This is a genomic window from Streptomyces sp. NPDC027185 (assembly GCF_055567035.1).
Genome location: NZ_JBVHRF010000002.1, coordinates 115343 through 171787, shown reverse-complemented (window position 1 = coordinate 171787; position 56445 = coordinate 115343). Strand labels below are relative to the sequence as shown.

The 56445-nt window shown below is 72.8% G+C and carries 55 protein-coding genes, 5 tRNA genes and 1 pseudogene (2 of these 61 only partly in view); 46 read left to right on the top strand and 15 right to left on the bottom strand.

Annotated features, from left to right (window positions below; all coding sequences use genetic code 11):
- Positions 1-467: the start of a sensor histidine kinase gene (locus ACZ4M8_RS06045; protein ID WP_467603718.1), read on the bottom strand. 3298 nt of this gene lie to the left of the window's left edge; 467 of the gene's 3765 nt are visible here — the first part of the coding sequence; its start codon is at positions 465-467; the stop codon falls past the left edge of the window.
- A 654-nt stretch (positions 468-1121) separates the two neighbouring features.
- Between ACZ4M8_RS06045 and ACZ4M8_RS06040 the strand changes: the two genes are divergently transcribed.
- The 8 genes from ACZ4M8_RS06040 (at position 1122) to ACZ4M8_RS06005 (ending at position 4544) form a co-directional block, all read left to right on the top strand.
- Positions 1122-1310, top strand: a complete 189-nt coding sequence (locus tag ACZ4M8_RS06040; RefSeq protein WP_467603717.1) for a hypothetical protein — start codon at positions 1122-1124, stop codon at positions 1308-1310.
- Positions 1311-1391: 81 nt separating this feature from the next.
- Positions 1392-2153, top strand: coding sequence for a fumarylacetoacetate hydrolase family protein (locus ACZ4M8_RS06035; RefSeq protein ID WP_467603715.1), 762 nt, complete (start codon positions 1392-1394; stop codon positions 2151-2153).
- Positions 2146-3627: a glutamate--tRNA ligase gene (gltX, locus tag ACZ4M8_RS06030; RefSeq protein ID WP_467603713.1), complete on the top strand. Its 1482-nt coding sequence runs from the start codon at positions 2146-2148 to the stop codon at positions 3625-3627. The genes ACZ4M8_RS06035 and gltX overlap by 8 nt, the downstream gene beginning before the upstream one ends.
- A gap of 383 nt (positions 3628-4010) precedes the next feature.
- Positions 4011-4082 (top strand) — tRNA-Gln (locus ACZ4M8_RS06025).
- 51 nt (positions 4083-4133) lie between these two features.
- Positions 4134-4206, top strand: a tRNA-Glu gene (locus ACZ4M8_RS06020).
- 63 nt (positions 4207-4269) lie between these two features.
- Positions 4270-4342 (top strand) — tRNA-Glu (locus ACZ4M8_RS06015).
- 16 nt (positions 4343-4358) lie between these two features.
- A tRNA-Gln gene (locus tag ACZ4M8_RS06010) sits at positions 4359-4430 on the top strand.
- 41 nt (positions 4431-4471) lie between these two features.
- A tRNA-Glu gene (locus ACZ4M8_RS06005) sits at positions 4472-4544 on the top strand.
- A 110-nt stretch (positions 4545-4654) separates the two neighbouring features.
- Here the strand turns inward: ACZ4M8_RS06005 and ACZ4M8_RS06000 are convergent.
- Positions 4655-5296: a MerR family transcriptional regulator gene (locus ACZ4M8_RS06000; protein WP_467603710.1), complete on the bottom strand. Its 642-nt coding sequence runs from the start codon at positions 5294-5296 to the stop codon at positions 4655-4657.
- A gap of 72 nt (positions 5297-5368) precedes the next feature.
- Here ACZ4M8_RS06000 and ACZ4M8_RS05995 point away from each other — a divergent pair, with 72 nt between their 5' ends.
- Positions 5369-5848 (top strand): DUF4188 domain-containing protein, encoded by a 480-nt coding sequence (locus tag ACZ4M8_RS05995; protein ID WP_467603708.1) that lies wholly within the window; start codon positions 5369-5371, stop codon positions 5846-5848.
- 94 nt (positions 5849-5942) lie between these two features.
- Here ACZ4M8_RS05995 and ndgR read toward each other — a convergent pair whose 3' ends face one another.
- Positions 5943-6659 carry an IclR family transcriptional regulator NdgR gene (ndgR, locus tag ACZ4M8_RS05990; RefSeq protein ID WP_026169203.1) on the bottom strand — a complete coding sequence of 239 codons (717 nt, stop codon included), beginning with the start codon at positions 6657-6659 and terminating at the stop codon, positions 5943-5945.
- A gap of 173 nt (positions 6660-6832) precedes the next feature.
- Here ndgR and leuC point away from each other — a divergent pair, with 173 nt between their 5' ends.
- The 5 genes from leuC to ACZ4M8_RS05965 all read left to right on the top strand — a co-directional run bounded on the left by leuC (position 6833) and on the right by ACZ4M8_RS05965 (position 10381).
- Positions 6833-8263 (top strand): 3-isopropylmalate dehydratase large subunit, encoded by a 1431-nt coding sequence (gene leuC, locus ACZ4M8_RS05985; protein WP_467603707.1) that lies wholly within the window; start codon positions 6833-6835, stop codon positions 8261-8263.
- Positions 8264-8269: 6 nt separating this feature from the next.
- Positions 8270-8863 (top strand): 3-isopropylmalate dehydratase small subunit, encoded by a 594-nt coding sequence (leuD, locus tag ACZ4M8_RS05980; protein WP_467603705.1) that lies wholly within the window; start codon positions 8270-8272, stop codon positions 8861-8863.
- Positions 8864-8998: 135 nt separating this feature from the next.
- Positions 8999-9244 (top strand): SCO5555 family protein, encoded by a 246-nt coding sequence (locus ACZ4M8_RS05975; RefSeq protein WP_399085313.1) that lies wholly within the window; start codon positions 8999-9001, stop codon positions 9242-9244.
- Positions 9245-9368: 124 nt separating this feature from the next.
- Positions 9369-10061: an HU family DNA-binding protein gene (locus ACZ4M8_RS05970; protein ID WP_399085310.1), complete on the top strand. Its 693-nt coding sequence runs from the start codon at positions 9369-9371 to the stop codon at positions 10059-10061.
- 116 nt (positions 10062-10177) lie between these two features.
- The gene (locus ACZ4M8_RS05965; RefSeq protein WP_399096760.1) at positions 10178-10381 is read left to right on the top strand and encodes a hypothetical protein; all 204 of its coding nucleotides are present in this window, start codon (positions 10178-10180) and stop codon (positions 10379-10381) included.
- A 24-nt stretch (positions 10382-10405) separates the two neighbouring features.
- On the opposite strand, the pseudogene cofC reads toward ACZ4M8_RS05965, so the two are convergent.
- Positions 10406-11026: pseudogene (gene cofC / locus ACZ4M8_RS05960) on the bottom strand (2-phospho-L-lactate guanylyltransferase); the annotation flags it as partial.
- 162 nt (positions 11027-11188) lie between these two features.
- On the opposite strand from cofC, the gene ACZ4M8_RS05955 reads away from it, so the two are divergent.
- The 3 genes from ACZ4M8_RS05955 to ACZ4M8_RS05945 all read left to right on the top strand — a co-directional run bounded on the left by ACZ4M8_RS05955 (position 11189) and on the right by ACZ4M8_RS05945 (position 14250).
- The gene (locus tag ACZ4M8_RS05955; RefSeq protein ID WP_467603703.1) at positions 11189-11998 is read left to right on the top strand and encodes a lysophospholipid acyltransferase family protein; all 810 of its coding nucleotides are present in this window, start codon (positions 11189-11191) and stop codon (positions 11996-11998) included.
- A complete protein-coding gene (locus ACZ4M8_RS05950; protein WP_467603700.1) occupies positions 11995-12996 on the top strand; it encodes an NAD(P)H-dependent glycerol-3-phosphate dehydrogenase in 1002 nt (333 codons plus the stop codon). The genes ACZ4M8_RS05955 and ACZ4M8_RS05950 overlap by 4 nt, the downstream gene beginning before the upstream one ends.
- 117 nt (positions 12997-13113) lie before the next feature.
- Complete coding sequence (locus ACZ4M8_RS05945) at positions 13114-14250, top strand: D-alanine--D-alanine ligase family protein (protein WP_467603698.1); 1137 nt, start codon at positions 13114-13116, stop codon at positions 14248-14250.
- 38 nt (positions 14251-14288) lie between these two features.
- Here ACZ4M8_RS05945 and ACZ4M8_RS05940 read toward each other — a convergent pair whose 3' ends face one another.
- Both ACZ4M8_RS05940 and ACZ4M8_RS05935 read right to left on the bottom strand, forming a co-directional pair.
- Entirely contained in the window at positions 14289-14777 is a 489-nt protein-coding gene (locus ACZ4M8_RS05940) for a DUF3515 domain-containing protein (RefSeq protein WP_467603696.1), read from the bottom strand.
- A gap of 8 nt (positions 14778-14785) precedes the next feature.
- Positions 14786-15019 (bottom strand): Lrp/AsnC ligand binding domain-containing protein, encoded by a 234-nt coding sequence (locus tag ACZ4M8_RS05935; protein WP_399085295.1) that lies wholly within the window; start codon positions 15017-15019, stop codon positions 14786-14788.
- 155 nt (positions 15020-15174) lie between these two features.
- Here ACZ4M8_RS05935 and ACZ4M8_RS05930 point away from each other — a divergent pair, with 155 nt between their 5' ends.
- A complete protein-coding gene (locus ACZ4M8_RS05930) occupies positions 15175-16185 on the top strand; it encodes a thiamine-phosphate kinase (RefSeq protein WP_467603694.1) in 1011 nt (336 codons plus the stop codon).
- 10 nt (positions 16186-16195) lie between these two features.
- On the top strand, positions 16196-16999 hold the full coding sequence (thiD, locus tag ACZ4M8_RS05925; protein WP_467603693.1) for a bifunctional hydroxymethylpyrimidine kinase/phosphomethylpyrimidine kinase: 804 nt from the start codon (positions 16196-16198) through the stop codon (positions 16997-16999).
- 125 nt (positions 17000-17124) lie between these two features.
- Here the strand turns inward: thiD and metX are convergent, their stop codons facing one another.
- From metX to rpmB, 3 genes are all read right to left on the bottom strand, one after another.
- Entirely contained in the window at positions 17125-18279 is a 1155-nt protein-coding gene (metX, locus tag ACZ4M8_RS05920; protein ID WP_467605261.1) for a homoserine O-acetyltransferase MetX, read from the bottom strand.
- Complete coding sequence (locus ACZ4M8_RS05915; RefSeq protein ID WP_467603691.1) at positions 18276-19640, bottom strand: bifunctional o-acetylhomoserine/o-acetylserine sulfhydrylase; 1365 nt, start codon at positions 19638-19640, stop codon at positions 18276-18278. Before ACZ4M8_RS05915 ends, metX begins: the two co-directional genes overlap by 4 nt.
- A gap of 360 nt (positions 19641-20000) precedes the next feature.
- Positions 20001-20186, bottom strand: a complete 186-nt coding sequence (gene rpmB / locus ACZ4M8_RS05910) for a 50S ribosomal protein L28 (protein ID WP_030287328.1) — start codon at positions 20184-20186, stop codon at positions 20001-20003.
- Positions 20187-20417: 231 nt separating this feature from the next.
- Here rpmB and ACZ4M8_RS05905 point away from each other — a divergent pair, with 231 nt between their 5' ends.
- The 9 genes from ACZ4M8_RS05905 (at position 20418) to mutM (ending at position 30340) form a co-directional block, all read left to right on the top strand.
- Positions 20418-22148 carry a DAK2 domain-containing protein gene (locus ACZ4M8_RS05905; RefSeq protein ID WP_467603690.1) on the top strand — a complete coding sequence of 577 codons (1731 nt, stop codon included), beginning with the start codon at positions 20418-20420 and terminating at the stop codon, positions 22146-22148.
- 283 nt (positions 22149-22431) lie between these two features.
- Entirely contained in the window at positions 22432-24672 is a 2241-nt protein-coding gene (gene recG / locus ACZ4M8_RS05900; RefSeq protein ID WP_467603688.1) for an ATP-dependent DNA helicase RecG, read from the top strand.
- Positions 24673-25115: 443 nt separating this feature from the next.
- Complete coding sequence (gene rsmD / locus ACZ4M8_RS05895) at positions 25116-25715, top strand: 16S rRNA (guanine(966)-N(2))-methyltransferase RsmD (protein WP_467603685.1); 600 nt, start codon at positions 25116-25118, stop codon at positions 25713-25715.
- Between the two features lie 26 nt (positions 25716-25741).
- Positions 25742-26221 carry a pantetheine-phosphate adenylyltransferase gene (gene coaD / locus ACZ4M8_RS05890; RefSeq protein WP_285229398.1) on the top strand — a complete coding sequence of 160 codons (480 nt, stop codon included), beginning with the start codon at positions 25742-25744 and terminating at the stop codon, positions 26219-26221.
- A 132-nt stretch (positions 26222-26353) separates the two neighbouring features.
- Positions 26354-27442, top strand: coding sequence for an ATP synthase F0 subunit B (locus ACZ4M8_RS05885; RefSeq protein ID WP_467603683.1), 1089 nt, complete (start codon positions 26354-26356; stop codon positions 27440-27442).
- A gap of 177 nt (positions 27443-27619) precedes the next feature.
- Complete coding sequence (locus ACZ4M8_RS05880; RefSeq protein ID WP_467605258.1) at positions 27620-28261, top strand: YceD family protein; 642 nt, start codon at positions 27620-27622, stop codon at positions 28259-28261.
- A 2-nt stretch (positions 28262-28263) separates the two neighbouring features.
- Positions 28264-28437 carry a 50S ribosomal protein L32 gene (gene rpmF / locus ACZ4M8_RS05875; RefSeq protein WP_030287342.1) on the top strand — a complete coding sequence of 58 codons (174 nt, stop codon included), beginning with the start codon at positions 28264-28266 and terminating at the stop codon, positions 28435-28437.
- A gap of 7 nt (positions 28438-28444) precedes the next feature.
- Positions 28445-29299 (top strand): ribonuclease III, encoded by an 855-nt coding sequence (rnc, locus tag ACZ4M8_RS05870; protein WP_467603681.1) that lies wholly within the window; start codon positions 28445-28447, stop codon positions 29297-29299.
- A gap of 90 nt (positions 29300-29389) precedes the next feature.
- Complete coding sequence (gene mutM / locus ACZ4M8_RS05865) at positions 29390-30340, top strand: bifunctional DNA-formamidopyrimidine glycosylase/DNA-(apurinic or apyrimidinic site) lyase (RefSeq protein WP_467603678.1); 951 nt, start codon at positions 29390-29392, stop codon at positions 30338-30340.
- Positions 30341-30352: 12 nt separating this feature from the next.
- Here mutM and ACZ4M8_RS05860 read toward each other — a convergent pair whose 3' ends face one another.
- Positions 30353-30550, bottom strand: a complete 198-nt coding sequence (locus ACZ4M8_RS05860) for a hypothetical protein (protein ID WP_467603677.1) — start codon at positions 30548-30550, stop codon at positions 30353-30355.
- A gap of 202 nt (positions 30551-30752) precedes the next feature.
- Between ACZ4M8_RS05860 and ACZ4M8_RS05855 the strand changes: the two genes are divergently transcribed.
- A complete protein-coding gene (locus ACZ4M8_RS05855; RefSeq protein ID WP_467603676.1) occupies positions 30753-31547 on the top strand; it encodes a MerR family transcriptional regulator in 795 nt (264 codons plus the stop codon).
- Positions 31548-31618: 71 nt separating this feature from the next.
- On the opposite strand, the gene ACZ4M8_RS05850 is transcribed toward ACZ4M8_RS05855, so the two are convergent.
- Complete coding sequence (locus ACZ4M8_RS05850) at positions 31619-32509, bottom strand: CAP domain-containing protein (protein ID WP_467603674.1); 891 nt, start codon at positions 32507-32509, stop codon at positions 31619-31621.
- 132 nt (positions 32510-32641) lie between these two features.
- Here ACZ4M8_RS05850 and ACZ4M8_RS05845 point away from each other — a divergent pair, with 132 nt between their 5' ends.
- The 4 genes from ACZ4M8_RS05845 to ACZ4M8_RS05830 all read left to right on the top strand — a co-directional run bounded on the left by ACZ4M8_RS05845 (position 32642) and on the right by ACZ4M8_RS05830 (position 39253).
- Positions 32642-32923, top strand: coding sequence for an acylphosphatase (locus ACZ4M8_RS05845; RefSeq protein ID WP_391646129.1), 282 nt, complete (start codon positions 32642-32644; stop codon positions 32921-32923).
- Between the two features lie 380 nt (positions 32924-33303).
- Positions 33304-33501, top strand: coding sequence for a hypothetical protein (locus tag ACZ4M8_RS05840; protein ID WP_030287366.1), 198 nt, complete (start codon positions 33304-33306; stop codon positions 33499-33501).
- Positions 33502-33782: 281 nt separating this feature from the next.
- On the top strand, positions 33783-37502 hold the full coding sequence (locus ACZ4M8_RS05835; RefSeq protein WP_467603672.1) for a chromosome segregation SMC family protein: 3720 nt from the start codon (positions 33783-33785) through the stop codon (positions 37500-37502).
- 332 nt (positions 37503-37834) lie between these two features.
- Positions 37835-39253: a sugar porter family MFS transporter gene (locus ACZ4M8_RS05830; RefSeq protein ID WP_467603670.1), complete on the top strand. Its 1419-nt coding sequence runs from the start codon at positions 37835-37837 to the stop codon at positions 39251-39253.
- Between the two features lie 162 nt (positions 39254-39415).
- Here ACZ4M8_RS05830 and ACZ4M8_RS05825 read toward each other — a convergent pair whose 3' ends face one another.
- Positions 39416-40444, bottom strand: a complete 1029-nt coding sequence (locus ACZ4M8_RS05825) for a helix-turn-helix domain-containing protein (RefSeq protein ID WP_467603669.1) — start codon at positions 40442-40444, stop codon at positions 39416-39418.
- 211 nt (positions 40445-40655) lie between these two features.
- Between ACZ4M8_RS05825 and ACZ4M8_RS05820 the strand changes: the two genes are divergently transcribed.
- Positions 40656-40928 (top strand): cupin domain-containing protein, encoded by a 273-nt coding sequence (locus ACZ4M8_RS05820; RefSeq protein WP_467605255.1) that lies wholly within the window; start codon positions 40656-40658, stop codon positions 40926-40928.
- A gap of 104 nt (positions 40929-41032) precedes the next feature.
- Here the strand turns inward: ACZ4M8_RS05820 and ACZ4M8_RS05815 are convergent, their stop codons facing one another.
- Together ACZ4M8_RS05815 and ACZ4M8_RS05810 are read right to left on the bottom strand one after the other, a co-directional pair.
- Entirely contained in the window at positions 41033-42019 is a 987-nt protein-coding gene (locus ACZ4M8_RS05815) for an LLM class flavin-dependent oxidoreductase (protein ID WP_467603667.1), read from the bottom strand.
- A 189-nt stretch (positions 42020-42208) separates the two neighbouring features.
- Positions 42209-43678: a purine-cytosine permease family protein gene (locus tag ACZ4M8_RS05810; protein ID WP_467603666.1), complete on the bottom strand. Its 1470-nt coding sequence runs from the start codon at positions 43676-43678 to the stop codon at positions 42209-42211.
- A 379-nt stretch (positions 43679-44057) separates the two neighbouring features.
- On the opposite strand from ACZ4M8_RS05810, the gene ftsY reads away from it, so the two are divergent.
- Positions 44058-45293 carry a signal recognition particle-docking protein FtsY gene (gene ftsY / locus ACZ4M8_RS05805; RefSeq protein ID WP_467603665.1) on the top strand — a complete coding sequence of 412 codons (1236 nt, stop codon included), beginning with the start codon at positions 44058-44060 and terminating at the stop codon, positions 45291-45293.
- A gap of 127 nt (positions 45294-45420) precedes the next feature.
- On the opposite strand, the gene ACZ4M8_RS05800 is transcribed toward ftsY, so the two are convergent.
- The gene (locus tag ACZ4M8_RS05800) at positions 45421-46095 is read right to left on the bottom strand and encodes a bifunctional DNA primase/polymerase (protein ID WP_467603663.1); all 675 of its coding nucleotides are present in this window, start codon (positions 46093-46095) and stop codon (positions 45421-45423) included.
- A gap of 499 nt (positions 46096-46594) precedes the next feature.
- On the opposite strand from ACZ4M8_RS05800, the gene nsdA reads away from it, so the two are divergent.
- The 11 genes from nsdA to lepB form a co-directional block, all read left to right on the top strand.
- Complete coding sequence (nsdA, locus tag ACZ4M8_RS05795; RefSeq protein WP_467605252.1) at positions 46595-48061, top strand: transcriptional repressor NsdA; 1467 nt, start codon at positions 46595-46597, stop codon at positions 48059-48061.
- Between the two features lie 295 nt (positions 48062-48356).
- A complete protein-coding gene (locus ACZ4M8_RS05790) occupies positions 48357-49730 on the top strand; it encodes an ammonium transporter (protein WP_467603661.1) in 1374 nt (457 codons plus the stop codon).
- The gene (locus ACZ4M8_RS05785) at positions 49727-50065 is read left to right on the top strand and encodes a P-II family nitrogen regulator (RefSeq protein WP_467603659.1); all 339 of its coding nucleotides are present in this window, start codon (positions 49727-49729) and stop codon (positions 50063-50065) included. Before ACZ4M8_RS05790 ends, ACZ4M8_RS05785 begins: the two co-directional genes overlap by 4 nt.
- 415 nt (positions 50066-50480) lie before the next feature.
- Positions 50481-52037, top strand: coding sequence for a signal recognition particle protein (gene ffh, locus ACZ4M8_RS05780; protein ID WP_467603657.1), 1557 nt, complete (start codon positions 50481-50483; stop codon positions 52035-52037).
- A gap of 279 nt (positions 52038-52316) precedes the next feature.
- On the top strand, positions 52317-52907 hold the full coding sequence (locus ACZ4M8_RS05775) for a hypothetical protein (RefSeq protein ID WP_467603656.1): 591 nt from the start codon (positions 52317-52319) through the stop codon (positions 52905-52907).
- 156 nt (positions 52908-53063) lie between these two features.
- Positions 53064-53504, top strand: a complete 441-nt coding sequence (gene rpsP, locus ACZ4M8_RS05770; RefSeq protein ID WP_467603654.1) for a 30S ribosomal protein S16 — start codon at positions 53064-53066, stop codon at positions 53502-53504.
- A 2-nt stretch (positions 53505-53506) separates the two neighbouring features.
- Positions 53507-53746, top strand: coding sequence for an RNA-binding protein (locus ACZ4M8_RS05765; protein WP_030287397.1), 240 nt, complete (start codon positions 53507-53509; stop codon positions 53744-53746).
- Between the two features lie 169 nt (positions 53747-53915).
- Complete coding sequence (gene rimM / locus ACZ4M8_RS05760; RefSeq protein ID WP_467603652.1) at positions 53916-54461, top strand: ribosome maturation factor RimM; 546 nt, start codon at positions 53916-53918, stop codon at positions 54459-54461.
- The gene (trmD, locus tag ACZ4M8_RS05755) at positions 54461-55270 is read left to right on the top strand and encodes a tRNA (guanosine(37)-N1)-methyltransferase TrmD (RefSeq protein ID WP_467603650.1); all 810 of its coding nucleotides are present in this window, start codon (positions 54461-54463) and stop codon (positions 55268-55270) included. The genes rimM and trmD overlap by 1 nt, the downstream gene beginning before the upstream one ends.
- A 132-nt stretch (positions 55271-55402) precedes the next feature.
- Positions 55403-55750 carry a 50S ribosomal protein L19 gene (gene rplS, locus ACZ4M8_RS05750; protein ID WP_030287403.1) on the top strand — a complete coding sequence of 116 codons (348 nt, stop codon included), beginning with the start codon at positions 55403-55405 and terminating at the stop codon, positions 55748-55750.
- A 90-nt stretch (positions 55751-55840) separates the two neighbouring features.
- Positions 55841-56445: the 5' portion of a signal peptidase I gene (gene lepB / locus ACZ4M8_RS05745; RefSeq protein WP_467603649.1), read on the top strand. Its footprint extends 160 nt past the window's final position; only the first 605 of its 765 coding nucleotides appear in the window; it begins with the start codon at positions 55841-55843; its stop codon lies off the right edge, out of view.

Here is a 56445-nt window from a genome sequence, read left to right as displayed (position 1 = left end):
TCCTTGACGTTGCCCGACCCGGCCAGCGGGCCCGCCGACTTGTCCCGCTCCACCTGGAGCGCGTCGGCCAGCTCGGTGGCCTGCCGCGTCATGTCGGTGAGCATCTTCATCTTGTCCAGCTGCTCGATGTTCTCCATCGAGTCCTGGATACGGATGGCGCCCAGCGAGGTCGCGGCGACCACGGGCAGTGCGAGCAGGGAGATCAACCGGGTGCTGATGCGCCAGTTGCGCAACGAGACCCGGGAGCCGGGACCACCGGGACCCGACTGCTCCTTGGCCGTTCCCCGGTCGGCGTCGCCGCCGGTCCGGTCGGACGGGACCGGGGCGCCCGCCGGACCGCCTCCCTGGGCACGCTGGGGAGAGGAGGCGCGGTCGGTCCCGCCGCGCGGCTCCGGCTCCGCCGCAGCTTCCCGGCCCTGGCGGGCCTGGGAAGGCTCCGTGCCATCCCTCTTGAAACGTCCCTGCACTAGCGTCGCAACCTCTGGACCAGGCGTCCCCCCGCGCGAGCGGCGGGACGGTGTCGAGTCGTGGGGGACCGCAAGTCCCCCGTGCGGTCGTGAAGTGACCGGCGGACTTCCCCCTCTGGCCGAGAGAGCAACTCCACCGCGCTGCGCCACATCGCGCTCTGCGCGCCGGTTGATACATGCGGCGGTCCGTGGAATTCCAGCACAGTGGCGGATCTCCAACAAGAGCGGAACCGCCCGCCGGGACATGGGTGACACACGGTGCGGACCACGTCACGACACGTAGAGGAATCTATGGTCGATAACGGACTTTTGGCAACGAACCGCTCTGATCGCTCGCCTGTCCCAGGTGCGGTGATCAGCGGCGAAATGAAAGTCGCTGAGAGTCTATGCCCCTTTTATTCCCTGACGCCGATCGTGGGAATTGCGGCATTTGTCGCGTCCCCAGTGAGGAAACTCACAGGGAGATCGACGGCTTTCCCCCCGCATCGCAGGGAATGGCCCGCTTAGTCTGATGCTTTACACAGACGGTCGGCGCGTCCAGGACACCTCACGTGACCTGCCCGTTCCGTACTTCCGCGGTTCCGTGGGGCGATCGGCGGCGGTCCGCACCGGCCATCCCTTCCGATGCATCCGATCTACGCGAGGCGTGAAGCAGTGAAGACCACGATGATGTTCCGCAACATAGCCAACCCGCGGCGCACCACGCTGGCGCACCTCAAGGACGCCGACGAGCTGACCGCCGCCACCCCGGCACCGGAGCACGCCGCCGAGCTGCCCACGCAGACCGCCAACCCCCGCCGTACCGTCCTGATGACCGCCCCCGGCCAGGACACCACGGCGTAATTCCGCAGCGGGCGGGCCGCGCCCCCGCGTTAGCCTGGAGTGTCCACTCCGGCCAGTGATCAATGAGGGGCAGCGGCACCCGTGCGCATCGCCAGATTCTCCATCGACGGCAACGTCGGCTTCGGCGTCCTAGAGAACGACGAGATCGACGTCATCAAGGGACACCCCTTCGCGGAGTTCGAGCGCTCCGGCCAGAAGGTCCCCCTCGACAAGGTCCGTCTGCTGCCGCCGGTGCTGCCCAACAAGGTCGTCGCGGTCGGCCGCAACTACGCCGCCCACGCCGCCGAGCTGGGCAACGACGTCCCCGACGCCCCGTTCACCTTCTTCAAGCCCTCCACCTCCGTGGTCGGCCCCGGTGACCCCATCGCGTACCCCTCCTTCTCCGAGGAGGTGCACCACGAAGCGGAGCTGGCCGTCGTCATCGGCCGGATGTGCCGCGAGGTGCCCCGCGAGCGTGTCAAGGACGTCATCCTCGGCTACACCTGCGCCAACGACGTCACCGCGCGTGATGTCCAGCGCCGCGAGAAGCAGTGGGCGCGCGCCAAGGGCTTCGACACCTCCTGCCCGCTCGGCCCCTGGGTCGAGACCGAGCTGGACCCGTCCGACCTGACCATCCAGTGCACCGTCAACGGCGAACAGCGTCAGCTGGGCCGGACGAGTGAGATGGTCCGCTCCGTCGAGGACCTGATCGTCCACATCACCGAGGCGATGACGCTGCTCCCCGGCGACGTCGTCCTCACGGGCACCCCGGCCGGGGTCGGCCCGCTCACCGTCGGCGACGAGGTCGCCGTCACCATCGAAGGCATCGGCACTCTCACCAACAAGGTGATCAAGCGTGGCTAACGCGACCCCCGTCCGCGTCCGTTTCTGTCCCTCCCCGACCGGCAACCCCCACGTGGGACTGGTCCGCACCGCCCTGTTCAACTGGGCGTTCGCGCGCCACCACCAGGGCACCCTGGTCTTCCGCATCGAGGACACCGACGCGGCCCGCGACTCCGAGGAGTCCTACAACCAGCTCCTGGACTCCATGAAGTGGCTGGGCTTCGACTGGGACGAGGGCCCCGAGATCGGCGGCCCGCACGCGCCCTACCGCCAGTCGCAGCGCATGGACCTCTACAAGGAGGTCGCCGACAAGCTGCTGGCCGGCGGCTACGCCTACCCCTGCTACTGCACCACCGAGGAGCTGGACGCCCGCCGCGAGGCCGCCCGCAAGGCCGGCAGGCCCTCCGGCTACGACGGCACCTGCCGCTCCCTGAGCGACGAGCAGAAGGCCGCCTACGAGGCCGAGGGCCGCGCCTCGATCATCCGCTTCCGGATGCCCGACGAGCCGATCACCTTCACCGACCTGGTCCGCGGCGAGCTGACCTTCACCCCGGAGAACGTGCCGGACTACGGCATCGTCCGGGCCAACGGCGCGCCCCTCTACACGCTCGTCAACCCGGTCGACGACGCGCTGATGGACATCACCCACGTCCTGCGCGGCGAGGATCTGCTCTCCTCCACCCCCCGCCAGATCGCCCTCTACAAGGCGCTCATCGAGCTGGGCTACGCCAAGGACATCCCGGTCTTCGGCCACCTGCCGTACGTCATGGGCGAGGGCAACAAGAAGCTCTCCAAGCGTGACCCGCAGGCGTCCCTCAACCTCTACCGCGAGCGCGGCTTCCTCCCCGAGGGCCTGCTCAACTACCTCGCGCTGCTGGGCTGGTCGTTCTCCGCCGACCGGGACATCTTCTCGGTGGCCGAGCTGGTCGAGAAGTTCGACATCGCGGACGTCAACGCCAACCCGGCCCGCTTCGACCTCAAGAAGGCCGAGGCGATCAACGCCGACCACATCCGGCAGCTGGACCTCCCGTCCTTCATCGCCGCGTGCGAGCCCTGGCTGACCGCCCCGCACGCCAACTGGGCGCCCGAGGACTTCGACCGGGCCGCCTGGGAGGCCATCGCCCCGCACGCCCAGACCCGGCTGACGGTCCTGTCGGACATCACCGCCAACGTCGACTTCCTGTTCCGCAAGGAGCCGGTCGAGGACGAGGCGTCCTGGACGAAGGCGATGAAGGGCGACCCGGTGGCGCTGCTCACCACCGCCCGCGCCAAGCTGCTGGACGCCGACTGGAGCAGCCCCGAGGCGCTGAAGAACGCCGTCCTCGCCGCCGGCGAGGAGCACGGCCTCAAGCTCGGCAAGGCCCAGGCGCCGGTCCGCGTCGCGGTCACCGGCCGCACCGTCGGCCTGCCGCTCTTCGAGTCCCTGGAGATCCTGGGCAAGGAGCGCACCCTCGCCCGCATCGACGCGGCCCTGGCCAAGCTCGCCGCGGCCTGACCGAGCAGCCGCCCGCCCCGGGGCCCGGAAGCCGTCCGCTTCCGGGCCTCGGGGCGTTTTCCGTACGGGACGGGCGTACGCGGGCGGACTCGGCACACATGGGGAATCGGGCCGTCCGGTTCCCTGCGGCCGGGTAGCGGCCCGCACGGGGCCGTGACGGGCCCGCCGGGCGCTCCGGCCGTCCCGTCGGTGCCCGGAGCCGCGCGGGCCGCTCCGGGCCGTTCCGCGGCCCGCGCGGAGCCCCCGCGCAGCTCCGCGGGCTTATCGGTTTTGGTGCCCCGTCCACCTTCGGGTAATGTTCTTTCTGCGCCGCCCGGGAGGGCCGAGAGGCCCGGCCGGAAAGCGCAAGCCGAACAAAATCCCCACCGGGGGTTGCGTTCTGGTGGGCTATGGTGTAATTGGCAGCACGACTGATTCTGGTTCAGTTAGTCTAGGTTCGAGTCCTGGTAGCCCAGCAAGAGATCTTCCTCGTCGAGGAATTCGCGGTCTCTTGAGTGCAGTATCAGGCCCCCGTTGTGTAGCGGCCTAGCACGCCGCCCTCTCAAGGCGGTAGCGCCGGTTCGAATCCGGTCGGGGGTACAGATCCTTTCTTTCCGTCATCTTCGGGTCGCTCCCGGATGTGCCGATGTGAGGATCGCTAGGGCCCCCGTTGTGTAGCGGCCTAGCACGCCGCCCTCTCAAGGCGGTAGCGCCGGTTCGAATCCGGTCGGGGGTACTGGTCTAAACCACCATGGGCTATGGTGTAATTGGCAGCACGAGTGATTCTGGTTCATTTAGTCTAGGTTCGAGTCCTGGTAGCCCAGCGCAGCGCAGTCACATGATGTGGCTCAACTGCACAGAGCAAGCCCCCGTTGTGTAGCGGCCTAGCACGCCGCCCTCTCAAGGCGGTAGCGCCGGTTCGAATCCGGTCGGGGGTACGCATAAAGATTAAGGCCCCTGCTCCGGCAGGGGCCTTAATCGTCCGTGGAATACCTTTCTGTGGAATTCCGGCGGGAATCCGTGCGCCTTTCGGGCGCGGTGTTCCCTCTCACCATCCGTAGCGGCGGGCCGATTCCTCTTCCTGGGCCACCCGGTGCAGCGCGAGCAGCACCGGCTCCCGGAGGACCGCGGCGGCCACGGCCGTCTCCGCCCGCTCCGCGTCGTCCGGCAGCGCCTCCAGGGCGTCGAAGTCGTGACCGGCGACGGACGCCATCTGCCGTGCGTACGGCGTGAGTTCGGCCACGGTCACGGGGTAGCCCAGCTCCAGGAGGCGGGCCAGCGGGGTCACCAGGGCGCGGTAGGCGGGGGAGCGGGTGCCGATCGCGCGGGCGAAGTCCCAGCCCAGTTCCGTCAGCAGGCTCTCCACCAGCGCCTGGGCCTCGTGTGTCGTGGGGGCGTCGGGATCGGCCTCCGGGGCGCCGGGCAGCGCCCACAGGGCCGCTCCCAGCCGGGTGGTGCGGCCCAGGCTGTCGTCGTCGACCGCGGCCAGCACCTCGCGGACCGTCGCCACCGGCACCTTGCCCACCTGGATCAGCGCCCGGATCAGGCGCAGGCGCCGCAGGTGGGAGGCGTCGTACTCGGAGCGCGTCGCGGTGATCCGCCGGCCCTGCGGCAGGAGTTGCTCGCGCAGGTAGTACTTGATCGTGGCGGTGGATACCCCGCTGTGCTCGCTGAGTTCGGAGAGTCGCATCCCTTGTGGCCCTTCCTGGACAGTGGCACTATCCAATCATTGGGCAGTGGCACTATCCAACGAGGGGGAAGTGTGAGCGGCGAAATGCATCCCGGTCGGGTCACGGCGGACGCCGACGGGGAGGTGGTGATCTTTCTCATCGGTATGCGGATACACCATTTCTGGGCGGTCCACCGGTGGCTGCCGGTCTTCCTCGCGATGCCGAGGATGCTCAAGGAACTGGGCCGCGACCGGTCGGCCGGACTGCTGCACCACCGGCTGGTGGGCGCACCGCCCCGGTCGTACGAGGTCGTGCAGTACTGGGAGTCCAAGGAGAAGCTGCTGGCGTACGCGGTGGCGCCGGAGCGGCGGCACCGTCCGGCGTGGGCCCGGTTCAACCGCCGTGCGCGGCAGGGCGAGGGGCACGTCGGCATCTGGCACGAGACCTACGTGGTGCCGGCCGGGAGCTACGAGACGATCTACGGGGACATGACCGCGTACGGTCTCGGCGCGGCGTACGGGGTGCGGTCGTTGCGGGACGGGGTGCAGGCCCCCGAGCGGTTGGGTGTCTGACGGTCCCGGAGCGCGTATGAGGCGGGCCGTGGCCCGGGGAGCCGCCTTCGGCGGGGTTCCCCGGGCCACGGCCCGTAAGGGGAGCGGGGGTCTCTCAGCCGGTGCGGCGCAGGCCCTCGGAGAGGCGGGCGGCGGCGTCGATCACGGCCTGGGCGTGCATCCGGCCCGGGTGGCGGGTCAGGCGCTCGATCGGGCCGGAGACGGAGACGGCGGCGACGACACGGTTCGAGGGGCCGCGGACCGGCGCCGAGACGGAGGCCACGCCCGGCTCCCGCTCGCCGATCGACTGGGCCCAGCCGCGGCGGCGTACGCCGGAGAGCGCGGTGGCGGTGAAGCGGGCGCCCTGGAGACCGCGGTGGAGGCGCTCGGGCTCCTCCCAGGCCATGAGGATCTGCGCCGCGGAACCGGCCTTCATGGGGAGGGTGGAGCCCACGGGGACGGTGTCCCGCAGACCGGACAGCCGTTCCGCGGCCGCCACGCAGATCCGCATGTCGCCCTGGCGACGGTAGAGCTGGGCGCTCTCGCCCGTCACGTCGCGCAGATGTGTGAGCACCGGTCCGGCCGTCGCCAGCAGGCGGTCCTCACCGGCCGCCGCGGCCAGTTCGGACAGCCGGGGGCCGAGTATGAACCGGCCCTGCATGTCCCTCGCCACCATCCGGTGGTGTTCCAGAGCCACGGCCAGCCGATGGGCCGTGGGTCGTGCGAGCCCGGTCGCCGCGACCAGCCCGGCGAGGGTGGCCGGACCGGACTCCAGAGCGCTCAATACGAGAGCCGCCTTGTCGAGAACGCCGACGCCGCTAGAGTTGTCCATGCAACGATACTTGCGTCTCACAGTGTGAAACGCAAGTTCAATTTTCCGTGGAAGTCGTCACTCTGTAGCCACGGCCCTCGACCAGGGCCCGGCGCGGGGCCCGACACGGGGGTGCGGGGACCGTGCGCACAGGACGAGTTGGGCCGGCGATGCGGCCGGCCGGAGGGAAAGCGATGGGACGGACACTCGCGGAGAAGGTCTGGGACGACCACGTCGTCCGGCGCGCGGAAGGCGAGCCCGACCTCCTCTTCATCGATCTGCACCTGCTGCACGAGGTCACCAGCCCGCAGGCGTTCGACGGGCTCCGCAAGGCCGGACGGCGGGTGCGCCGCACGGACCTCACCATCGCCACCGAGGACCACAACACCCCGACCCTCGACATCGACAAGCCGATCGCCGACCCGGTCTCGCGCACCCAGCTGGAGACGCTGCGCAAGAACTGCGCGGAGTTCGGCGTGCGGCTGCATCCGCTGGGCGACGTCGAACAGGGCGTTGTCCACGTCGTGGGACCGCAGTTGGGACTGACGCAGCCGGGCACCACCGTGGTCTGCGGTGACAGCCACACCTCCACGCACGGCGCGTTCGGCGCGCTGGCGTTCGGTATCGGCACCAGTCAGGTCGAGCACGTCCTCGCCACCCAGACGCTGCCGCTGGCCCCCTTCAAGACCATGGCGATCACCGTTGAGGGCGAGCTGCCCGAGGGGGTCACCGCCAAGGACCTCATCCTGGCGATCATCGCGAAGATCGGCACCGGCGGCGGCCAGGGCTACGTCCTGGAGTACCGCGGCTCCGCCATCGAGAAGCTGTCGATGGAAGCCCGGATGACCATCTGCAACATGTCGATCGAGGCGGGCGCGCGGGCCGGCATGATCGCCCCGGACGACACCACCTTCGCCTACCTGCGCGGACGGGACCACGCCCCGGAGGGCGCCGACTGGGACGACGCCGTCGCGTACTGGCGCACGCTGCGCACCGACGACGACGCGGTCTTCGACGCCGAGGTCGTCATCGACGCCGCCGAGCTGTCGCCGTTCGTCACCTGGGGCACCAACCCGGGCCAGGGCGCGCCGCTGGGCGCGAGCGTCCCCGACCCCGCTTCGTACGAGGACGCCTCGGAGCGGCTGGCGGCCGAAAAGGCTCTGGAATACATGGGGTTGACGGCGGGTCAGCCGCTGCGCGAGATCGGTGTGGACACCGTCTTCGTAGGTTCCTGCACCAACGGCAGGATCGAGGACCTGCGCTCCGCGGCGGCGGTGCTGGAAGGGCGTTCGGTCGCCGACGGGGTGCGGATGCTCATCGTGCCCGGTTCGGTGCGCGTCGCACTCCAGGCGGTCGCGGAGGGGCTGGACAAGGTCTTCACCGCGGCGGGGGCCGAATGGCGGCACGCCGGTTGCTCGATGTGCCTGGGCATGAACCCCGACCAGCTGGCGCCGGGCGAGCGCTCCGCGTCCACCTCCAACCGCAACTTCGAGGGGCGGCAGGGCAAGGGCGGCCGCACCCACCTGGTGTCGCCGCAGGTCGCCGCCGCCACCGCGGTGCTCGGACACCTGGCCTCGCCCGCCGACCTGACCGACACCGACGTCTCTACGCCCGCGGGAGTCTGAGGAACCATGGAAGCTTTCACCACCCACACCGGCCGGGCCGTGCCGCTGCGCCGCAGCAACGTCGACACCGACCAGATCATCCCGGCCCACTGGCTGAAGAAGGTCACCCGCGACGGCTTCGAGGACGGGCTCTTCGAGGCGTGGCGCAAGGACCCGCAGTTCGTCCTCAACCAGGAGGCGCACAAGGGCGCCACGGTGCTCGTCGCGGGCCCCGACTTCGGCACCGGCTCCTCGCGTGAGCACGCCGTCTGGGCGCTCCAGAACTACGGCTTCAAGGCCGTCATCTCCTCGCGGTTCGCGGACATCTTCCGCGGCAACTCCCTCAAGAACGGCCTGCTGACGGTGGTCCTGCCGCAGGAGACCGTCGACCGGCTGCAGCGCCTGGCCGAGGAGGACCCCACCGCCGAGGTGACCGTCGACCTGGTCGCGCGCAAGGTGCTCGCCCCGGGTGTGGAGGCCGACTTCGAGCTGGACGAGAACGCGCGGTGGCGTCTGCTGGAGGGACTGGACGACATCAGCCTCACCCTCCGGGAGGAGCCGGCCATCGCCGCGTACGAGGCGAACAGGCCCTCGTTCAAGCCGCGGACCCAGGTGGCCTGACCTCGGGCTTTTGGCTCAAAGACATATTGCGTACGATGCGCCCCCTGTGCAGTTGGCAGGGGGCGCATCGGCGTCTTCGGACGTCTGTTGAGGCCCCGTGAAGCGACAACTCGCCGCAGATGGCACAATTAGCGCATGGAACGCGACGGCCAACTCCAGCTCTACGGTTACGTCGCCGACCAGCTCAAGGACGCACACGCAAGGGTGCGGACACTGCAAGTCCCGGAGGGCGTACGGATGGCGCTGACCCGGAAGCTGCTCGTCATCACGGCCGCGGCACAACACGATCTTGCGAACGCGGCAAGGCGTCTGGAGCGGTTCATGACCGACCTCGACGAAGGTCGTTATCCCCAGGACGTGCACACCGACGGAAGTGCGTGAGGTCGAGTGCGTTGCGGCACAAGGGTGATTAGCCCGTTTCGTGTTTGATTTGCGGTATATATCTGCCTAACGTGCGAAAAAGCTTGGAATCTATCGTTCCAGCAATGTCTCCGAAGGGGAAGACGTGAACAAGGCGCAGCTCGTAGAAGCCATTGCCGACAAGCTCGGTGGCCGTCAGAACGCCGCGGACGCGGTGGACGCCGTACTGGACGCAATCGTCCGTGCAGTTGTCGCCGGCGACCGCGTTTCGGTCACCGGATTCGGATCGTTCGAGAAGGTCGACCGCCCGGCCCGTTACGCCCGCAACCCGCAGACCGGCGAGCGCGTGCGGGTCAAGAAGACCTCGGTGCCGCGTTTCCGCGCGGGCCAGGGATTCAAGGACCTGGTGAGCGGTTCCAAGAAGCTCCCCAAGAACGATGTGGCCGTCAAGAAGGCACCCAAGGGCAGCCTCTCGGGCGGCGCTTCCACGCGGACGACGGTGAAGAAGGCGGCCGCCAAGAAGGCCACCACCGCCAAGAAGACCACGGCGAAGAAGACGACCGCCGCGGCGAAGAAGACCACCGCCGCGAAGAAGACCACCACCGCCAAGAAGGCGACGCCGGCGAAGAAGACCACCGCCGCCGCCAAGAAGACCACGGCGGCGAAGAAGACCACCGCGAAGAAGGCCGCCCCGGCGAAGAAGACCGCCACCGCCGCCAAGAAGACCACGGCGAAGAAGACGGCTCCCGCGAAGAAGACCACCGCGAAGAAGGCTCCCGCGAAGAAGACCACGGCACGCAAGACCGCCGCGAAGAAGACCACCGCCCGCAAGCGGTAAATTCCGCAGCGGCAACGCCTCGCGCCGGGCCGGTCTCCCTCCGGGGAGCCCGGCCCGCGGCGCGTGGGCCCGGCGCCGGTTCACCGGGCCCGGCGGTCTCCCTTAGGCTCAAGACCATGCAGGCCACCGCGTACACCTACGACGCAGACTCCCGGTCCGGCAGCGTGCTGCTGGACGACGGCACCCCCGTGCCCTTCGACGCCGCCGCCTTCGACGCCGGTGGCCTGCGCCTGCTGCGCCCCGGTCAGCGGGTGCGGATCGAGACCACCGGCGAGGGCGACGCCCGCCGGATCACGCTCCTGACGCTCCAGACCTTCTGAGGACGCCGCGGCGCCCGCCGCCCCGGCCAGCGTCGCCGCCACCCGCGCCGTGTGCGCGCCCACCCCGAGCGCCAGCGCCTCGCGCAGGTCGTCGCCGGTGTCCACGTCCCGGCGCACCGATCCGGCGCGCCCGGTGATCTCCCGGGCCCCCGACGCCAGGTGCCTCGCCCGCGAACGGCCGCCGAATGCGGGTGCCAATTCCGTACCGGAACGCGCGGTGAGAAGCGTCGTGCCTATTTCCGCCGCATCGGCGAGAAAAGCCCGCGGAAATAGCGCGGCCCTTTGCAGAACCTCGTCCAGTTCGGTGGCGCGCAGCGCCGGCAGATCGGCGTTGAGGGCGGCGAGGGCCGCGCCCGGACGACGCGCCCGGACCGTGGCCGCGCCGTGGGCCAGCGCCGCGTTGAGACCGCGGGCGGGGGTGTCGGGCACGATCCGCGCGCCGAGCGCCGCGAGCTGGGCGGCGGCCTGCGGATCGTCCGTGACAACCGCCACATCCGCGACGTCGGCGCAGGCCAGCGCGGTGCCGACGGTATCCAGGGCGAAAGCGAGCGCCAGCCGGGGCCGGAACTCCTCACCGACCGCGGGGGAAAGCCTGCTTTTGGCCCGCACCAGCGGCTTCAGCGGTACGACCAGACTCCAGCCCACATCCACTCCGTCTCCTCGCACAGGCTTCGATTTTCCCTGCTGCCGCAGCTCGCCGCGGACCGCGGGGTTACGGTGTTCTCGACATAGCGGGTACCTGGGGCGACACTTGTGCGGCTGCCGGCTCGCAGCAGCTCAGCAGGTCCCCACAAGGAGGGTGTCCACGTGTCCCGCCGCAGAATCGGCTTCTGGTACCGCCTGGCCGCGGTCATCTGCAAACCGCCGCTCCTGGTTCTGTTCAAGCGGGACTGGCGCGGAATGGAGAACATTCCGGCCGACGGTGGATTTATCACCGCCGTCAACCACAACTCGTATCTCGACCCGCTGTCGTACGCGCACTATCAGTACAACACCGGACGCGTTCCCCGTTTTCTCGCCAAGTCCGGACTCTTTCGCAGCGGCTTTGTCGGGCTGATGATGCGCGGTACGGGACAGATCCCCGTGTACCGGGAAACCACCGACGCCGCCAATGCCTTCCGCGCCGCCGTCACCGCCATCGAGAAGGGCGAATGCGTCGCCTTCTATCCCGAGGGCACGCTCACCCGCGATCCGGCGCAGTGGCCCATGCAGGGCAAGACCGGCGCCGCCCGCGTGGCGCTGCTCACGAAGGCGCCGGTCATCCCCGTCGCGCAGTGGGGCGCCAACGAGGCCATGCCGCCGTACGCCAAGGAGAAGAAGGTCCACTTCCTGCCGCGCAAGACGCTGCGGGTGCAGGCGGGGCCGCCGGTCGACCTCAGCGCGTATTACGGCAAGGAGCCCACCGCCGAGGTGCTCCGCGAGGTCACCGAGACGATCATGGGGGCGATCACCGCGCAGCTGGCGGAGGTTCGGGGCGAGACCCCGCCCGCCGAACTGTTCGACCCGCGCCGGGCGCTCGCCCGTGAGCGGCGCGCGGCCCGTGAAGCGGCCCGAGCGGCGGCCGCCGCCGAGCCGGCCCGAAGCACCCAGCAGGCACAGGAGGATGAAGGCAAGTGACGCGCTGCGCCGTCTACGGCACGGGGTCCTGGGGCACCGCATTCGCGATGATCCTCGGTGACGCGGGCTGCGAGGTGACCCTCTGGGGCCGCCGCGCCGCCGTCGCCGACGCGATCAACACGGACCGGACCAACCCCGACTACCTGCCGGGGGTCGAACTGCCCGCGTCCGTGCGGGCCACCACCGACCCCGCCGAGGCCGCCGCGGGCGCCGACTTCACCGTCCTCGCCGTGCCCTCGCAGACGCTGCGCGACAACCTCGCCGCCTGGGCGCCGCTGCTGCCCGCCGACACCGTTCTGGTCTCCCTGATGAAGGGCGTCGAACTGGGCACCGCCAAGCGGATGAGCGAGGTCGTCGAGGAGGTCGCCAAGGTCCCCGCCGAGCGCGTCGCGGTCCTCACCGGCCCCAACCTCGCCAAGGAGATCGCCGCCCGGCAGCCCGCCGCCGCGGTCGTCGCCTGCACCGACGAGGCCGTCGCCCGGCGGCTCCAGACCGCCTGCCACACCCCGTACTTCCGCCCGTACACCAACACCGACGTCGTCGGCTGCGAGCTGGGCGGCGCGGTGAAGAACGTCATCGCGCTCGCCGTCGGCATCGCGGGCGGGATGGGGCTGGGCGACAACGCCAAGGCATCGCTGATCACCCGCGGTCTCGCCGAGACCACCCGCCTCGGTCTCGCCATGGGCGCCGACGCGCACACCTTCGCGGGCCTGGCCGGGATGGGCGACCTCGTCGCCACCTGCTCCTCGCCGCTGTCGCGGAACAACACCTTCGGCACCAACCTCGGCCGCGGGATGAGCCTGGCCGAGACCATCGCGGTGACCAAGCAGACCGCCGAGGGCGTCAAGTCCTGCGAATCCGTACGGGATCTGGCCCGCCGCCACGGCGTCGACATGCCGATCACCGAGACGGTCTTCGACATCGTCCACGAGGGCAAGCCGCCGATGGTCGCCCTCAAGGAGCTGATGGGGCGCAGCGCCAAGTCCGAACGGCACTGACGGCCCCCGCGTGCGGCGCCGGCCCGCCCCGCCTCGCGTGCGGCGCCCGGACACGGCGCCGCGCACGGCCGCCGCCGCGCCGACTCCGTATCGACCAGCAGGTACCCTCAAGCCGATATGAGCAGCCAGACCCCTCCCCACAAGCCCCGCGTCGCCGTCGTGTTCGGTGGCCGCAGCTCCGAGCACGCCATCTCCGTGGTCACCGCGGGAGCCGTCCTGCGCGCCATCGACCGGGAGAAGTACGACGTGCTGCCGATCGGGATCACCACCGACGGCCGTTGGGCGCTGACCAGCGACGACCCGGAGCGGATGGCCATCGCGGACCGCCGGCTGCCGACCGTCGCCGAGCTGACCGAGTCCGGCGAGGGCGCCGTCGTCCTGCCCGTCGACCCGACCAACCGCGAGCTGGTCTACAGCGAACCGGGCTCCGTCCCCAAGGCGCTGGGCGAGGTCGACGTCGTCTTCCCCGTGCTGCACGGCCCCTACGGTGAGGACGGCACCCTCCAGGGTCTGCTGGAACTCTCCGGCGTCCCCTACGTCGGCTGCGGCGTCCTCGCCTCCGCCGTCGGCCAGGACAAGGACTACATGAAGCGGGTATTCACCTCCTTCGGGCTGCCGGTCGGCCCGTACGAGGTCATCCGGCCGCGGGAGTGGGAGCGCAGCCCCGAGGAGGCCCGCAAGCGGATCGTGGACTTCGCCGGCGAGCACGGCTGGCCGCTCTTCGTGAAGCCCGCCCGCGCCGGTTCGTCCATGGGCATCACCAAGGTCGACGGCGTCGACGGGCTGGACGCGGCGATCGAGGAGGCGCGGCGCCACGACCCGAAGGTCATCGTCGAGTCGCTGCTGCGCGGACGCGAGATCGAGTGCGGGGTGCTGGAGTTCGCCGACGGCCCGCGCGCCAGCGTCCCGGCGGAGATCCCGCCGGTCACCGCCCACGACTTCTACGACTTCGAGGCGAAGTACATCGACTCGGCGGCGGGTCTGGTGCCCGCACCGCTCACCGGCGAGGAGACCGCCCGCGTCCAGGAGCTGGCCGTGGCGGCGTTCGAGGCGGCGTCCTGCGAGGGGCTGGTCCGCGCGGACTTCTTCCTCCAGGAGAACGGCGAGTTCGTGATCAACGAGATCAACACGCTCCCCGGCTTCACACCCATCTCGATGTACCCGCGGATGTGGCAGGAGAGCGGTGTGAGCTACCCGGAGCTGATCGACCGGCTCCTGACGGCGGCGCTGACCCGCTCGACCGGCCTGCGCTGACCGCGTCCGGTGCCGGGCCCGCCTGCCGCGGGCCCGGCTCAGACGCCTTCGGGCACGGTCTTCTTCACCGCGGCGGCGAGATCGGTGAGGGCGTTGACCTCGGGGGCGTACGCCGCCGGCACCGTCACCTCGACGTACGCCTTGCGCAGCACCGTCGTGAAGCGGTAGCCCTCGTCGCGCTTCTCCAGGAACCACGAGACGCCGTTGACGTCCACCGCGTCGGCGGCGGGGTTGTAATGTTCACTCCCGGACGTCAACGTGCCCGGCTTGGGTACCCCGCACCGCAGCTGTACGGCGGGGTCGCCCCAGGCGGCGGTGTACTCCGACGCGGGCCCGGTGCTCCTGCGCGCCAGCCCGTCGACGGTGCCCGGCAACTCCGCGTGGAGGGCCCGGCAGTACCCGGCCGCCGCTCCCTCGGGCGCGGGCGGGGTGACCTCGGCCGCGGACGAACAGCCCGCCGCGCAGAGCACGGCGAGCGACGGCAGGACCGGCAACCAGCGGCGAGACGAGATCACCCGGCCGAGCATACGGGGAGCTAGATATGGACGACCGGACAGGTCAGGGTGCGGGTGATCCCCTCCACCCGCTGCACGTTGGCGACGACCATCCGGCCCAGTTCGTCGACCGTGTCCGCCTGCGCGCGGACGACGACGTCGTAGGGACCGGTCACGTCCTCGGCCGTCAGCACACCGGGGATCTGCGCGATCACCTCCGCCACCGCCGAGGCCCGGCCGACCTCGGTCTGGATCAGGATGTACGCCTGTACCACGGGGCCTCCACGGCGGCTTCGAGGATCATGGGGGAAGAAGGGACGCCACGGTACCGCGTCACCGAGCGGAGCGGGGAGATCCGCGCGGTGACGGCCGGTGCGGCGCCCAGGCCAGCGGAGTACGGACCGGCCGTACGCAGGAGAAGGGCGACAGCATGAAGGGCACCGTGGGCGAGCTGGGGGAATTCGGGCTGATCCGGGAGCTGACCTCCCGTATCACCCCCACCCCGGCGGTACGCATCGGTCCGGGTGACGACGCCGCGGTGGTCACCGCGCCGGACCGGAGGGTCGTCGCCAGCACCGACATCCTCCTGGAGGGCCGGCACTTCCGCCGCGACTGGTCCACCGCGTACGACGTCGGGCGGAAGGCCGCGGCCCAGAACCTCGCCGACATCGCCGCGATGGGCGCCGTTCCCACCGCCATCCTGCTGGGCCTGGTCGTTCCCGCGCAGCTCCCCGCCACCTGGCCGACCGAGCTGATGGACGGACTGCACGACGAGTGCCAGGTCGCCGGTGCCGCGGTGGTCGGCGGTGACGTCGTCCGCGGGGACACCATCACCGTCTCCATCACCGCCCTCGGCGATCTGCGCAACGCCGAGCCGGTGACCCGCGGCGGCGCGCAGCCCGGGGACGTCGTCGCGGTGACCGGCTGGCTGGGCTGGTCGGCGGCCGGGTACGCGGTGCTGACCCGCGGGTTCCGTTCGCCGCGGGCCTTCGTCGAGGCACACCGGCGGCCCGAACCGCCCTACCATGCGGGTCCGGCGGCGGCCCGGCTGGGCGCCACCGCCATGACGGACGTCAGTGACGGTCTCGTCGCCGACCTCGGGCACATCGCGGAGGCCAGCAAGGTCCGTATCGACCTCGCCTCCACCAAGATCGATATCCCGACGCAGATGTCCGACATCGGCACCGCCGTCGGCGTCGACCCCATGCAGTGGGTGCTCAACGGCGGTGAGGACCACGCGATCGTCGCGACGTTCCCGCCCGACGTGAAGCTGCCCGCCCGCTGGAAGGTGATCGGCGAGGTCCTGCACCCCGCCGCGCTGCCGCAGGTGACGGTCGACGGCGCGCCCTGGGCGCGGGCCGGCTGGGACCACTTCGGGGACAACGGCGACGCCGGGTCCGCACCCCGGGGCGGCTCCGCGGCGCCCGGGGGCGGCCGGTAGATTCGGCGCCGTGCAGACCCCACCACGTGTGCTGACCGTCGCCGGCTCCGACTCCGGCGGCGGTGCGGGCATCCAGGCCGATCTGAAGACGATGCTGGCGCTGGGCACCCACGGCATGAGCGTGCTCACCGCCGTCACCGCGCAGAACTCCCGCGGTGTCCAGGGCGCCTGGGAGCTGCCCGCCGAGGCGGTACGGGCGCAGTTCCGCAGCGTCGTCGACGACATCGGCGTCCAGGCGGTCAAGACCGGGATGCTCGCCTCGCCGGAGCTGGTGGAGACCGTCGCCGCCCTCCTCGCGGAGCTGACCGTGCCCGTCGTCGTCGACCCCGTGGGCGTCTCCAAGCACGGCGACGCGCTGCTCGCCGCGAGCGCCCTGGACGCGGTCCGCACCAAGCTGCTGCCGACCGCCGCCGTCGCCACGCCCAACCTCGACGAGGTGACGCAGCTGACCGGGCTCCGCACCGCCGACGAGAGCGGGATGCGCCGCGCCGCCGACGCCGTCCTCGCCTTCGGCCCGCGCTGGGCGCTCATCAAGGGCGGCCACCTGCCGGGCACCGCCGACGCCGTCGACCTGCTCACCGACGGTGCCGAGGAACACTGGCTGCGTGCCCCGCGCCACGACAACCGCCACACCCACGGCACCGGTTGCACCCTCGCCTCCGCCGTCGCCGCCCGCCTCGCCCACGGCGACACCGTCCCGCAGGCCGTCACCGCCGCGAAGGAGTACGTCACCGGGGCCCTCGCGGCGGGCTTCCGGCTCGGGAGCGGCATCGGCCCGGTGGACCACGGCTGGCGGTGGCGCGGGGGAGAGTGAGGCGGCGGGGCGGCCGCCCCGTGCGGTGAGTCGGCGTCCGCGCCGCGCGCGCGCGTGCTCGCCCCGTGCGGTGCTCCCGTGCCGGCCTCGCGCCCCGGTCCCGCGCCGCCGCACGGCAGTTCCCCTCACCCCCGGTCCAGCACCTCCCGTACCACCGCCCCCACCTGCTCCGTCTCGGTGAGGAAGCCGTCGTGGCCGGCGGGGGAGTCGAGGATGCGGGGCGGACCGGCGCCGGGGAGGAGGGCCGCCAACTCGGCCTGCTGGGCGGGCGGGTAGAGCCGGTCGGAGGCGATCCCGGCGACCCGTGCGGGCATCCGTGCCCGCGCCAGGGCCGCCGCCGCGCCGCCCCGTCCGCGCCCCACGTCGTGCGCGTTCATCGCCTCGACGAGCGTGACGTAGCTCCCCGCGTCGAACCGCCGCACCAGCTTGTCCGCGTGATGGTCGAGGTACGACTCGACCGCGTACCGCCCGCCGCGCCACGGATCCTCACCGGGCTGCGCGCGCCGCCCGAAGCGGTGCGCCAGCTCCGGTTCACTGCGGTATGTGAGGTGGGCGATCCGCCGGGCGATGCCCAGCCCGCGATGCGGACCAGCGCCGCGCGGGGCGTCGTGGTACCGCCCGCCGCGCCAGCCCGGATCGGCGCGGACCGCGGCCGTCTGCACCGCGCCCCACGCGATCTGCTCCGCCGAAGCCGCCGCCCCGCACGCCAGGACCAGCAGCGCCCCGGTCCGCTCCGGCAGCCCCGCCGCCCACTCCAGGGCCCGCATGCCGCCCATCGAACCGCCGATCACCGCCGCCCACCGCGCGATGCCCAGCGCGTCGGCCAGCCGCGCCTCGGCGGCGACCTGGTCGCGCGGGGTGATCTGCGGGAAGTCGGGCCCCCACCGCCCCGTGCCACCGGGGCGGGGCGACGCCGGACCGGTACTGCCCTGGCAGCCGCCCAGCACGTTGGGCGCCACCACGTACCACCGCCGGGTGTCGAGCGCGGCGCCCGGCCCGACCAGCGCGTCCCACCAGCCCACGGTGGGATGGCCGGGCCCCGCCGGGCCCGCCACATGGCTGTCGCCGGTCAGCGCGTGCAGCACCAGCACCGCGTTCGAGGCGTCCGGGGCGAGCGTGCCCCACGTCTCGTACGCGAGGCGCACGCCCGGCAGTGCGCCGCCGGACTCCAGCGGCAGCGCGCCGGGCAGCGTCACCCACCGGCGGCGGCCCGGCGGATCGCCCTCCCGCCACGCCCCGGAGGCGGGCGGGAGGGCACGGCCCGGCGCGCCGCGGCTCAGGACGCCGCCTTCGCGGCCCGGAACCCCGCCTCCAGATCGGCCCGCAGATCCTCCAGGCTCTCCAGCCCCACGGAGAGCCGCACCAGACCGGGCGCCGCGCCCGCCGCCGCCAACTGCTCCTCGTCGAGCTGACTGTGGGTGGTGGACGCCGGATGGATGATCAGGCTCCGTACGTCACCGATGTTCGCGAGGTGGCTGAAGAGCCGCACCGCGTCGACGAACTTCTTGCCCGCCTCGACACCGTCACGCAGCTCGAACGAGAGCACCGCGCCCGCCCCGCGCGGCAGATACGTCCGCCCCGCCTCGTACCAGCGGTTGGACGCCAGCCCCGGGTAGTGCACCGCCGCCACCTCGTCGCGCCCCTCCAGCCATTCGGCGAGCGCCTGCGCGTTCGCGGTGTGCCGCTCCAGGCGGAGGCTGAGCGTCTCGATGCCCTGGAGCAGCAGGAACGCGGAGTGCGGCGCGATGGCCGGACCGATGTCGCGCAGCAGCTGCACCCGCAGCTTCACGGCGAACGCGCCGGGGCCCAGGTCCGGCCAGTAGCGCAGCCCGTGGTAGCTCGGGTCGGGGGTGTGGAAGGACGCGAACCGCTCGGCGTGCGCCCCGAAGTCGAAGGTGCCCGCGTCGACCACCACCCCGCCCAGCGTGGTGCCGTGCCCGCCGAGGAACTTCGTCGCCGAGTGCACCACCACGTCCGCGCCGTGCTCGATGGGCCGCAGCAGATACGGCGTCGGCACCGTGTTGTCGACGATCAGCGGTACGCCCGCCCCGTGCGCCGCGTCCGCGACCGCCCGGATGTCGAGGACGTTGCCCCGGGGATTGCCCAGCGTCTCCGCGAAGAACGCCTTCGTCGTGGGACGCACGGCCGCCTCCCAGTCGGCGACGGAGTCCGGATCGTCGACGAACGACACCTCCACACCCAGCCGCGGCAGCGTGTGCCGCAAGAGGTTGTACGTCCCGCCGTACAGCGACGACGAGGCCACGATGTGATCACCGGCGCCCGCCAGCGTCAGCAGCGCCAGCGTCTCCGCCGCCTGCCCGGAGGCGAGCGCGACGGCCGCGACACCGCCCTCCAGCGCGGCGACCCGCTGCTCCAGGGCGTCCTGGGTGGGGTTGTGGATCCGGGTGTAGATGTTGCCGGGCTCGGCGAGCGAGAAGAGGTCCGCGGCGTGCCGGGTGTCCCGGAAGGCGAAGGACGTCGTCTGGTAGATCGGCACCGCGCGGGCCCCGGTGGCGGGATCGGGCGCCGTGCCCGCGTGGATCTGCCGGGTCTCGAAGGACCACGCGGCGGACGGGTCCTCGGCCGCGGCACGGTCGTCGGTGGGGTGTCCTGCGGTGACGGAGTCGACGGGCTGGCTCATGAAACGGTCCTCGCACGGTGGGTGACGGACGGACCCGGCAGGGGAGTGCCGCGTCCGGGACCCGGACACTAGGGGCGGCGAGGAGCGCCCCGGAAGCGGTACCGCCACCCGGCCACGGAACCGCAACGACCGCGCAACGCACCGCGCCCGCCCGTAACGGACGGCAACACCTCGCCCATGACGCGGCAACAGTGCGCCCCGCGCGCGGGGCGGCGGGCCCGGCACCGCGCACCCGCCCGCACGGGGCGGTCCGCACGGTGCGCCCCGCCGCCCCGTACGGCAACGGCAAGAAGCCGGCCCACCTTTCGGTGGACCGGCTTCTCGTCAAGCAACCGGCTCGGCTGCGCTACGGCGAAGACGTCAGCGCGAGACCTTGCCGGCCTTGATGCACGAGGTGCAGACGTTGAGCCGCTTCGGCGTACGCTCGACCACGGCACGAACCGTCTGGATGTTGGGGTTCCAACGACGGTTGGTACGGCGGTGCGAGTGAGAGACACTCTTGCCGAAGCCCGGCCCCTTGCCGCAGACGTCGCAGTTGGCAGCCACGGGTCACTCCAAAGACTTCAGATGCACTTACGGTGAATCCTGACGGGCCGAGTGCATTGACCGACCGGCGTCGCCAGGAGAGGAATGGCCCGATTCGCACCGGGCAACCGGAGCAGCATACAACGGCCGCGTCCGTAGAACGAAACTACCATGCGCGCTCCGGCCCCCGCCCCGGGCTCCCGGTGTGACCGCGGCTACTGTGCGGTCATCCCGTGCATCCAGGAGGACGCTGTGCCGCACCCGCTCGACGCCGCCGCGATCCGCACCTGGTGCGGGCTGGCGCTGGAGGCGCTGGGCCGGGAACGCGCCCGGATCGACGCGATCAACGTCTATCCCGTGGCCGACGGCGACACCGGCACCAACCTCTATCTCACCCTCGAATCCGCCGCCCGCGCCGTCGAGGCGGCCTTCGACGGGCACGCCGCCGCGGGCACCGAGCCCTGCCTCGCCGACGCCGCCGGAGCCATGGCCCACGGTGCCCTCATCGGGGCGCGCGGCAACTCCGGCACCATCCTCGCCCAGCTGCTGCGCGGCATGACCGAGGTCCTCGCCGCACCGCCGGTGCCCGGCACGGGACCGGACGCCGCGGACGCCGCCGGTGCCCGCGGTCCGGACACTGAGCGGCCCGGCGACTGCCCGCCCGCCGCCCTGGGACGGGCGCTGCACCGCGCCGCGGCCGCCGCCCGGGAGGCCGTCGCGCACCCCGTGGAGGGCACCGTGCTGACGGTAGCCGCCGGTGCCGCCGACGCCGCGGTGGCCGCCGCTCCCACCGCGCCGCACTCCGCGGCGGTGGCGCGCGCCGCCCACGACGCCGCCCGCGCCGCCCTCCGCGCCACCCCGGGGCAGCTCGCCGCCCTGGGCCGGGCCGGGGTGGTGGACGCCGGCGGCTGCGGGCTGGTCGCCCTGCTGGGGGCGCTCGCGGACGCCCTGTCCGGCGAGGTCACCGCCGCGCCCGTCGCCGTACGGGCGGACGCCCCGCTCCCGGAGGCCGCGGGCCCCGCCGCCGTCACCGGGGCCGCCCCGGAGACCTGCCCGCCCGGGGAGGCGACGGGCCCCGCCTTCGAGGTGATCTACCTCCTGGAGGCCGACGACACCGCCGTGGCGCGGCTGCGCGCCCGCCTCGACGCGCTCGGCGACTCCCTCGTCGTGGTCGGCGGCGACGGCCTGTTCCACGTCCACGTCCACGTCGACGACGCGGGCGCCGCCGTCGAGGCGGGCATCGAGGCGGGCCGCCCGTACCGCATCCGCATCACGCACTTCGACGGCGCCGCGCACACCGCGCGCCCCGTGCCGGAACCGGCCGCACGGGGCGTCGTCGCCGTCGTCCCGGGGGAGGGGCTGGCCGCGCTGTGCGAGGAGGCCGGCGCGACCGCGGTGCGGGTGCGCCCCGGGGAGCCGCCCGCCTCCGGGGAGCTGGTCCAGGCGATCCGGCAGGCCCGCGCCCGCGAGGTGCTGCTGCTGCCGAACGATCCCGAGCTGCGCCACACCGCCGCCGCGGCGGCCGAGACCGCCCGTACCGAGGGCATCCGGGTCGCGCTCATCCCCACCCGCGCCGCCGTACAGGGCCTCGCGGCGCTCGCCGTCCACGAGCCCGACCGCAGTTTCGACGAGGACGCCGTCGCCATGACCTCGGCCGCCGGCGCCACCCGCTACGCCGAACTGACCGTCGCCGAACGCCAGGCGTGGACGATGGCGGGCGTCTGCCAGCAGGGCGACGTCCTCGGGCTGATCGACGGCGACGTCGCGGTCATCGGCACCGACCTGGCGGACACCGCCCTCACCGTCCTCGACCGGATGCTCTCGGCCGGCGGCGAACTCGTCACCCTGGTCCGCGGCGCCCGCGCCCCCGACGGCCTCGCCGAACGCCTGGAGGCCCACGTCCGCGAACGCTTCCTCGCCGTCGACACCGTCGTGTACGAGGGCGGCCACCACGCGGCGCCGTTGCTGATCGGGGTCGAGTAGCGGCGCGGGGCCCGCACGGGGCCGTGCGCGGGGCCGACGCGTACGGGTCTGCGCGTACGGACGGGAGCCCGCGTCCGGGGCGCACGGGCCGGACACCTGCTTCCGGGCGTACGGGGCCGGGTGCCCGCTCTTCCGGCCCCACCACGCAGGGCCGCGCTCCGTACGGCCGGGCCCCGCCCCGGCTCCGGCCCGGCTCGTCGCGGCTCCCGGGCCCGTACGGAGCCCCGTGTCGCCCGGTCCCGGCCGCTCTCCCCGCCCGGCGGGCGGCCGCGTTGTCAGTGCCATGGTGTGCAATGGGTGCGTGGCCGCGCTCGACGAACCCCTGAAGAAGACCCTCGGTGGCACCACCGCGAAGGTGCTCGCCGACCACCTCGGCCTGCACACGGTCGGCGACCTGCTGCACCACTACCCGCGCCGGTACGCCGAGCGCGGTGAGCTGACCCGCCTCGCCGATCTCCCGCTCGACGAGCACGTCACCGTCGTCGCCCAGGTCGCCGACGCCCGCGTCCTGCGGTTCAACGGCGGCCGCGGCCAGCGCCTGGAGGTCACCCTCACCGACGGCGGCGGCCGCCTCCAGCTGGTCTTCTTCGGCAAGGGCATCCACAAGCCGCACAAGGACCTGGTGCCGGGCCGCCGCGCGATGTTCGCCGGCAAGGTCTCCGTCTTCAACCGCAAGCTCCAGCTCGCCCACCCCGAGTACGCCCTCCTCGACCAGGAGTCCGGCAGCGAGGCGGTCGACGCCTTCGCCGGTGCGCTGATGCCGATCTACCCGGCCTGCCAGCAGATGGCGTCCTGGAAGCTCGCCAAGGCCGTCGACGCCGTACTGCCCCGTGCCCGGGAGGCCGTCGACCCGCTGCCGGAGGCGCTGCGGGAGGGCCGCGGGCTGGTGGAGCTGCCCGAGGCGCTGGAGAAGATCCACCGCCCGCGCACCAAGGCCGACATCGCCGGTGCCCGCGCCCGGCTGAAGTGGGACGAGGCGTTCGTCCTCCAGGTCGCGCTGGCCCGCCGCCGCTTCGCCGAGACCCAACTCCCGGCCGTACCCCGCCCGTTGACCGAGGGCGGAATCCTCGACGCGTTCGACGCCGGGCTGCCGTTCACCCTCACCGAGGGGCAGCGGAAGGTCAGCGAGGAGATCTTCACCGACCTCGCCACCGACCACCCCATGCACCGCCTCCTCCAGGGCGAGGTCGGCTCCGGCAAGACGATGGTGGCGCTGCGCGCGATGCTCGCCGTCGTCGACAGCGGGGGACAGGCGGCGATGCTCGCCCCCACCGAGGTCCTCGCCCAGCAGCACCACCGCTCCATCACGGAGATGATGGGGGAGCTGGCCGAGGGCGGGATGCTCGGCGGGGCGGAGCACGGCACCAAGGTGGTGCTGCTGACGGGCTCCATGGGCGTCGCCGCCCGCCGTCAGGCGCTCCTCGACCTCGTCACCGGCGAGGCGGGCATCGTCATCGGCACCCACGCCCTGATCGAGGACAAGGTGCAGTTCCACGACCTCGGGCTGGTCGTCGTCGACGAACAGCACCGCTTCGGTGTCGAGCAGCGCGACGCCCTGCGCGGCAAGGGCCACTCCCGGGGCGAGAAGCGGACCCCGCACCTGCTGGTGATGACCGCCACCCCCATTCCGCGCACCGTCGCCATGACCGTCTTCGGCGACCTGGAGACCTCCGTCCTCGACCAGCTCCCCGCCGGGCGCTCACCCATCGCCACCCACGTCGTCCCCGCCAAGGACAAGCCGCATTTCCTCGCCCGTGCCTGGGAGCGGGTCCGCGAGGAGGTCGCCGCGGGCCACCAGGGCTACGTCGTCTGCCCCCGCATCGGCGACGAGGAGGACGCCCCCGCGGCGGGCAAGGGCCGCAAGGGCGGCGCGGAGGACGGCCCGCCGCCCGAGGACACCGAGGAGAAGCGGCCGCCGCTCGCGGTGCTCGACCTCGTCCGGCAGCTCACCGCCGGACCGCTCGCCGGGCTGCGGGTGGCCGCCCTGCACGGCCGGATGCCGCCCGAGGACAAGGACGCCGTCATGCGCCGCTTCGCCGCCGGCGAGCTGGACGTCCTGGTCGCCACCACCGTCATCGAGGTCGGCGTCAACGTCCCCAACGCCACCGCCATGGTGATCATGGACGCCGACCGCTTCGGCGTCTCCCAGCTCCACCAGCTGCGCGGCCGCGTCGGCCGGGGCGCCGCCCCCGGACTCTGCCTGCTGGTCAGCGAGATGCCCGAGGCCAGCCCCGCGCGCGCCCGCCTCGCCGCCGTCGCCGCCACCCTCGACGGTTTCGAACTCTCCCGTATCGACCTCGAACAGCGCCGCGAGGGCGACGTCCTCGGCCAGGCCCAGTCCGGCGTCCGCTCCTCCCTGCGGATGCTCGCCGTCATCGAGGACGAGGAGGTCATCGCCGCCGCCCGCGAGGAGGCCACCGCCGTCGTCACCGCCGACCCCTCCCTCGACGCCTACCCCGAACTGCGCACCGCCCTCGCCGCCCTGCTGGACGAGGAGCGCGAGGAGTACCTCGACAAGGGGTGACGACGGGGGCCGGAGTGCTGGGCGGCGCCGCGTGACCGGCCCGGCGGACGGCCACGGCCGTGTACGGCCGGCGCGCCCGCGCGACCGGCCCGGCCCACCGGACGGGGCCCGGCCCACCGGACGGGGCCCGGCCCCGCGCCCCGCCGAGGATTCCGGCGTCCCGGTCGGCGAACGCCCCGTCCGGCCCGCCGAAGACGCCGCTCCCGGCACGGCGCACGAAGGTGAAGTCCTTCGGCCACCGAAGACGGTCCTCCACCTGCCCGGCCCCGCCCCACACCGGGCCCGCCCCACGCCGGCCCCGCGTGACAAGCCTCACCCTCACCCGGCGCCCCGCGACCCGCCGCGCGCCGCCCTGCGCCCGGCCGGAATATCGTGGAGGCCACGGCGCCCCACCCCGGCCGCCGTCTCCCCCAACCGAACCCGCACCACGTAAGGACGGGCCCATGACCCGCGTGATCGCCGGTACGGCCGGCGGCCGCCGCCTGGCCGTACCCCCCGGCAACGGCACCCGCCCGACCTCCGACCGCGCGCGCGAGGGCCTCTTCTCCACCTGGGAGTCGCTGGACGGCCCGCTGACCGGCGCCCGGGTCCTCGACCTCTACGCCGGCTCCGGCGCGGTCGGCCTGGAGGCGCTCTCCCGGGGCGCCGCCCACGTCCTGCTCGTCGAGGCCGACGCCCGCGCCGCCCGCACCGTCCGCGAGAACGTCAAGGCCGTCGGCCTGCCCGGCGCCGAGATCCGCACCGGCCGCGCCGAACAGACCGCCGCCGACGCCCCGCCCGGCGCCCCGTACGACGTCCTCTTCCTCGACCCGCCCTACGCCGTCACCGACGACGACCTGCGGGAGATCCTCCTCACACTCCGCGGTGCGGGCTGGTGCGCGCCGGACGCACTCGTCACGGTGGAACGGAGTACCCGAGGCGGCGCGTTCTCCTGGCCGGACGGTTTCGCGGCGATCAAGGCCCGCCGCTACGGCGAGGGGACGCTTTGGTACGGTCGCGCCGCTTCGACGTCCCCCGACGAGACGTCGGAACGCGTGTCATGAACGCATCGGAGAGCGAGGAACCAGAGTTGCGCCGCGCCGTCTGTCCGGGGTCCTTCGACCCCATCACCAATGGGCATCTGGACATCATCGCCCGTGCCTCCAAGCTGTACGACGTCGTCCACGTCGCCGTGATGATCAACCAGTCCAAGCAGGGACTCTTCACGGTCGACGAACGCATCGACCTGATCCGCCGGGCCACCGCCGAGTACGGCAACGTCGAGGTCGAGGCGTTCCACGGACTGCTCGTCGACTTCTGCAAGCAGCGCGACATCCCCGCGATCGTCAAGGGCCTGCGCGCCGTCAGCGACTTCGACTACGAACTCCAGATGGCCCAGATGAACAACGGGCTGTCCGGCGTGGAGACGCTCTTCGTCCCCACCAACCCCACCTACAGCTTCCTCTCCTCCAGCCTGGTCAAGGAGGTCGCGGCGTGGGGCGGCGACGTCGGCCACCTCGTCCCGCCGTTCGTCCTGGAGGCGCTCACCGAGCGGCTGCGGCAGCGCTGAGCCACGCCCCGGCGCGCCGGCCGGGCGCCACCACCTGCTGACGTACCGTCAGCAGGTGTCGGAGCGAGGCCGGGTGGCCGTACAGTCGGGGCGTTCCCTCGTTCCATCCCTTCAGAGAGTGGCGAGTCCAACGTGGACGTGCAGAAGAAGCTCGACGAGATCGTCGACAACATCGGCAGCGCCCGTTCCGTGCCCATGTCGGCGTCGTGTGTGGTCAACCGGGCCGAACTGCTCGCCATGCTGGAGGAGGTGCGCGCGGCGCTGCCCGGCTCGCTGGCCCAGGCGCAGGAACTGCTCGGCGGCCGCGAGCGGATGGTCGAGGAGGCCCGCGCCGAGGCGGAACGGATCATCGAGTCCGCCCACGCCCACCGCGGTTCGCTGATCTCCGACACCGAGGTCGCCCGCCGGTCCCAGGACGAGGCGGACCGCATCCTCGCCGAGGCACGCCGCGAGGCCGAGGAGATCCGCGCCGAGGCCGACGACTACGTCGACAGCAAACTCGCCAACTTCGAGGTCGTCCTCACCAAGACCATCGGCTCCGTCGACCGCGGCCGGGAGAAACTGCTCGGCCGCGGCCCCGGCCTCGACGAGCAGGGCTACGCCGACGCGGAGGCCCCGGAGCGCAGCAGCGACCCGGCGACCCTCACCGAACGCGCCGACGCCTACGTCGACGCCAAGTTCGGCGCCTTCCAGGCGGTGCTGACCAAAACCCTCGAAGCGGTCGGCCGCGGCCGCGACAAGCTCCAGGGCGCCCGCGCCGTCGACGAACTGGGCGCCCACCTCGCCGCCCAGGGCGACGAGCGGGCCGGCGGCCACCAGGCCGACGCGGAGTACCTCGCCGGCCTCGCCGACGACGCCCCGCAGCAGCCCGCAGCCCCGTCCGAGCCCGCCCCCCAGCCGCTCCGGGCCGCCGCCGGGGCCCCGGGGTACACCCAGCCCGGCTACTACCCGGATCAGGGCTACGCCGCAGGTCAGGGCGGGTACGCCTACGGGCAGCAGCAGTACGCCCAGCAGCCGGACCCGTACGGCTACGGCTGGCAGCAGCAGTCCGCCGGGCAGGTCCCGCAGCAGGGCTACGCCCCGCAGGCGGGCTACGCGGCCCCGCAGCAGACGCCCCAGCAGCCGCCCGCGCAGCCCGGCGCCCTGGACGAGACCAGCCTCTTCGACACCAGCATGATCAACCTCGACCAGCTCCGGCAGTACGAGGAGGGCCGCCCCTAGGGGCCACGGCCCCGGACCGGCCCGGATTGGGCCTATCCGGGCCGGTCCAGTATCCTGGCTGTTCGGTCGCGTGTACGTCCGCGATCCCGGCTGCCCGTTTCCGCCCCCGCCCCTCTCCCGGGTCCGGTGGCCGGAAAGACCGAGCGCCGGACCCCCGGTACAGAAAGCAGGAAAGCCATCAACGCCCGCCTCGACCACCGTTCCCCGCTCGTGTTCGACACGCGCGAGCTGGGCCGTCGTCCCGGCGCGCTCCAGCGGCTCTCCCGCACCGTCGAGGCCCCCCGGGACCTCGGCAACGAGGTGATCGGCGTGCCCGAGGGTGCCCCGATCGCACTCGACCTCCGCCTGGAATCGGTCATGGACGGGGTGCTTGTCACAGGTACCGCCCGTGCAACCGTGAAGGGGGAGTGCGTAAGGTGTCTGGAGCCGCTGGAGCGTGAGCTCGCAGCGGACTTCCAGGAGCTGTTCGCCTACCCCGACGCCGACGCCCGGACCCGCCCCGCGGAATCCGGCGACGACGCCGAGGACGAGGAGGACACACTCTTCGTCGAGGACGACCTGTTCGACCTCGAACCCGTGCTGCGGGACGCGGTGGTGCTCGCACTGCCGCTGCAGCCGGTGTGCCGGGAAGACTGCCCGGGTCTGTGTTCCGATTGCGGAGCGCGGCTCGCGGACGACCCGGACCACCACCACGACGCCGTCGACATCCGTTGGGCGGCACTGCAGGGACTCGTCGGGACCGACCAGGACGGCGAGAAGGACAAGTTGAGCGGCGACGCGCCTCGATCAGCGCACGTCGACGAGAAGCAGGAGAAGTAGCCGTGGCTGTTCCGAAGCGGAAGATGTCGCGCAGCAACACGCGCCACCGCCGGTCGCAGTGGAAGGCTGCGGTCCCCACCCTGGTGGCGTGCGAGCGCTGCCACGAGCCGAAGCAGCAGCACATCGCGTGCCAGAGCTGCGGCACCTACAACAAGCGCCAGGTCCTCGAGGTCTGAGCGGCTGGTGACAGGCACTGTGTCTAGCCCCAAGAAGGCGCAAGACGCCCGCCCCTCGGCCCGCACCCGCGGCGAGGAGCAGGCACCGGCGGACACGGCCTCGTCCCACACGATTCTGGAAGGGCGGCTCGGGTACCACCTTGAGTCCGCCCTTCTGGTACGTGCGCTGACGCACCGTTCCTACGCGTACGAGAACGGCGGTCTGCCCACCAACGAGCGGCTGGAGTTCCTCGGGGACTCCGTGCTCGGCCTGGTGGTCACGGACACGCTGTACCGCATCCACCCCGACCTCCCGGAAGGCCAGCTGGCCAAGCTCCGGGCCGCGGTGGTCAACTCGCGCGCGCTCGCCGAGGTGGGCCGCGGCCTCGACCTCGGCGCCTTCATCCGCCTCGGACGGGGCGAAGAAGGCACGGGCGGCCGGGACAAGGCGTCCATCCTCGCCGACACCCTCGAAGCGGTGATCGGCGCGGTCTATCTCGACCAGGGCCTCGACGCGGCCGGCGAGCTGGTACACCGGCTCTTCGACCCGCTCATCGAGAAGTCCTCCAGCCTCGGCGCCGGCCTGGACTGGAAGACGAGCCTCCAGGAACTCACCGCGACCGAAGGTCTCGGCGTCCCGGAGTACCTGGTCACCGAGGCCGGACCGGACCACGAGAAGACGTTCACGGCTGCCGCCCGCGTCGGTGGTGTCTCGTACGGCACCGGCACCGGCCGCAGCAAGAAGGAAGCCGAACAACAGGCGGCGGAATCCGCGTGGCGCGCCATCCGCGCCGCGGCGGACGAGCGCGCCAAGGCCGGGACGGACGGCCCGGCCGCCGAGCCTGCCACGGCTTCCGGCGACTCCTCGACGCCGGCCGGCTGAACCACCCCTTCTGACCCCGCCGGGCGACACCGCCCGACGGGGTCAGAAGTCTTTTCCGAGCCCTGCCGAAGAACCGTGAGGAGAGCCGCGGTGCCCGAACTGCCCGAGGTCGAGGTCGTCCGCCGAGGACTGGAGCGCTGGGTCAGCGGCCGGACCGTCGACACGGTCGAGGTGCTGCACCCGCGGTCGATCCGCCGCCACACCGCGGGCGCCGCCGACTTCGCCGCCCGGCTGACCGGACTGCGCATCGGCGCGGCACGGCGCCGCGGCAAGTACCTCTGGCTGCCGGTGTCCGGCGGCGGCCCCGCCGCGCAGAGCGCCGCCGAGGGCATCGCACCGCAGGTCACCACCGATGTCACCCACGGCCTCGCGGTCCTCGCCCACCTCGGGATGAGCGGGCAGCTGCTGGTGCAGCCGCAGGACGCGCCGGACGAGAAGCACCTGCGCATCCGGATCCGCTTCGACGACTCGGTGAGCCCGCCGCCCGCCGGCGCCGCCGGTACCGAACTCCGCTTCGTCGACCAGCGGACCTTCGGCGGCCTCTCGCTGCACGACACCGTGCCCGGCGATGCCGACCAGCTCCCGGACGCCATCGCGCACATCGCCCGCGACCCGCTCGATCCGGCCTTCGACGACGCCGCCTTCCACGACGCGCTGCGCCGCCGCCGCACCACCGTCAAACGCGCCCTGCTCGACCAGTCCCTGATCAGCGGCGTCGGCAACATCTACGCCGACGAGGCGCTCTGGCGCGCCCGCCTGCACTACGAGCGCCCCACCGCCACCCTCACCCGCCCCCGCACCGCCGAACTCCTCGGCCACGTACGGGAGGTGATGTCCGCCGCCCTCGCCGTCGGCGGCACCAGCTTCGACAGCCTCTACGTCAACGTCAACGGCGAGTCCGGCTACTTCGAGCGGTCCCTCGACGCGTACGGGCGGGAGGACGAGCCGTGCCGCCGGTGCGGCACCCCGATCCGCCGCCGGCCGTGGATGAACCGCTCCAGCTACTTCTGCCCGCGCTGCCAGCGGCCGCCGCGGCCCTGAGGCGCCGGCCGGTCAGCTGCCGGGCGACCCGGTGACGTGCCAGCGGCCGACCTCGCGGTACTCCGAGTCGTACACCGCCGAGCCGTCGCCGGGCGCCATCGCGTAGTGGTGGAGGTTGCCGCCCCAGTAGCGCAGGATGCGGCCCAGTTCGCCCGCCGGGTCCTGCGCGGTCTTCCCCTCGTCCCACTCGACCTCCAGCACGAACTTCATACGCGGCCTTCCTCTCGTCAGGGGTGTCCATCCGCCTGCTCTCCAGTCTTCCATTCAAGTGCGAACAGGGATTTCGGCGACGTTCACGCAGGTCGGCGAGGGAAATGGGCAGGAAAATCTCAACCGGGGACGAGAGCTGTGACGGGCCGGTCCGCCCCGTAGGCTGCACCCGGCGGACGGAACGGGACGGTGGGAGGACGGCGTGGCGGACCGGTTGCGGGCCGGTGAGCTGGCGCGGGCGGCGGGCATCTCCGTACAGCAGCTGCGCAGCTATCTGGACACCGGCGTGCTGCCGCCGGCCGCGCGCAGCGCGGGCGGCCACCGCCGGTTCACCACCCTGCACGCCGAGGCGCTCACCGCCGCCCGCGCCCTCGCCGCCGGACACGGCTGGGCCACCACCCGCACCGTCATGCGCGCCCTCCACGACGGTGACGAGGAGACCGCGCTCGCCGCGCTCGACGCCGGCCACGCCAGGCTGGACCGGGAACGGCGCGACCTGACCGCGGTCCACGACGCCCTCGCCACGGTGCCGGACGCCGCGCCGCCCGCCTTCGCGCCCGGTCCCTTGCGGATCGGCGCCGCGGCCCGCGCCGTGGGCGTCCGGCCGCCCGTCCTGCGGCTCTGGGAGCACCACGGGCTGCTCCGCCCGGACCGCGAACCGGCCACCGGATACCGCAGCTACCCCGCCGCCGAACTGCGCCTGGCGCACATCACCGCACTGCTGCGGCGCGGCGGCCACCCCCTCGCCGCCATCGCCGCCGTCCTGGACGAACTCCGGACGACGGGCGACCCCGACCGCCTCCGCGCCGAGCTGGCCCGCCGCCGCGCCGCCCTGCACCAGGCGTCCCGCCACCGTCTGACCGCCGCCGCGGCGCTGCACACCTATCTCCTGCGGCGCGCGGCCGAGGAGTCGGCACGACGAGCGGAAGGAAGCGCCGGGGCCGTGGCGGAGCGGACCGGGCAGGCACCGGGACGGGCGCCGTCCTCACCGGCGTGATCACCGCCGCCGTGGGCGCCACGGGCACACTCCGCGTCGCGCCCGGCGGGCGAGGACGGCGGTGTCCGGGGTCAGAAACCGAAGTCCTGCGTCCACCAGGGGCCTCCCGGCCCGCGGTGCACCCCGACGCCGAGCGTGCGGTACTCGCAGTTGAGGATGTTGGCGCGGTGCCCCGGGCTGTTCATCCAGGACGCCATGACGGCCGCGGCGTCGGCCTGGCCGCGGGCGATGTTCTCACCGCCGAGACCGGAGACACCGGCCGTGCGGGCACGGTCCCAGGGGCCGGCGCCGTCCGGGTCGGTGTGGTCGAAGAAACCGCGCGCGGCCATGTCGTCACTGAAGTCCCGGGCCAGCGAGGCCAGTTCCCCGTCGGCCTTCACCGGCGCGCACCCGGCCTCGGCCCGCTCCTCGTTGACCAGCGACAGCACCTGGGCCTCGGCCCCGGAGCCCGCCGGACGCCGCGGGGACGGGGAGGCGGTCGGCGCCGTGGTGGGCGCGCCGGAGACGGCGCCGCCACCGTGCCCGGCACCGGCCGGGGGCGGAGCCGGGCGGCGGTGCTCCGTCGGGGACGGCGAGGCGGACGGGGATGCCGTGGAGCTGGGCCGCCCGGTGCCGGGGGCCGCCGTGCGGCCACCGCCGCGGCCGACCGCGCCCGCCGCCCGGTCCGTCGGTACGGCCGGTGCACCGCCCTGCGGCGAGGCGTCCGGCAACGTTCCGGCCCGGACCGGCCGCCCGCCGTCCTCACCCACCACGTACCGGTCACCGCTGCCCGGGATCAGCCCCGAGGCGACCGCGACGGTCCCCATCGCGACCGCGGCGGACGCGCCGATCAGCCCCGTCCGCACCGGTGCCGTGCGCCGGGCGCGGTGGCTTTGCCGGCCGCGCTCACCGAAGGCGGCATCGGCGAGCGGTGCGCCCGCCGGTCCGGTAGCAGGGGAAGCAGAGCGTCTGTGGCGGCCCATCCGCTGGCGTCCTTCCGTCCTCAGCATCGTCAAATTCACTCGAACGAGTGAGCTGGATTGCCGGGCGACTGTACGCCATGCCCCACCGGACCGAGGTGTCCGGCGGACGTTCGGCCGGATACCGTGCACGCCATGAACGAAGAAGTCCGCCTGACGGCATGGGTGCGTGGCCGGGTCCAGGGCGTCGGATTCCGCTGGTTCACCCGCGCCAACGCCCTCCGCATCGGCGAACTGGTCGGCTTCGCGCTCAATCTGGACGACGGACGCGTCCAGGTCGTCGCCGAAGGCCCGAAGGACCGCTGTGAGGAATTGCTGGAATGGCTGCGCGCCGGGGACACGCCCGGACGCGTCGACGGTGTCACTGAGATATGGGACACCCCGCGCGGGGGTTACGACGGCTTCGCGACGCGCTGACGGACGACGGAAAGCAGCCCCTGAGCGACCCCGGGAATGATCTTCGGACCGGTCCCGGGAGGTCCGCCGGCGGGAGATTTCGCCTGGTGGTTGCCAACTCGGCCGTCCCGTGCAAGGCTGCCGCTGTACGGATGATCTCCACGCCCCGCGGGACCTTTCTGGAGAACCGGCGCCCGGCCCGCACGGCCGCGCCGTCTCAGGTGCCCAGCGATACGGGGTGTGATCGTGTTGACCGTCAAAACAATTGGTGAGACTCTGGAATCCCCGCGCACCTTAGCTGTTTGGCATTGAGAACCCCGCAAATGACAAGCACCGCGGGTGCGAATCCCTCACGACCCACACCGCTTCGGTCGGTCACTCATTGTGGAGGACCATCCATCATGGCAAAGGCGCTTCTCGGTTACGTCGGCGGCTCCGACCCCCGAGTCCTCTCCGAGATGCGACGGCTTCAGCAGCGCGTGCAGGACCTGGAATCCGAATTGATCCGGATGCAGGCCGAAAACGACATGCTGTCCGCTGCCGCACGTCACGACGGTTCGATGCTCGACGTACCCCAGGCGGAGCCCGCGCTCACCTGACCCCCGCCTCAAGGGCCGGTGCAGCGTATGCCACCTGCTTGAGGAACTGCCATCAGCACGATCCGCGTCACGCGAGATCTGCAAAAGGGACGCTTCGGCGTCCCTTCGTCATGTCCGCCCTCCCGTGCCCCGAGCGCCGGATCCTTTCGGCGCTTACCGCATGATGTGCCCTGCGCCACACGGCGTGAAACCGAAAGTGGACACGAGGGGGCGCGGCGAGGGCCGCCGGGCCCCGGGATGTCGGCCGGAGCGCCCGGAATGGGCCGGTAAAGTCGCACGGCGTGCACCTCAAGAGTCTGACCCTGCGAGGCTTCAAGTCCTTCGCCTCCGCCACGACGCTCCGCTTCGAACCGGGCATCACCTGCGTCGTAGGGCCCAACGGCTCCGGCAAGTCCAACGTCGTGGACGCGCTGTCCTGGGTGATGGGCGAGCAGGGCGCCAAGTCGCTGCGCGGCGGCAAGATGGAGGACGTCATCTTCGCCGGGACGACCGGGCGGCCCCCGCTCGGCCGGGCCGAGGTGTCGCTGACCATCGACAACGCCGACGGGGCGCTGCCCATCGAGTACGCCGAGGTCACCCTCACCCGGACGATGTTCCGTAACGGCGGCAGCGAGTACCAGATCAACGGGGACACCTGCCGGCTCCTCGACATCCAGGAACTTCTCAGTGACTCCGGTATCGGCCGGGAGATGCACGTCATCGTCGGGCAGGGGCAGCTCGACGGGGTGCTGCACGCCGATCCGATGGGGCGCCGGGCCTTCATCGAGGAGGCCGCCGGGGTGCTCAAGCACCGTAAGCGCAAGGAGAAGGCGGTCCGGAAGCTGGACGCGATGCAGGCGAACCTCGCCCGCGTCCAGGATCTGACCGATGAGCTGCGCCGGCAGCTCAAACCGCTCGGCCGGCAGGCGGCGGTCGCGCGGCGCGCCGCCGTCATCCAGGCCGATCTGCGCGACGCCCGGCTGCGGCTGCTCGCCGACGACCTCGTCACGCTGCGCCGTGCGCTGCACGCCGAGATCGCCGACGAGGCGGCGCTCAAGCGGCGTAAGGAGGCCGCCGAGCAGCGGCTGCGGGACGCCCGGCGGCAGGAGGCGGAGCTGGAGGAGCGGCTGCGGGAGCTGACGCCGCGGGTGCAGCGGGCGCAGCAGAACTGGTACGAGCTGTCGCGGTTCGCCGAGCGGGTGCGCGGCACCGTCTCGCTCGCCGAGGCGCGGGTGCGCAGCGCGCGGCAGGCGCCGCCGGAGGAGCGGCGCGGCCGCGACCCGGAGGACATGGAGCGCGAGGCCGCCCGGATCCGTGAGCAGGAGGCGGAGCTGACCGCCGCGGTGGAGGCGGCGAGCCGGGCGCTGGAGGACACCGTCGAGCACCGGGCCGCTCTGGAGCGGCAGTTGGCCGACGAGGAGCGGCGGCTGCGGGATGCGGCGCGGGCCCTCGCCGACCGGCGGGAGGGGCTGGCGCGGCTCAGCGGGCAGGTCAGCGCCGCCCGCGGCCGGGCCGCCTCCGCGCAGGCCGAGATCGGCCGCCTGGCCGCCTCCCGCGACGATGCCCGGCAGCGTGCGCAGGAGGCCCAGGAGGAGTACGAACGGCGCGCGGCGCAGGCCGGCGCCCTGGAGACGGCGCGCGCCGAGGAGGGTGAACGCGACGCGGCCGCCCGGCGGGAACTGGCCGCGGCGGACGCCGCGCTGGAGGCCGCGCGGGAGGCGCTGACCGTCGCGGAGCGCGGACGCGCCGCCACCTCGGCCCGGCACGACGCGCTCGCCCAGGGGCTGCGGCGCAAGGACGGCAGTGGCGCGCTCCTGGCCGCGGCCGGGGAACTGACCGGCCTGCTCGGGCCGGCCGCGGAGCTGCTCACCGTCGCGCCCGGCCACGAGGTGGCCCTCGCCGCCGCGCTCGGGGTCGCCGCCGACGCCCTCGCGGTCAGCGGTCCGTCGGCCGCGGCCGACGCCATCCGGCTGCTGCGCAAGCAGGACGCGGGCCGGGCGGCGATGCTGCTGGCCGCGCCCCAGGAGACGGTGTCCGCGGCGGCGGTTCCCGCGCCCGCGGCTCCGGGTGACGGCCTCGCAGGGCCCGCGCACGGGGCCCCGGACGAAACCCCCGCCCCGGATGGCGTACGGCTTCCGTCGCCCGCCCGGGAGGCCGGTGCGAAGCCGGACGGGGCGGACACCCCGAAGGCCGCGCCGCTGCTGCCCGGCCCTCGGGAACAGTTCCTGCGGGCCGCGGAACTCATCGATGGGCCGCCGGAGTTGACCGCGGCCGTTCGGCGTCTGCTGCGGGACGTGGTGGTCGTCGCGACGCTGGAGGACGCCGAGGACCTGATCGCGGCGCGGCCCGGACTGACGGCCGTCACGGGTGAGGGGGACGTCCTCGGCGGCCACTTCGCGCACGGGGGGTCGGCCGGGGCGCCGAGTCTGCTGGAGGTGCGGGCCGCCGTCGACGAGACGGCCGCCGAACTCGCCGCACTGGACGCCCGCTGCGCGGTGCTCGCCGAGGAGCGGCACACGGCGGCCGAACGGCGCGCCGCGGCCGCCGCGCACGTCGCGGAGCTGGACGCACGGCGGCGTACCGCGGAGCGTGAGCAGTCGCAGGTCGCCGGGGACCTCGGGCGGCTCGCCGGACAGGCGCGGGCCGCCGCGGGGGAGGCCGAACGGGCCGCCGCGGCGACGGCGAAGGCCGAGGAGGCCCTGGCGCGCGCCACCGAGGAGGCCGAGGAGCTGGCCGAGCGGCTCGCGGTCGCCGAGGAGGAGCCGGGCGAGGAGGAGCCCGACACCTCGGTACGCGACCGGCTGGCCGCCGACGGCGCCAACGCCCGGCAGACCGAGATGGAGGCCCGGCTCCAGACGCGTACCCACGAGGAGCGGGTCAAGGCGCTCGCCGGGCGGGCCGACGCGCTGGACCGGGCGGCGCGCGCGGAGCGTGAGGCGCGGGCGCGCGCCGAGCGGCGGCGCGCCCGGCTGCGGCACGAGGCGGCGGTGGCCTCGGCGGTCGTGGCGGGCGCCCGGCAGCTGCTGGCCCATGTCGAGGTCTCGCTCGTCCGGGCCGAGGAGGAGCGGGCGGTGGCGCAGCGGGCCACCACCGGGAGCGAGGAGGCCCTCGCCGCCGCGCGGGAGCAGGGGCGCGCACTCGCGTCGGAGCTGGACAAGCTGACCGACTCGGTGCACCGGGGCGAGGTCCTGGGGGCCGAGAAGCGCCTGCGGATCGAGCAGTTGGAGTCGCGTTCCCTGGAGGAGCTGGGGGTGGAGCCGGCCGCGCTGGTCGCGGAGTACGGGCCGGATCAGCCCGTACCGCCGTCGCCCGCGGCCGAGGGGGAGGAGTTGCCGGACGATCCGGAGCATCCGCGGAACCGTCCGGGGGCGTACGACCGCGCCGCGCAGGAGAAGCGGCTCAAGGCGGCCGAGCGGGCGTATCAACAGCTCGGGAAGGTGAACCCGCTCGCCCTGGAGGAGTTCGCCGCGCTGGAGGAACGGCACCAGTTCCTGAGCGAACAGCTTGAAGACCTGAAGAAGACCCGGGCCGATCTGCTCCAGGTCGTCAAGGACGTCGACAAGCGCGTGGAGCAGGTTTTCACCGAGGCGTACCAGGACACGGCGCGGGAGTTCGAGGGCGTTTTCGGGCGTCTCTTCCCCGGCGGTGAGGGCCGGTTGGTGCTGACCGATCCGGACCACATGCTCACCACCGGGGTGGACGTGGAGGCCCGCCCGCCGGGCAAGAAGGTCAAGCGGCTCTCGCTGCTGTCCGGCGGCGAACGGTCGCTGACCGCGGTGGCCCTGCTGGTCTCGATCTTCAAGGCGCGCCCCAGCCCGTTCTACGTGATGGACGAGGTCGAGGCGGCGCTGGACGACACCAACCTCCAGCGGCTGATCGGGATCATGGAGGAGCTGCAGGAGAGCAGCCAGCTGATCGTGATCACGCACCAGAAGCGGACGATGGAGGTAGCCGACGCCCTCTACGGGGTCTCGATGCAGGGCGACGGCGTCTCGAAGGTCATCAGCCAGCGGCTGCGCTGAGCCCGCGCCGCCGCGCCCGGCGCCCGCGCACGGCGCCGGGCGTACGGCGCGGCGGGCGTCCGCGCCGTACGCCCGGCTCGGGAGCTGCGGGAAGCCCGGTGACGGGCCCCGTTCCCTCCGTTCAGCTCCGGGACCTCTGTTCAGAACTTGTATTCACGTCCCCGAACAGGGCGGATAAGTATTTTCATCTTGGTCTATTGACTTAGAAACTTGAACGCATAGTCTCTGCAACGTCGCTCTTACCTTCACGTGGTGGCTGCCTTCGACGTATGCGCCACTGGAGGTGCCAGCCCCCTACGCCCGGCAGCGCAGCCGGGCCACTGGAGTACACGTTGACCAGCACCGCGCAGCCGGCGGTACCGGAAGGCCGTAAGGCCCACCCGGACCATCTCGGCCATGTCATCTTCATCACCGCGGCTGCCGCGATGGGCGGCTTCCTCTTCGGCTACGACAGTTCCGTGATCAACGGCGCCGTCGAGGCGATCCGCGGCCGGTACGAGGTCGGCTCGGCCGTTCTCGCGCAGGTCATCGCGATCGCGCTGATCGGCTGCGCGATCGGCGCCGCCACGGCGGGCCGGATCGCCGACCGGATCGGCCGCATCCGCGTGATGCAGATCTCCGCGGCGCTCTTCACCATCAGCGCCGTCGGGTCCGCGCTGCCGTTCGCGCTCTGGGACCTCGCCGTGTGGCGGGTGCTCGGCGGTATCGCGATCGGTATGGCGTCGGTCATCGGCCCGGCGTACATCGCCGAGGTCTCGCCGCCCGCGTACCGGGGCCGGCTCGGCTCGTTCCAGCAGGCCGCGATCGTCGTCGGCATCGCCGTCTCCCAGCTCGTCAACTGGGGCATCCTCAACCTCGCCGACGGTGACCAGCGCGGCGAACTCGCCGGGCTGGAGGCGTGGCAGTGGATGCTCGGTGTGATGGTGGTCCCGGCACTGCTGTACGGCCTGCTGTCGTTCGCGATCCCGGAGTCGCCGCGCTTCCTGATCTCCGTCGGCAGGACCGACAAGGCCAAGCAGGTGCTGTCCGAGGTCGAGGGGCACGCCGTCGACCTCGACACCCGGGTCGAGGAGATCCAGGACGCGATGCGCCGGGAGCACCGGTCGACGTTCAGGGATCTGCTGGGCGGCCGGGGCGGCTTCCTGCCGATCGTGTGGGTCGGTATCGGGCTGTCGGTCTTCCAGCAGCTGGTCGGCATCAACGTCGCGTTCTACTACTCGTCGACGCTGTGGCAGTCCGTGGGCATCAACCCCGAGAGCTCGTTCTTCTACAGCTTCACCACGTCGATCATCAACATCATCGGCACCGTCATCGCGATGCTCTTCGTCGACCGGATCGGCCGCCGTCCGCTGGCCCTCATCGGCTCCGCCGGTATGGCCGTCGCACTCGCCCTGGAGGCGTGGGCCTTCTCCGCCAAGACGGCGGCCGGGACGCTGCCGACGACGCAGGGCACCGTCGCCCTCATCGCGGCCCACTGCTTCGTGCTCTTCTTCGCCCTCTCCTGGGGCGTGGTGGTCTGGGTCTTCCTCGGCGAGATGTTCCCCAACCGCATCCGCGCCGCGGCGCTCGGCGTCGCCGCCTCCGCCCAGTGGATCGCCAACTGGGCCATCACGGCGAGCTTCCCGAGCCTGTCCGACTGGAACCTCTCCGGTACGTACGTGATCTACATGATCTTCGCCCTGCTCTCGATCCCCTTCGTGCTGAAGTTCGTGAAGGAGACCAAGGGCAAGGCGTTGGAGGAGATGGGCTAACCACCCCCCGCCAGTCCGCCTCCTCGCAGAACGGTGCTGCCCCGGCTCATACGGAGAGCCGGGGCAGCGCCGTGTCCGGGACGCCGTGCGCGCGCCCCGTGCGGCCGTCCCGTGCGCGCGCCCGGTGTGGCGGGCGTACGGCGCGAGAGGTGTCCGGCCGAGTCAGGACGCGTCGTCCGCGGCGGGTGCGGGCGCCGGGCTGCGGTGGCGGAAGGCGCGGCGGTAGGCGGCGGGCGTGGTGCCCAGGGCGTCGTGGAACCGGCGCCGCAGATTGGTCGCGGACGACAGGCCGACACGTACCGCCACCGCCTCGACCGGCAGATCGGTCTCCTCCAGCAGCGTCCGCGCCGCGGAGATCCGCCGGGCCAGCAGCCACTGCCCGGGGGTGGTGCCCACCTGCTCGGCGAAGCGGCGCGCCAGCGTCCGCGGCGAGACCCGCAGCCGCGCCGCCATCTCCGCCACCGACACCCGCGTCCCCAGCCGCCCGGACACCCAGTCCAGCAGCGGCGCCAGCGACGGCTCCGCCCGCCGGAGCGGCGCCTCCGCGGTGAACTGCGTCTGGCCGCCCTCGCGGTGCGGCGGCACCCCCATGTACCGGCCGACGCGCGCCGCGTACCCGGCGCCGTGGTCGGCGCGGAGCAGATGCAGACAGAGGTCGATCCCGGCCGCCGCCCCGGCGCTCGTCGCCACGTCGCCGTGGTCGATGTACAGCACCGTGGCGTCCATCCGCACCCGCGGGAAGCGCGCCGCGAAGTGCGCCGCGCGCTTCCAGTGGGTCGTCGCCCGCCGCCCGTCGAGCAGTCCGGTGGCGGCCAGCGCGTACGCACCCGAGCAGAGGCCGACCAGACGGGCGCCGCGGGCGTGGGCGCCGCGCAGCGCCCCGCGTATCTCCTCGGGCAGCGGCGCGTCGGGCGCCCAGCCGGGGACGACGACGGTGTCGGCGCCGTCCAGCGCGGACAGGCCCGCCGCGGCGTGCAGGGTGTACCCGGCCGTCGTCGCCACGGGGCCGGGCCGCAGCGCGCAGATCCGGAAGTCGTAGTACGCGGGGAGGCCGGGATGCCGGGTGCCGAAAAGCTCCGCGGCACACCCCAGTTCGAATGTCGGCTGCGGTGCGTGCACCAGTGCGACGACCTGGTGACGCGGCCCCTTCCCGGCCTGCGGTATCGCGGTGGGGGACGGCGAGTCGATCATGGCAGGAAAGTACCCGGCGGGGTCACTTCTGGCACTGGGAAGCCCCTCGCGGGCCCGACAAGCTGTCCTCATGAACGTGAACACGCAGGTCAACGACGAGCACGACGCGACGCCCGAGGGGACGAGCACCGGGGCGGTACCGGGGGCGCACCCCGGGGGCGTGGGCGGGACGCCCGGCTACCTCTTCCGTACGGCCGCCGACGCCGAGACCATGGAGCCGGCCCCCGGCATCACCGCCCGGCTGCTGTGGACCGGGGAGAACGGCGCCAAGGCGATGGTGGTGGAGTTCGCCCCGGGTAGCTGCTGGGACGGGATCGACGTCCACGAGCCCGGCCCCGAGGAGGTCTACGTGGTCTCCGGCACCTTCCACGACGGCGACCGCGACCACCCCGCCGGGACGTTCCTCCACGCCCCCGCCGGCTCCTGGCACGTCCCGCAGTCCGCGGCCGGCTGCACCCTCTTCGTCTTCTACCCGGAGGGCTGACCCTCCCGGGGAGACGGGGCCGGGCCGGCGCGTGGTGCGCGGTCCGGCCCCGTGCCGCGTTCCGCGGCCCGCCCCGTGCCGGGCTCGCGGCCGCCCCGTGCCCCTCACTCCAGCCCCGGCAGGACCTCGTCCGTGAAGAGCTGGAGGGAGCGCCAGCCCTCGTCGACCGGCATGCCGCCGCACAGCGGGTGGAGGACGAGTGAGCCCGGTGCGTCCGGACCCTGGGCCAGTTGCCGGCACTCCTGGGGCGTGACGATGCGGTACACGCCCTCCGCGCGTAGCTCCGCCACGTCGCGGGCGGCCGAGCGCACCGCCGAGCGGACGCTCGCGGGCTGCCAGGACGCGTAGGTCCGGGCCTCGTACAGCAGATGGTGGCCGTAGCGTTCCCAGGCCCGTTCCGGGTCCTCGGACACATGCAGCAGGTGGGTGCGGGGATCGGGCTGCTGCACCCAGCCCTCGGTGCCGTGGGCGGCGCACTGATCGTGGTAGTACGCCACCAGCTCCGGCAGGTGCGCGGAGGGGAACAGCGGCAGGCCCAGCCGGGCGGCGCGCCGGGCCGCGGCGCGGGAGCTGCCGCCGACCAGCAGTGGCGGATGCGGCCGGGAGTACGGGCGCGGGGTGACGTGCACGGTGCGGCCCCGGTACCGGAACGGCTCACCGCGCCATGCGGTCAGCAGCGTGCGGAGCACCTCGTCCTGGAGGGCGCCGCGCCCCGCCCAGTCCTTGCCGTGCGCCGCGTACTCCTCGGGCCGGTAGCCGAGCCCGGCGACGGTGATCAGCCGGCCGCCGCCGAGCAGATCGAGCACGGCGATGTCCTCGGCCAGCCGGAGCGGGTCGTGCAACGGCGTGAGCAGCGCGGAGACCGTGACCGCGAGGCGGCGGGTGGTGCCGAGCAGCGCGCCGGCGAAGGCCAGCGGGGCGGGCATCCAGCCGTCGCCGGTGGTGTGGTGTTCCTCGGTCTGCACGGTGGTCAGGCCCCGTGAGTCGGCGAACGCGGCCATCTCCAGCGCCGCGCGGTAACGGGCCGCGAGCGTGGCGGGGGAGGGGTCGGGATCGACGAGGTTGAGGCGCAGAACGGTGACGGGCGGCATGGCGGCGTCCCCTTCGCCGGGCGGATGGCGAGGAGGACGCTAGCTGACGGGATGTCAGATTTCCAGGGTGGTGGCGGGCGTCCCGCCCGGGGCGGCCCCGCGGCGCGGCCCGTACGGCGGGGCAGCGGGCCGCACGGGGCCGGGCGCGGCGCCCCGTGCGCCGTGCCCCGTGCGCGGATACCGCTCCGGTCAGCCCGTCCTGAGCGGTGTCCGGTCCCCGGCGGGCGCGTCCGCCGCCGGGACGTTCTCCTGCGGACGGGGCAGCACCGCGAAGAGCGCCGCGGCGAGGAGGATGGTGGCGGCCCAGCCCAGACCGTTCCGTCCGATCCAGGTGGTGGCCAGCGGCCCGGTGAACCACTGCACCTTCGTGAAGCAGAGCCCCGCGGCCAGCGCCACCGCCCAGGAGGTCATCGCCTGCCAGCAGAAACCGCCCCGGTACCAGTAGCGGCTGGTGCGCCCGATGGTCAGCAGGCTGTCGGCGTCGTAACGGACGGCGTAGCCGCGGCGCCGGGCCATGTCCACGGCGTAGACGCCGATCCAGGCGGAGAACGAGACCGCGAGCAGCGTCAGGAAGGTGATGAACTGCCCGATGAAGTCCTTGGCCACCAGCATCATGAACAACCCGCCCACCAGGCTGATGACGGCGTTGATGCTCACCGCCAGCGCCCGCGGCAGCTTGACGCCCATGGTCTGTGCGGTGAACCCGGCGGAGTACATCGACAGGCTGTTGATCAGCACCATCCCGACCAGCGCGGTGATCAGGTACGGCACCGCCAGCCAGGTCGGCAGGATCGTGCCGAGGAACGACATCGGGTCGGTGTTCTGCCCGGCCAGCTTCGGGTTGGACACCGCCATCACGCCGCCCATCAGCACCATCGGCACCAGCACCAGCGCGGCACCGGAGACCGTGGCGCCGACGATCCGGCGGCCGGACGCGGCGTGCGGGAGGTACCGCGCGAAGTCCGGGCCGGTCGGCACCCAGCTGATACCGCCCGCGGCGATGGTGCCGACGCCGGCGATCACCATCGCGGTGGTGCCCGCCTTCTTCGCGAAGACCGCGTGCCAGTCCATGGTGGCGATCAGGTACACCAGCACCATCACGGTGAACGCGCCGAAGAGGTACGTCGAGTACCGGTTGCAGATGTTGAGCGCCTTCCGCCCCATGCCGCTCACCAGGTACGTACAGGCGACGAACGCCAGCAGCGTGATCACGATCAGGAGGTTGTCGGCGCGGACGCCGAACAGCAGCCGCAACACCGTCAGCACCGCGTACGCGCCGGTGACGGCGTTGATCGTCTCCCAGCCGAAGCGGGCCACCCACAAGATCGCGCCCGGGAAGTAGTTGCCGCGCACGCCGAACGCCGCCCGGGAGAGCATCGCGCCCGGCGCGCCGCCCCACTTCCCCGACACCGACACCACTCCGACCATGCCGAACGCCACCGTCGCGGCGATGGCGGCGACCAGCAGGACCTGCCAGAAGTTCAGTCCGTTGTTGACCACCAGCGCGGCGCCCATGGTCAGCAGGAGCACGCTGATGTTGGCGGCGACCCAGGTGGGGAACAGCTCGCGGACGCGCCCGTGGCGTTCGCTGTCGGGTACGGGCTCGATGCCTCGGGTCTCGACGGCGCCGTCGGTTTCGGGGGTGGACGTGGTGCCCATGGTGCAGGTGTCTCCGTGCGCGGTTCTGGAGCGCCTCCCGGCGGACGGGACGGCGCGAGGCAGCGGCTTTGGTGCCCGGCCAGGTTCGGTCGCCAGGACTCTACGCGCGTTGCGCAGCCGTCCACCATCGTACTTTGATCCAAGTTCGTGCTGTACGTCCCGTTGGACCCCTCCATGAAACCGCAGCTCCACGCCGTCGGAGAAAGGCTCCAACGCGGCCCCGGTGCCCCGCTGGCCAGCGATTTCCGGCCAGCCTCGGTCTGTTGGGCAACCGCCCCGCGCACGGGGGCACGGAGCGGGGGCGCACGGGGCGCGCGGCGCCTGCGGGATCGGCGCGTGCGGCCCCCGCGAGGGGGACGTGGCTGATACTGGGAGGGTTATGGAAATCGTCATCCTTGCTGTAGTCATCGCCGTGGTCGCGCTCGGCGCGATCAGCGGGCTCGTCGTCAGCGGCCGCAAGAAGAAGCAGCTGCCGCCGTCCCCGCCGGCCGCCCCCGTCACGCCCTCCGTCACCGCGCCGCCCGCAGAACCGCAGGTCGGTGAGGAAGCCGAGGCCCCGAGCGACGAACCCCGTCGCACCATCGAAGACACCCCGCTGCCCGTCGCCGAGGCCCCCGAGGCCGAGGCGCCGGCCGCCGAGCCGGCGGCCCCGCCCGCCCCGGAGATCGAGGTCCCGGAGCCGACCGCCGGCCGCCTGGTGCGGCTGCGCGCCCGGCTCTCCCGGTCGCAGAACTCCCTCGGCAAGGGCCTGCTGACCCTCCTGTCCCGCGAACACCTCGACGAGGACACCTGGGAGGAGATCGAGGAGACCCTGCTCACCGCCGACGTCGGCGTCGCCCCCACCCAGGAACTGGTCGAGCGGCTGCGGGAGCGGGTCAAGGTCCTCGGCACCCGCACCCCCGAGGACCTGCGTGCCCTGCTCCGTGAGGAGCTGCTCACCCTCATCGGCACCGACACCGACCGCTCCGTGCACACCGCCAACGGCATCGGCAACGGCGGCGACGAGATCCCCGGCGTCGTCATGGTCGTCGGCGTCAACGGCACCGGGAAGACCACCACCACCGGCAAGCTCGCCCGGGTGCTGGTCGCCGACGGCAAGTCCGTCGTCCTCGGCGCCGCCGACACCTTCCGCGCCGCCGCCGCCGACCAGCTCCAGACCTGGGGCGAACGGGTCGGCGCCCGCACCGTGCGCGGCCCCGAGGGCGGCGACCCCGCCTCCATCGCCTTCGACGCCGTCAAGGAGGGCATCGCCGAGTCCGCCGACGTCGTCCTCATCGACACCGCCGGCCGGCTGCACACCAAGACCGGACTCATGGACGAGCTGGGCAAGGTCAAGCGGGTCGTCGAGAAGCACGGCCCGGTCGGCGAGGTGCTGCTCGTCCTCGACGCCACCACCGGCCAGAACGGCCTGGTCCAGGCGCGGGTCTTCGCCGAGGTCGTGGACATCACCGGTGTGGTCCTCACCAAGCTCGACGGCACCGCCAAGGGCGGCATCATCGTCGCCGTCCAGCGCGAGCTGGGCGTCCCGGTCAAGCTGGTCGGCCTCGGCGAGGGCGCCGACGACCTCGCGCCGTTCGAGCCCGAGGCGTTCGTCGACGCGCTGATCGGCGACTGACCCCGGCACCCCCGGTCGACGCGCTGATCGGCGACTGACCCCGGCACCCCCGGCAGCACACGGCCCCCGGCACCCGCTCCGTCACGGAGCGCGGCACCGGGGGCCGTCGCATGGCGGGACGGGGGCGCTACCCGGCCGCCCGGCGGCCCGAGCGGTGACAGACGTACGCCAGCGTCCCCAGCAGCAGCCGGGCCTGCGGCGGGCGGGCCGCCGTCTCCAGGGACGGCGGACGCAGCCACTGCACTGGGCCCGCCGCGCCGAGGTCCGACGGGGGAGCGGTGAGGTGATCGCCCGGCCCCAGGGGGCGCAGATCGAGCGCCGCGTCGTCCCAGCCCGTCCGGTAGAGCAGCCCCGGCAGCCCGGCGGCGGCCCCCGGCGCGACGAAGAACTGCGCGCGCCCCGTAGGGGTCAGCGTCACCGGGCCGAGCGGCACCCCCATCCGCTCCAGCCGCGCCATGCCGCACCGGCCCGCCGCCTCCGGCACGTCCAGCACGTCGAACGACCGGCCCACCGGCAGCAGCACCGCCGCCCCCGGCGTCCGCGACCAGGCGGCCGCGACCGCCTCCAGCGAGGCGCCCGCCGGGATCTCCGTACCGAAGGAGAGCGGATGCGCCCCCGGGGCGGGGCACGCGGACTCGCCGCACGAGCACTCCGGGCGCCCGCCCCCGGTGCGCGCCGCTCGGGCGCCGGGGACGACGTCCCACCCCCACAGCCCGGTGTATTCGGCCACCGTGGTGCTCTCGGGCGCGCGCACGCGGCGCCTGGCGCCGATGTCCCGGATGCCGCCGATCGTGAAACCCATGCCCCCTCCAACGGGTGGTGTGTCGCAGTGGTTACGAGCCGCCCCGGGCCCCGGGACCGACCGCGGGCGCCCCGTGGCGGGGCACCGGAGCGCCGCTGTGACGCTCCGTCGACGGGGCGCGGACGCCCCGCGGCGCGCCCTCGGAGCGGGGGCGCACCATGCGGCGTGTGCCGTGGCGCGCGCGCCGTCATGCGCATCGCTCCGTCGGGTCGCGCCCGACCTGTGTCAAGTCAATCGTGCGGAGCGGAGCGGCAGTTCATTCGAAGGGGTGGCGAATGGTGGCGTTTCTGTGAGCGGCCTCGCGAGGAGCGTGATCGTACGATTACTTTCGGTGCCCGGCATCCGGGGGAGCGCCGTCCGGGCGACCTCCCGGCGGCCGGACGGACCGGGGCGGTGGCCGGAATGCGCGACCTGCCGGGACCGGCCGGGCAGGATGCCTCAACAAGCCGGATCCTGCACGGGGTTCGCGTCGGACGACACACGGTTGGGGGCGTTACCAGTGGGCGGCAACGGCAGCGGAACTGCCGAGAAGCGTCCCAACACACAGTTGGGATCGTGGTTCGTGCGCAGCGGCTGGTCCAAGGGCGAGCTGGCCCGGCAGGTCAACCGCAGAGCCCGTCAGATGGGCGCGCACCACATCAGCACCGACACCTCCCGCGTCCGCCGCTGGCTCGACGGCGAACAGCCGCGCGAGCCCATCCCGCGCATCCTGTCCGAACTCTTCTCCGAACGCTTCGGCTGCGTCGTCGGCGTCGAGGAGCTCGGACTGCGCGCCGCGCACCGCTCCCCGTCCGCCTCCGGCGTCGACCTGCCCTGGGCCGCCCCGCAGACCACCGCGCTGCTCAGCGAGTTCTCCCGCAGCGACCTGATGCTGGCCCGCCGCGGCTTCCTCGGCACCTCCCTCGCCCTCGCCGCCGGACCGTCCCTGATCGAGCCGATGCAGCGCTGGCTGGTCCCGGTCCCTCCGGCCCCGGGTGCCCCGGATTCCGGGCCCGCCCGCGAGCGTGCCCGCGGCGTCCGCCTCTCCGCCCCCGAACTCGACCTGCTGGAGGCGACCACCGCCATGTTCCGGCAGTGGGACGCCCAGTGCGGCGGGGGGCTGCGCCGCAAGGCCGTCGTCGGGCAGCTCCACGAGGTCACCGAACTCCTCCAGGAGCCGCAGCCCGCCGCCGTCGCCACCCGCCTCTTCAAGGTCGCCGCCGAACTCGCCCAGCTCGCCGGCTGGATGAGCTACGACATCGGCCTCCAGCCCACCGCCCAGAAGTACTTCGTCCTCGCCCTGCACGCCGCCAAGGAGGCCGGCGACCGCCCCCTGGGCGCGTACATCCTCTCCAGCATGAGCCGCCAGATGATCCACCTCGGACGGCCCGACGACGCGCTGGAGCTGATCCACCTCGCGCAGTACGGCAGCCGTGAGACGGCGACCGCCCGCACCCAGGCGATGCTGTACGCCGTGGAGGCCCGCGCCTACGCCGGGATGGGGCGCCCCAGCAGGGTCAAGCGCGCGGTCCGGATGGCGGAGGAGACCTTCGAGGACGCCGTGCCCGGCGAGCCCGAGCCCGACTGGATCCGCTTCTTCTCCGAGGCCGAGCTGAACGGTGAGAACGCCCACTCCTACCGTGATCTCGCCTACGTCGCCGGGCGCAGCCCCACCTACGCCGCCCTCGCCGCGCCGGTCATGGAGCGCGCCGTCGAACTCTTCGCCAAGGACGCCGAGCACCAGCGTTCGTACGCCCTCAACCTCATCGGGATGGCCACCGTCCACCTGCTGCAGCGGGAGCCGGAGCAGTGCGCGGTGGTGGCCCGGCAGGCCATACCGTTCGCCCAGCAGGTCCGCTCCGAGCGGGTCAACACCCGGCTGCGGAAGACCGTCGACACCGCCGCGCGCGACTTCGGCACCGTCGCCGAGGTGATCGACCTCGGCGAGGAGCTGGCCCGCCGCCTCCCCGAGGCCGAGGCCGTCTAGAGGACGCCGAGGCCGTCTGGAGGACGCCGAGGCCGCAACGACACCGGCCGCGGCGCCGCCCCGTACCCACCCGACCCGGCTTCCCCACGCCAGGTCCGCGGGCGGCGCCGTGGCCGGCCCCCGTCCGCCGCCGCGCGCCCGGCGCCCGTTCACCGCCGCGTAACGCCGGCGACGCCTTCGTCACGGCGGTGAAACGTCCGGGGGCCGTGGCCGAAACCCGGCTGCGTCAGCCTCGGGGGGAACGACGGCCCATCCACCGCACCCGCACGGGCCGCATCGACGACGGGAGACGCCGATGCCCCCAGGCATCCAGACACTCGCGGACGGGCTCGCGGCCAAGGCCCTGAGCCCCGCCGACACCGGCTTCCTGCTCCTCTGCTCCGCCCTCGTCATGGTCATGACGCCGGGCCTGGCGTTCTTCTACGGCGGCATGGTGCGCGTCAAGAGCGTCCTGAACATGCTGATGATGAGCTTCATCAGCCTCGGCATCGTCACCGTCCTGTGGGTCCTCTACGGCTTCGGGCTCGCCTTCGGCACCGACCACGGCGGGCTCATCGGCTGGCGCGGCGACTTCGCCGGACTCGACGGCATCGGCCTGACCGAACTGTGGGGCACCAGCGGCGTCCCGGTGTACGTCTTCGCCGTCTTCCAGCTGATGTTCGCCGTCCTGACACCCGCGCTGATCAGCGGCGCCCTCGCCGACCGCGTCAAGTTCACCGCCTGGGCCCTCTTCACCGCCCTGTGGGTGACCGTCGTCTACTTCCCCGTCGCGCACTGGGTGTGGGGCGAGGACGGCTGGCTCTACCGGCTCGGCGTCATCGACTTCGCCGGCGGCACCGCCGTCCACATCAACGCGGGCGCCGCCGCCTTCGGTGTCCTCCTCGTCGTCGGACGGCGCATCGGCTTCCGCAAGGACCCGATGCGCCCGCACAACCTGCCTCTGGTGATGCTCGGCGCCGGACTGCTGTGGTTCGGCTGGTTCGGCTTCAACTCCGGCTCCTGGCTCGGCAACGGTGACGGCGTCGCCGCCGTCGCCTTCGTCAACACCCAGGTCGCCACCGCCGCCGCGATGCTCGGCTGGCTCGCGTACGAGAAGCTGCGCCACGGCGCGTTCACCACGCTGGGCGCCGCCTCCGGGGCGGTCGCCGGCCTCGTCGCCATCACCCCGGCGTGCGGCGCCGTCAGCCCGCTCGGCGCCCTCGCCGTCGGCGCCATCGCGGGTGTCCTGTGCGCCCTCGCCGTCGGCCTCAAGTACCGGTTCGGCTACGACGACTCCCTCGACGTGATCGGCGTCCACCTCGTCGGCGGCGTCGTCGGCTCCCTCCTCGTCGGCCTCTTCGCCACCGGCGGTGTGCAGTCCAGCGCCCGCGGCCTCTTCTACGGCGGTGGCCTGGGCCAGTTCGGCATCCAGACCCTCGGCGTGGTCGCCGTGCTGCTCTACTCCTTCGTCGTCAGCCACCTCCTCGCCAAGGGCGTCGACCGGCTGATGGGCTTCCGGGTGACGCCGGACGAGGAGATCACCGGCGTCGACCGGTCCGCCCACGCCGAGACCGCCTACGACTTCACCGGCGCGGGCAGCGGCTCCGCCCACCCCGCGCCGGTGCCCCTCGCCGGGGACCCGCTCCCCGCACACGGCACGGCACGGGACGCGGAGCGGGTGGACGCATGAAACTCGTCACGGCAGTCATCAAGCCGCACCGCCTCGACGCGGTGAAGGAGGCGCTCGGCGCGTTCGGCGTGCACGGCCTGACCGTCACCGAGGCCAGCGGCTACGGCCGGCAGCGCGGCCACACCGAGGTCTACCGGGGCGCCGAGTACACCGTCGACCTCCTCCCCAAGATCCGCATCGAGGTGCTCGCCGACGACGCGGACACCCCCGCCCTCACCGACGCCGTCGTCACCGCCGCCCGCACGGGCGAGATCGGCGACGGCAAGGTCTGGACCCTCCCCGTCGACGACGCCATCCGCGTCCGCACGGGAGAACGGGGCACGGACGCTCTCTGACCCCCCACCGGCGGGGCGGCCTCGTGCGGGGCCGCCCCGCCTTCGCGCGCCCCCGCCCCGAGCGGTGCGGGGCACGTGCGGCGCGGAGGCGGCCCGGCACCGCGCTCGTGCGAGGCCCGCGCCCGTCTCGTCCGGGCCTCGCGCCCGCCTTGGCCGGGCCTCGCGCCCGCCTTGGCCGGGCCTCGCGCGGCAGCATGAGGCCCGCCCCGTGCTGCGCCGCGCGGCACGGGGGGCGGCCCCATGCACCGCGCCCCGTGCGGGCCCGTGCCCGCCCGGCCGGGACCGCACGGGGGCGCGGCCCCCTGAAGGCGCGCCCGGCGCCGGTGCCCGGCGGCCCGGAGTGGCCCGCTTGCCGGGCCGGATACTCTAGGAGTCGACTGCCTTACGCCCCCGACCCCGAGGAACGACGACCGCCGTGTTCGATACGCTTTCCGACCGCCTGGCGAGTACCTTCAAAAACCTCCGGGGCAAGGGCCGCCTCTCCGAGGCCGACATCGACGCCACGGCGCGCGAGATCCGTATCGCCCTTCTTGAGGCCGACGTCGCGCTGCCCGTCGTCCGCGCCTTCATCAAGCAGGTCAAGGAGCGTGCCACCGGCTCCGAGGTCTCCCAGGCGCTGAACCCGGCCCAGCAGGTCATCAAGATCGTCAACGAGGAGCTGATCGGCATCCTCGGCGGCGAGACCCGCCGCCTGCGGTTCGCCAAGACCGGGCCGACCGTCATCATGCTCGCCGGTCTCCAGGGTGCCGGTAAGACCACCCTCGCCGGCAAGCTCGGCCGCTGGCTCAAGGCCCAGGGCCACACCCCGCTGCTCGTCGCCTGCGACCTCCAGCGCCCCAACGCCGTCAACCAGCTCTCCGTCGTCGCCGAGCGCGCCGAGGTGGCGGTCTACGCCCCCGAGCCCGGCAACGGCGTCGGCGACCCGGTCAAGGTCGCGCAGGACTCCGTCGAGTTCGCCCGCGCCAAGCAGCACGACGTCGTCATCGTCGACACCGCCGGCCGCCTCGGCATCGACCAGGAGCTGATGCAGCAGGCCGCGGACATCCGCGACGCCGTCGAGCCCGACGAGGTCCTCTTCGTCGTCGACGCGATGATCGGCCAGGACGCGGTCAACACCGCCGAGGCGTTCCGCGACGGCGTCGGCTTCGACGGCGTCGTCCTCTCCAAGCTCGACGGCGACGCCCGCGGTGGTGCCGCGCTCTCCATCGCGCACGTCACCGGCAAGCAGATCATGTTCGCCTCCAACGGCGAGAAGCTGGACGACTTCGACGCGTTCCACCCGGACCGCATGGCGTCCCGCATCCTCGGCATGGGCGACATGCTCAGCCTGATCGAGAAGGCCGAGCAGACCTTCAGCCAGGCCGAGGCCGAGAAGATGGCGGCCAAGCTCCAGAAGGGCCCCAAGGAGTTCACGCTCGACGACTTCCTGGCCCAGATGGAGCAGGTCCGCAAGATGGGCTCCCTCTCCAAGCTGCTCGGCATGCTGCCCGGCATGGGGCAGATGAAGGAGCAGATCAACAACCTCGACGAGCGTGAGGTCGACCGCACCGCCGCGATCATCAAGTCGATGACCCCGGCCGAGCGCCACGAGCCGACGATCATCAACGGCTCGCGCCGCGCCCGTATCGCCCGGGGTTCCGGTGTCGAGGTCAGCGCGGTCAAGAACCTCATCGAGCGGTTCTTCGAGGCGCGCAAGATGATGTCGAAGATGGCTCAGGGCGGCGGCATCCCGGGGATGCCGGGCATGCCCGGGATGCCCGGCGCGGGCGGCGGCGCCAAGAAGAAGAAGCAGGTCAAGCAGGCCAAGGGCAAGCGCAAGAGCGGCAACCCGATGAAGCGCAAGGCCGAGGAGGCGGCGGCAGCCGCCCGCCGCGAGGCCGCCCAGAACGGCAACCCGCTCGGTCTGCCCCCCGGCGGCGCCGACCCCCAGAACTTCGAACTCCCCGAGGAATTCAAGAAGTTCATGGGCTGACCCCTCGTTCCTGACCGTCCGGGCCCCCGCCGCACCCACGCGGCGGGGGCCCGCGCGTACCCGGCGCCGCACCCCGCCGCGCGCCCGGTACGGTGCGACGGCGTACGCCGTACCGATCGCGCGGGGGTACGCACCGGCCCGCGGACCCCGCCGCGCCCCGTGGGTGGAACGGGGTGCCCGCCCAGGCGCGGCTCATGACACGAAACTGACCGGTACGTGCAAATTATTTGGGATGGCCCGGAATCGGAACACCGGGCACCCCCGGCTCGTTGTCATTACGTGAGCACGACACCGCCTGTTCTCGCCGCCGAACTGGCGCTCGCCTGGGCCGATATTCAACGGCACCACCCCGAGCTGCCGGATCTGGCCGCGCCCGAGTCCCTGATCGGAGAGTCGTCGTCCGCCTGTGGCGCCGAGCTCTCCTTCGAACGGCTGCTCCACGAGGCAGTCCACGGCATCGCCGCCTCCCGCGGCGTCCGCGACACCTCCCGTGCGGGCCGCTACCACAACCGCCGGTTCCTCGCCATCGCCGAGGAGCTGGGCCTGGATCACGTCGACGAGCCGCACCCCAGCAGCGGCTTCTCCCTGGTCACGCTCAGTCCCGAGGCCAGACGCCGCTACCGCCCCACCATCGAGCGGCTCGCCAGAGCCCTCAAGGCGCACACCGCCGCGACCGCCACCGACAGCGCCCGCAGCTTCCGCGGCCCGGCCGCCCGCCACGGCTCCTCCGGCGGCGGCGTCCGCGTCAAGGCCGTCTGCGGCTGCGGACGCAACGTCCGGGTCGTCCCGTCCGTGCTGGCCCAGGCCCCGATCGTCTGCGGCGGCTGCGGCAAGCCGTTCCGGATCCCCGAGGTGGCCGCGGTCGGCTGACCGCGGGGCGTGTGGCACAATGGACCGCTGTACTCGACAGTCGCACAGGACCCCTCTCTCCTCCGACTGACGCGTCCATCGGGCATACCGAGTACCGCAACCCCACGTGGCATCCCGTTGTGCCCCACCACGTCAAGACCAGGAGACACCACTCCCGTGGCAGTCAAGATCAAGCTGAAGCGTCTGGGCAAGATCCGCGCGCCTCACTACCGCATCATCATCGCCGACTCGCGTACCCGCCGTGACGGCCGGGCCATCGAGGAGATCGGTCTGTACCACCCGGTGCAGAACCCCTCCCGCATCGAGGTCGACTCCGAGCGTGTCCAGTACTGGCTGGGTGTCGGCGCGCAGCCGACCGAGCCCGTCCTGGCCATCCTGAAGGTCACCGGCGACTGGCAGAAGTTCAAGGGTCTGCCCGCCCCGGCCCCGATGAAGGTCGCCGAGCCCAAGGCCGACAAGCGCGCCCTCTTCGAGGCCGCCGCCAAGGCGTCCGGCGACGAGCCGAAGGGTGAGGCCATCACCCCGAAGGCGAAGAAGGCTGACAAGAAGGCGGACGAGGCTGCGGCCGAGTCCACCTCCGAGTCCACCGAGGCCTGAGCGTGCTCGAAGAGGCCCTTGAGCACCTCGTCAAGGGCATCGTCGACAACCCCGATGACGTCCAGGTAGCCTCGCGCACCCTGCGTCGCGGGCGTGTGCTGGAGGTCCGGGTCCACCCCGACGACCTCGGCAAGGTGATCGGCCGCAACGGCCGTACCGCCCGCGCCCTGCGGACCGTTGTGGGCGCTCTCGGTGGACGGGGCATCCGCGTCGACCTCGTCGACGTGGACCAGGTCCACTGAACAGTTGAACACCGGCTCGGGCCGGGGACGGCTCTCGGGCCGTCCCCGGCCTTTGTCGTCGGTGCCGTACGCCACGGGCGTCCGGCACCACCCGAATCGGCAACATCACGCACGGCCCGGCAGCGGCCGTGCGCAAGCGGCGGCGGATCGGCCGCAGAGAGGCAACACCGTGCAGCTGGTAGTCGCGCGGATCGGCCGCGCCCACGGCATCAAGGGCGAGGTCACCGTGGAGGTGCGTACCGACGAGCCCGAACTGCGGCTCGCGCCGGGAGCCGTCCTGGCCACCGATCCGGCTTCGGCCGGACCGCTCACCATCGAGACCGGCCGGGTCCACAGCGGCCGGCTGCTGCTGCGGTTCGCCGGGGTGGCCGACCGGACCGCCGCCGAGGCGCTGCGCAACACCCTGCTGATCGCGGAGGTCGACCCCGAGGAGCTCCCCGAGGACCCCGAGGAGTTCTACGACCACCAGCTGATCGACCTCGACGTCGTCACCCGCGACGGCACCGTCGTCGGCCGGATCACCGAGGTCTCCCACCTGCCCTACCAGGACCTTCTCGTCGTCGGGCGGCCCGGGGGCGGCGAGGTGCTGATCCCGTTCGTCAGCGAGATCGTCCCGGAGATCGACCTGGAGGAGCAGCGCGCGGTCATCGACCCGCCGCCCGGTCTCCTCGACGACGCGCAGGCCGAGATCGCCGGCAGCCGTGAGGAGAGCTGATGCGCCTCGACGTCGTCACGATCTTCCCCGAGTACCTCGAACCGCTGAACGTCTCCCTCGTCGGCAAGGCCCGCGCCCGCGGCCGCCTCGACGTACGCATCCACGACCTGCGGGACTGGGCGCACGACAAGCACAACACCGTCGACGACACCCCGTACGGCGGCGGGCCGGGCATGGTGATGAAGCCGGAGCCGTGGGGGGAGGCGCTGGACGCCGTCCTCGCGTCCGGTGACGACGAGCCGGTGATCGTCGTCCCGACGCCCAGCGGGGAGCCGTTCACCCAGCAGCTCGCCGTCGAACTCTCCGCCAAGCCGTGGCTGGTCTTCACCCCCGCCCGGTACGAGGGCATCGACCGCCGCGTCATCGAGGAGTACGGCGACCGGCTCGACGTCCGCGAGGTCTCCATCGGCGACTACGTCCTGGCCGGCGGCGAGGCACCGGTCCTGGTGATGGTCGAGGCCATCGCCCGGCTGCTGCCCGGTGTGCTGGGCAACGCCGCTTCCCACCAGGACGATTCCTTCGCGCCCGGCGCGATGGCCGACCTCCTGGAGGGGCCGGTCTACACCAAGCCGCCCGAGTGGCGCGGCCGGGGCATCCCCGAGGTGCTGCTCAGCGGCCACCACGGGAAGATCGCGCGCTGGCGCCGGGACGAGGCGTTCCGGCGTACCGCCCGCAACCGTCCGGACCTGATCGAGCGGGCCGATCCCGCCGCGTTCGACAAGAAGGACCGCGAGCTGCTGTCCATCCTCGGGTGGGCCCCGGGCGAGGACGGCCGATTTGGGCGGACCGACCACGCCGTGGAAGAATAGGCCGCTGCTGTGTGCGTCCGGCGCGCGCCCCTGCCACAGGGGGAACGACGCCCGTCCGACGGAACGGCATCCGAACATCATCTCCGAATTCCCGTTGATGACCTGTGGCATCAGCGAAGAAAGCAGTAGGTCATGCACCTTCTCGACTCCGTCGACTCCGCGTCGCTGCGCAGCGACATCCCGGCCTTCCGCCCGGGTGACACCGTCAACGTCCACGTCCGCGTCATCGAGGGCAACCGCTCCCGTGTGCAGCAGTTCAAGGGCGTTGTCATCCGCCGCCAGGGCAGCGGCGTGCGCGAGACCTTCACGGTCCGCAAGGTCAGCTTCTCCGTCGGCGTCGAGCGCACCTTCCCCGTGCACACCCCGATCGTCGAGAAGATCGAGCTGGTGACCCGCGGTGACGTCCGTCGCGCCAAGCTGTACTACCTCCGTGAGCTGCGCGGCAAGGCCGCGAAGATCAAGGAGAAGCGCGACAACTGAGTCCGCACGCCGGGCCGTCCTCGTCCGCGAGGGCCCCGGCACCCGGCTCACGTACGGTGTCCGGAACCGGCCGGATAGGCTCACGTTCCGATGGACACCGACGCACAGCTCCCGGAGCGCGACCGCAGCCCCGTCCCCGACCAGGGACAGGAGGAGCGGTCGCGCTCCGCGCGTTTTCCCGGCGCCCCCCACCGGCGCGGTTTCCGGCCACTGACGCTGCTGGCCTGTTGCGTGGCGTTCGTCCTGCTGCTGAGCGCCTTCGTCGTCCAGCCGTTCCTCATCCCGAGCACCTCGATGGAGGACACCCTCCAGGTCGGTGACCGGGTGCTGGTGAACAAGCTCGCCTACCGCTTCGGCGGTGAGCCCCGCCGCGGTGACGTCGTCGTCTTCGACGGCACCGGGTCTTTCGTTCACAGGGAGACGGAGGAGAATCCCGTGACGGGCCTGCTGCGCGGAGCCGGCGCGGCGGTGGGCCTGGCCCGTCCGGCCGACACCGACTACGTCAAGCGCGTGATCGGGATCGGAGGGGACAGGGTGACCTGCTGCGACAAACGGGGGCGGATCAAGGTGAACGGTGAGCCCGTGACCGAGGGCTATGTGTACCCGGGGGACGCCGCGTCGTCGGTGCCCTTCGACATCGCGGTGCCGCAGGGGAAGCTGTGGGTGATGGGGGACCACCGTTCGCGGTCCCGGGA

Bases quoted from the DNA above. Each gene is read 5' to 3' on its own strand.
- ACZ4M8_RS06000 (WP_467603710.1), bottom strand. From the start codon at position 5,296: ATGCGACTCTCCGAACTCAGCGAGCACAGCGGGGTATCCACCGCCACG.
- ndgR (WP_026169203.1), bottom strand. From the start codon at position 6,659: ATGGACAACTCTAGCGGCGTCGGCGTTCTCGACAAGGCGGCTCTCGTA.
- leuC (WP_467603707.1), top strand. From the start codon at position 6,833: ATGGGACGGACACTCGCGGAGAAGGTCTGGGACGACCACGTCGTCCGG.
- leuD (WP_467603705.1), top strand. From the start codon at position 8,270: ATGGAAGCTTTCACCACCCACACCGGCCGGGCCGTGCCGCTGCGCCGC.
- ACZ4M8_RS05975 (WP_399085313.1), top strand. From the start codon at position 8,999: ATGGAACGCGACGGCCAACTCCAGCTCTACGGTTACGTCGCCGACCAG.
- ACZ4M8_RS05965 (WP_399096760.1), top strand. From the start codon at position 10,178: ATGCAGGCCACCGCGTACACCTACGACGCAGACTCCCGGTCCGGCAGC.
- ACZ4M8_RS05945 (WP_467603698.1), top strand. From the start codon at position 13,114: ATGAGCAGCCAGACCCCTCCCCACAAGCCCCGCGTCGCCGTCGTGTTC.
- ACZ4M8_RS05940 (WP_467603696.1), bottom strand. From the start codon at position 14,777: ATGCTCGGCCGGGTGATCTCGTCTCGCCGCTGGTTGCCGGTCCTGCCG.
- ACZ4M8_RS05930 (WP_467603694.1), top strand. From the start codon at position 15,175: ATGAAGGGCACCGTGGGCGAGCTGGGGGAATTCGGGCTGATCCGGGAG.
- ACZ4M8_RS05915 (WP_467603691.1), bottom strand. From the start codon at position 19,640: ATGAGCCAGCCCGTCGACTCCGTCACCGCAGGACACCCCACCGACGAC.
- recG (WP_467603688.1), top strand. From the start codon at position 22,432: ATGGTGTGCAATGGGTGCGTGGCCGCGCTCGACGAACCCCTGAAGAAG.
- rsmD (WP_467603685.1), top strand. From the start codon at position 25,116: ATGACCCGCGTGATCGCCGGTACGGCCGGCGGCCGCCGCCTGGCCGTA.
- ACZ4M8_RS05860 (WP_467603677.1), bottom strand. From the start codon at position 30,550: ATGAAGTTCGTGCTGGAGGTCGAGTGGGACGAGGGGAAGACCGCGCAG.
- ACZ4M8_RS05850 (WP_467603674.1), bottom strand. From the start codon at position 32,509: ATGGGCCGCCACAGACGCTCTGCTTCCCCTGCTACCGGACCGGCGGGC.
- ACZ4M8_RS05845 (WP_391646129.1), top strand. From the start codon at position 32,642: ATGAACGAAGAAGTCCGCCTGACGGCATGGGTGCGTGGCCGGGTCCAG.
- ACZ4M8_RS05840 (WP_030287366.1), top strand. From the start codon at position 33,304: ATGGCAAAGGCGCTTCTCGGTTACGTCGGCGGCTCCGACCCCCGAGTC.
- ACZ4M8_RS05825 (WP_467603669.1), bottom strand. From the start codon at position 40,444: ATGATCGACTCGCCGTCCCCCACCGCGATACCGCAGGCCGGGAAGGGG.
- ACZ4M8_RS05820 (WP_467605255.1), top strand. From the start codon at position 40,656: ATGGAGCCGGCCCCCGGCATCACCGCCCGGCTGCTGTGGACCGGGGAG.
- ACZ4M8_RS05815 (WP_467603667.1), bottom strand. From the start codon at position 42,019: ATGCCGCCCGTCACCGTTCTGCGCCTCAACCTCGTCGATCCCGACCCC.
- ACZ4M8_RS05810 (WP_467603666.1), bottom strand. From the start codon at position 43,678: ATGGGCACCACGTCCACCCCCGAAACCGACGGCGCCGTCGAGACCCGA.
- ftsY (WP_467603665.1), top strand. From the start codon at position 44,058: ATGGAAATCGTCATCCTTGCTGTAGTCATCGCCGTGGTCGCGCTCGGC.
- ACZ4M8_RS05800 (WP_467603663.1), bottom strand. From the start codon at position 46,095: ATGGGTTTCACGATCGGCGGCATCCGGGACATCGGCGCCAGGCGCCGC.
- ACZ4M8_RS05790 (WP_467603661.1), top strand. From the start codon at position 48,357: ATGCCCCCAGGCATCCAGACACTCGCGGACGGGCTCGCGGCCAAGGCC.
- ACZ4M8_RS05785 (WP_467603659.1), top strand. From the start codon at position 49,727: ATGAAACTCGTCACGGCAGTCATCAAGCCGCACCGCCTCGACGCGGTG.
- trmD (WP_467603650.1), top strand. From the start codon at position 54,461: ATGCGCCTCGACGTCGTCACGATCTTCCCCGAGTACCTCGAACCGCTG.
- rplS (WP_030287403.1), top strand. From the start codon at position 55,403: ATGCACCTTCTCGACTCCGTCGACTCCGCGTCGCTGCGCAGCGACATC.